Annotated in this window: 48 protein-coding genes, 1 other RNA gene and 1 pseudogene (1 of these 50 cut by a window edge); 18 read left to right on the plus strand and 32 right to left on the minus strand. The window is 61.0% G+C overall.

Annotated features, from left to right (window positions below; genetic code table 11):
• Positions 1–93: 93 nt before the first annotated feature.
• Positions 94–1554, minus strand: coding sequence for a D-alanyl-D-alanine carboxypeptidase/D-alanyl-D-alanine-endopeptidase (dacB, locus tag BSF44_RS09300; RefSeq protein WP_095943264.1), 1461 nt, complete (start codon positions 1552–1554; stop codon positions 94–96).
• A gap of 234 nt (positions 1555–1788) precedes the next feature.
• Between dacB and BSF44_RS09305 the strand changes: the two genes are divergently transcribed.
• Positions 1789–2133, plus strand: a complete 345-nt coding sequence (locus BSF44_RS09305) for a YggL family protein (protein ID WP_007971486.1) — start codon at positions 1789–1791, stop codon at positions 2131–2133.
• Positions 2134–2182: 49 nt separating this feature from the next.
• On the opposite strand, the pseudogene BSF44_RS31085 reads toward BSF44_RS09305, so the two are convergent.
• A pseudogene (locus BSF44_RS31085) lies at positions 2183–2281 on the minus strand (outer membrane lipoprotein carrier protein LolA); the annotation flags it as partial.
• On the minus strand, positions 2250–3458 hold the full coding sequence (locus BSF44_RS09310; protein ID WP_095943265.1) for a benzoate/H(+) symporter BenE family transporter: 1209 nt from the start codon (positions 3456–3458) through the stop codon (positions 2250–2252). The pseudogene BSF44_RS31085 and the gene BSF44_RS09310, both read right to left, overlap by 32 nt.
• Before the next feature lie 262 nt (positions 3459–3720).
• On the opposite strand from BSF44_RS09310, the gene BSF44_RS09315 reads away from it, so the two are divergent.
• Positions 3721–4485 (plus strand): GntR family transcriptional regulator, encoded by a 765-nt coding sequence (locus BSF44_RS09315; protein ID WP_095943266.1) that lies wholly within the window; start codon positions 3721–3723, stop codon positions 4483–4485.
• A 173-nt stretch (positions 4486–4658) separates the two neighbouring features.
• Here BSF44_RS09315 and guaD read toward each other — a convergent pair whose 3' ends face one another.
• The 4 genes from guaD to xdhA all read right to left on the minus strand — a co-directional run bounded on the left by guaD (position 4659) and on the right by xdhA (position 10778).
• On the minus strand, positions 4659–5963 hold the full coding sequence (gene guaD, locus BSF44_RS09320) for a guanine deaminase (protein ID WP_095943267.1): 1305 nt from the start codon (positions 5961–5963) through the stop codon (positions 4659–4661).
• 8 nt (positions 5964–5971) lie between these two features.
• Positions 5972–6814, minus strand: coding sequence for a xanthine dehydrogenase accessory protein XdhC (xdhC, locus tag BSF44_RS09325; protein ID WP_095943268.1), 843 nt, complete (start codon positions 6812–6814; stop codon positions 5972–5974).
• A gap of 117 nt (positions 6815–6931) precedes the next feature.
• The gene (gene xdhB / locus BSF44_RS09330) at positions 6932–9331 is read right to left on the minus strand and encodes a xanthine dehydrogenase molybdopterin binding subunit (RefSeq protein WP_095943269.1); all 2400 of its coding nucleotides are present in this window, start codon (positions 9329–9331) and stop codon (positions 6932–6934) included.
• Entirely contained in the window at positions 9324–10778 is a 1455-nt protein-coding gene (gene xdhA / locus BSF44_RS09335) for a xanthine dehydrogenase small subunit (protein WP_095943270.1), read from the minus strand. The genes xdhB and xdhA overlap by 8 nt, the downstream gene beginning before the upstream one ends.
• Positions 10779–11055: 277 nt before the next feature.
• On the opposite strand from xdhA, the gene BSF44_RS09340 reads away from it, so the two are divergent.
• The 6 genes from BSF44_RS09340 (at position 11056) to ffs (ending at position 20314) form a co-directional block, all read left to right on the plus strand.
• The gene (locus BSF44_RS09340) at positions 11056–11715 is read left to right on the plus strand and encodes a GntR family transcriptional regulator (protein WP_095943271.1); all 660 of its coding nucleotides are present in this window, start codon (positions 11056–11058) and stop codon (positions 11713–11715) included.
• A 2-nt stretch (positions 11716–11717) separates the two neighbouring features.
• Positions 11718–15206 (plus strand): chromosome segregation protein SMC, encoded by a 3489-nt coding sequence (smc, locus tag BSF44_RS09345; protein WP_095943272.1) that lies wholly within the window; start codon positions 11718–11720, stop codon positions 15204–15206.
• Positions 15207–15463: 257 nt separating this feature from the next.
• Positions 15464–16318 (plus strand): cell division protein ZipA, encoded by an 855-nt coding sequence (zipA, locus tag BSF44_RS09350; RefSeq protein WP_095943273.1) that lies wholly within the window; start codon positions 15464–15466, stop codon positions 16316–16318.
• A gap of 91 nt (positions 16319–16409) precedes the next feature.
• Entirely contained in the window at positions 16410–18767 is a 2358-nt protein-coding gene (ligA, locus tag BSF44_RS09355; protein ID WP_095943274.1) for an NAD-dependent DNA ligase LigA, read from the plus strand.
• Between the two features lie 172 nt (positions 18768–18939).
• Complete coding sequence (locus BSF44_RS09360; RefSeq protein ID WP_095943275.1) at positions 18940–20106, plus strand: putative zinc-binding metallopeptidase; 1167 nt, start codon at positions 18940–18942, stop codon at positions 20104–20106.
• A gap of 111 nt (positions 20107–20217) precedes the next feature.
• Positions 20218–20314: signal recognition particle sRNA small type (ffs, locus tag BSF44_RS09365), an RNA gene on the plus strand.
• Between the two features lie 60 nt (positions 20315–20374).
• Here ffs and BSF44_RS09370 read toward each other — a convergent pair.
• Positions 20375–21172 (minus strand): ABC transporter substrate-binding protein, encoded by a 798-nt coding sequence (locus BSF44_RS09370; RefSeq protein WP_095943276.1) that lies wholly within the window; start codon positions 21170–21172, stop codon positions 20375–20377.
• A gap of 123 nt (positions 21173–21295) precedes the next feature.
• Between BSF44_RS09370 and dnaX the strand changes: the two genes are divergently transcribed.
• From dnaX to BSF44_RS09395, 5 genes are all read left to right on the plus strand, one after another.
• Complete coding sequence (dnaX, locus tag BSF44_RS09375) at positions 21296–23383, plus strand: DNA polymerase III subunit gamma/tau (protein ID WP_095943277.1); 2088 nt, start codon at positions 21296–21298, stop codon at positions 23381–23383.
• A gap of 67 nt (positions 23384–23450) precedes the next feature.
• The gene (locus BSF44_RS09380; RefSeq protein WP_007971455.1) at positions 23451–23789 is read left to right on the plus strand and encodes a YbaB/EbfC family nucleoid-associated protein; all 339 of its coding nucleotides are present in this window, start codon (positions 23451–23453) and stop codon (positions 23787–23789) included.
• Between the two features lie 259 nt (positions 23790–24048).
• Positions 24049–25080 carry an NADP-dependent oxidoreductase gene (locus tag BSF44_RS09385; protein ID WP_095943278.1) on the plus strand — a complete coding sequence of 344 codons (1032 nt, stop codon included), beginning with the start codon at positions 24049–24051 and terminating at the stop codon, positions 25078–25080.
• A 79-nt stretch (positions 25081–25159) separates the two neighbouring features.
• A complete protein-coding gene (gene recR, locus BSF44_RS09390; RefSeq protein WP_046041325.1) occupies positions 25160–25762 on the plus strand; it encodes a recombination mediator RecR in 603 nt (200 codons plus the stop codon).
• 190 nt (positions 25763–25952) lie between these two features.
• On the plus strand, positions 25953–27101 hold the full coding sequence (locus BSF44_RS09395) for an acyl-CoA dehydrogenase family protein (protein WP_095943279.1): 1149 nt from the start codon (positions 25953–25955) through the stop codon (positions 27099–27101).
• Positions 27102–27230: 129 nt separating this feature from the next.
• Here the strand turns inward: BSF44_RS09395 and BSF44_RS09400 are convergent, their stop codons facing one another.
• From BSF44_RS09400 to ccoN (BSF44_RS09490), 18 genes are all read right to left on the minus strand, one after another.
• The gene (locus tag BSF44_RS09400; RefSeq protein WP_008057870.1) at positions 27231–27779 is read right to left on the minus strand and encodes an adenine phosphoribosyltransferase; all 549 of its coding nucleotides are present in this window, start codon (positions 27777–27779) and stop codon (positions 27231–27233) included.
• Positions 27780–27859: 80 nt separating this feature from the next.
• Positions 27860–28594: a fumarate/nitrate reduction transcriptional regulator Fnr gene (gene fnr, locus BSF44_RS09405; protein ID WP_095943280.1), complete on the minus strand. Its 735-nt coding sequence runs from the start codon at positions 28592–28594 to the stop codon at positions 27860–27862.
• A 90-nt stretch (positions 28595–28684) separates the two neighbouring features.
• Complete coding sequence (gene hemN, locus BSF44_RS09410; RefSeq protein WP_095943353.1) at positions 28685–30067, minus strand: oxygen-independent coproporphyrinogen III oxidase; 1383 nt, start codon at positions 30065–30067, stop codon at positions 28685–28687.
• 192 nt (positions 30068–30259) lie between these two features.
• Positions 30260–30943 carry a sulfite exporter TauE/SafE family protein gene (locus tag BSF44_RS09420; protein ID WP_095943282.1) on the minus strand — a complete coding sequence of 228 codons (684 nt, stop codon included), beginning with the start codon at positions 30941–30943 and terminating at the stop codon, positions 30260–30262.
• Positions 30936–31154, minus strand: coding sequence for a cbb3-type cytochrome oxidase assembly protein CcoS (ccoS, locus tag BSF44_RS09425; RefSeq protein ID WP_007971444.1), 219 nt, complete (start codon positions 31152–31154; stop codon positions 30936–30938). The genes BSF44_RS09420 and ccoS overlap by 8 nt, the downstream gene beginning before the upstream one ends.
• 22 nt (positions 31155–31176) lie before the next feature.
• Positions 31177–33627, minus strand: coding sequence for a heavy metal translocating P-type ATPase (locus tag BSF44_RS09430; RefSeq protein WP_095943283.1), 2451 nt, complete (start codon positions 33625–33627; stop codon positions 31177–31179).
• Between the two features lie 140 nt (positions 33628–33767).
• Positions 33768–34307 (minus strand): FixH family protein, encoded by a 540-nt coding sequence (locus BSF44_RS09435; RefSeq protein WP_095943284.1) that lies wholly within the window; start codon positions 34305–34307, stop codon positions 33768–33770.
• Positions 34308–34318: 11 nt separating this feature from the next.
• Positions 34319–35734, minus strand: a complete 1416-nt coding sequence (gene ccoG, locus BSF44_RS09440) for a cytochrome c oxidase accessory protein CcoG (protein ID WP_095943285.1) — start codon at positions 35732–35734, stop codon at positions 34319–34321.
• A 205-nt stretch (positions 35735–35939) separates the two neighbouring features.
• Positions 35940–36350 carry a type II toxin-antitoxin system VapC family toxin gene (locus tag BSF44_RS09445; protein WP_095943286.1) on the minus strand — a complete coding sequence of 137 codons (411 nt, stop codon included), beginning with the start codon at positions 36348–36350 and terminating at the stop codon, positions 35940–35942.
• On the minus strand, positions 36350–36604 hold the full coding sequence (locus BSF44_RS09450; RefSeq protein ID WP_095943287.1) for a type II toxin-antitoxin system Phd/YefM family antitoxin: 255 nt from the start codon (positions 36602–36604) through the stop codon (positions 36350–36352). Before BSF44_RS09450 ends, BSF44_RS09445 begins: the two co-directional genes overlap by 1 nt.
• 181 nt (positions 36605–36785) lie before the next feature.
• On the minus strand, positions 36786–37763 hold the full coding sequence (gene ccoP / locus BSF44_RS09455) for a cytochrome-c oxidase, cbb3-type subunit III (RefSeq protein WP_095943288.1): 978 nt from the start codon (positions 37761–37763) through the stop codon (positions 36786–36788).
• Entirely contained in the window at positions 37760–37945 is a 186-nt protein-coding gene (locus tag BSF44_RS09460; RefSeq protein ID WP_003175465.1) for a CcoQ/FixQ family Cbb3-type cytochrome c oxidase assembly chaperone, read from the minus strand. The genes ccoP (BSF44_RS09455) and BSF44_RS09460 overlap by 4 nt, the downstream gene beginning before the upstream one ends.
• Positions 37946–37950: 5 nt before the next feature.
• Entirely contained in the window at positions 37951–38559 is a 609-nt protein-coding gene (gene ccoO / locus BSF44_RS09465) for a cytochrome-c oxidase, cbb3-type subunit II (protein WP_095943289.1), read from the minus strand.
• Positions 38559–40001 (minus strand): cytochrome-c oxidase, cbb3-type subunit I, encoded by a 1443-nt coding sequence (ccoN, locus tag BSF44_RS09470; protein ID WP_008050393.1) that lies wholly within the window; start codon positions 39999–40001, stop codon positions 38559–38561. Before ccoN (BSF44_RS09470) ends, ccoO (BSF44_RS09465) begins: the two co-directional genes overlap by 1 nt.
• A gap of 482 nt (positions 40002–40483) precedes the next feature.
• Entirely contained in the window at positions 40484–41437 is a 954-nt protein-coding gene (ccoP, locus tag BSF44_RS09475) for a cytochrome-c oxidase, cbb3-type subunit III (protein WP_095943290.1), read from the minus strand.
• Positions 41434–41628, minus strand: a complete 195-nt coding sequence (locus BSF44_RS09480) for a cbb3-type cytochrome c oxidase subunit 3 (RefSeq protein WP_095943291.1) — start codon at positions 41626–41628, stop codon at positions 41434–41436. Before BSF44_RS09480 ends, ccoP (BSF44_RS09475) begins: the two co-directional genes overlap by 4 nt.
• 3 nt (positions 41629–41631) lie before the next feature.
• Positions 41632–42240 carry a cytochrome-c oxidase, cbb3-type subunit II gene (ccoO, locus tag BSF44_RS09485; protein ID WP_057715669.1) on the minus strand — a complete coding sequence of 203 codons (609 nt, stop codon included), beginning with the start codon at positions 42238–42240 and terminating at the stop codon, positions 41632–41634.
• A gap of 10 nt (positions 42241–42250) precedes the next feature.
• On the minus strand, positions 42251–43675 hold the full coding sequence (ccoN, locus tag BSF44_RS09490; RefSeq protein ID WP_095943292.1) for a cytochrome-c oxidase, cbb3-type subunit I: 1425 nt from the start codon (positions 43673–43675) through the stop codon (positions 42251–42253).
• 94 nt (positions 43676–43769) lie between these two features.
• On the opposite strand from ccoN (BSF44_RS09490), the gene BSF44_RS09495 reads away from it, so the two are divergent.
• Positions 43770–44447, plus strand: coding sequence for an alpha/beta family hydrolase (locus BSF44_RS09495; RefSeq protein WP_095943293.1), 678 nt, complete (start codon positions 43770–43772; stop codon positions 44445–44447).
• Positions 44448–44568: 121 nt separating this feature from the next.
• Here the strand turns inward: BSF44_RS09495 and BSF44_RS09500 are convergent, their stop codons facing one another.
• The 3 genes from BSF44_RS09500 to acnA form a co-directional block, all read right to left on the minus strand.
• Positions 44569–46134: a PAS domain-containing methyl-accepting chemotaxis protein gene (locus BSF44_RS09500; protein WP_095943294.1), complete on the minus strand. Its 1566-nt coding sequence runs from the start codon at positions 46132–46134 to the stop codon at positions 44569–44571.
• A 105-nt stretch (positions 46135–46239) separates the two neighbouring features.
• On the minus strand, positions 46240–47031 hold the full coding sequence (locus BSF44_RS09505; RefSeq protein WP_095943295.1) for a CPBP family intramembrane glutamic endopeptidase: 792 nt from the start codon (positions 47029–47031) through the stop codon (positions 46240–46242).
• 145 nt (positions 47032–47176) lie between these two features.
• Positions 47177–49918 (minus strand): aconitate hydratase AcnA, encoded by a 2742-nt coding sequence (acnA, locus tag BSF44_RS09510; protein WP_095943296.1) that lies wholly within the window; start codon positions 49916–49918, stop codon positions 47177–47179.
• A 298-nt stretch (positions 49919–50216) separates the two neighbouring features.
• Between acnA and rlmM the strand changes: the two genes are divergently transcribed.
• Together rlmM and tusA are read left to right on the plus strand one after the other, a co-directional pair.
• Positions 50217–51290, plus strand: coding sequence for a 23S rRNA (cytidine(2498)-2'-O)-methyltransferase RlmM (rlmM, locus tag BSF44_RS09520; RefSeq protein ID WP_095943297.1), 1074 nt, complete (start codon positions 50217–50219; stop codon positions 51288–51290).
• 169 nt (positions 51291–51459) lie between these two features.
• On the plus strand, positions 51460–51711 hold the full coding sequence (tusA, locus tag BSF44_RS09530) for a sulfurtransferase TusA (RefSeq protein WP_015095965.1): 252 nt from the start codon (positions 51460–51462) through the stop codon (positions 51709–51711).
• 130 nt (positions 51712–51841) lie between these two features.
• On the opposite strand, the gene BSF44_RS09535 is transcribed toward tusA, so the two are convergent.
• Positions 51842–53251, minus strand: a complete 1410-nt coding sequence (locus BSF44_RS09535; protein ID WP_095943354.1) for an MATE family efflux transporter — start codon at positions 53249–53251, stop codon at positions 51842–51844.
• Between the two features lie 242 nt (positions 53252–53493).
• Here BSF44_RS09535 and pdxB point away from each other — a divergent pair, with 242 nt between their 5' ends.
• Complete coding sequence (pdxB, locus tag BSF44_RS09540; protein WP_095943299.1) at positions 53494–54636, plus strand: 4-phosphoerythronate dehydrogenase PdxB; 1143 nt, start codon at positions 53494–53496, stop codon at positions 54634–54636.
• 113 nt (positions 54637–54749) lie between these two features.
• Here the strand turns inward: pdxB and BSF44_RS09545 are convergent, their stop codons facing one another.
• Complete coding sequence (locus BSF44_RS09545; RefSeq protein WP_095943300.1) at positions 54750–54929, minus strand: PA1571 family protein; 180 nt, start codon at positions 54927–54929, stop codon at positions 54750–54752.
• A gap of 251 nt (positions 54930–55180) precedes the next feature.
• Between BSF44_RS09545 and BSF44_RS09550 the strand changes: the two genes are divergently transcribed.
• Complete coding sequence (locus BSF44_RS09550) at positions 55181–56962, plus strand: ABC transporter transmembrane domain-containing protein (RefSeq protein WP_172435329.1); 1782 nt, start codon at positions 55181–55183, stop codon at positions 56960–56962.
• A 107-nt stretch (positions 56963–57069) separates the two neighbouring features.
• Here BSF44_RS09550 and BSF44_RS09555 read toward each other — a convergent pair whose 3' ends face one another.
• Positions 57070–57343, minus strand: partial view of a transglycosylase SLT domain-containing protein gene (locus BSF44_RS09555; protein WP_095943302.1) — the 3' end only. 1655 nt of this gene lie beyond the right edge of the window; only the last 274 of its 1929 coding nucleotides appear in the window; its start codon lies off the right edge, out of view; the stop codon is at positions 57070–57072.

Here is a 57343-nt window from a genome sequence, read left to right on the forward strand (position 1 = left end):
GCGTCAGCCCAGTCAACACTGATGGTGACTGACACTCCGCTTTCGCGAGCAGGCTCGCTCCTACAGGGGATTTACTGTGTTCTTTAGATCCGGTTACAACACCGAAGCCGTCTGCGGCAGTTTCGGTTGGCGGTACAGGTCCAGCAGCACCTGATCGAGCACCGACGAGGCGCCGAACGGGGCCTTGTCGTTGAGGATCGCCACCACCGCCCAGGTGTTGCCGTTGACGTCGCGACTGAAACCGGCAATCGCCCGCACGGTGTTCAGGGTGCCGGTCTTGACGTGGGCTTCACCGCGCATGGCAGTGGTCTTCAGGCGTTTGCGCATGGTGCCGTCGGTGCCGGCAATCGGCATCGAGCTGATGTATTCGGCGGAATACGGGCTGTGCCAGGCCGCTTCGAGCATCGAAGCCATTTCCCGGGCGCTGACACGCTCGGCACGGGACAGGCCGGAGCCATTCTCCATCACCAGATGCGGCGCGGTGATGCCCTTTTTCGCCAGCCACTGACGCACCACACGCTGGGCAGCCTTGGCGTCGTCACCATCGGCATCGGTGCGGAAACGTTGGCCGAGGCTCAGGAACAACTGCTGGGCCATGGTGTTGTTACTGTACTTGTTGATGTCGCGGATGATTTCCGCCAGGTCCGGCGAGAACGCCCGGGCCAGGACCTTGGCGTCTTTCGGTGTAGGCGCCAGCACATCCTTGCCCTGAATGCTGCCACCCAGTTCCTTCCAGATCGCGCGGACGGCACCGGCGGTGTAGGTCGCGTGATCGAGCAGCGACAGGTAAGTCTGCGAGCTGCAGCCTTCACCCAGCTGACCGCCGACCGTCACGGTCATGCTGCCGTCGGCCTGTGCCACCGGGTTGTAGCGCACGCCACCGGTGCATTGCCTGGAATTGAGGGCCTTGACCTGGTTGTCGATGCGGATGCTCGCAATTGGCGGCTCCACCGAGACCAGTACCTTGCCCGAGTCATTACGTGCGACGAAGCGCAGCGCCTTGAGGTTGACCAGCAGCGAGTCGGGTTTGACCAGGAACGGCTTGTTCTCGTCGTTGCCGTCGTCATTGAACTCCGGCAGTTGCGGTTGCACGAAGAAGGTTTTATCCAGCACCAGGTCGCCGGTGACCTGGGTCACGCCGTTGGCACGCAGGTCGCGCATCAGCAGCCAGAGTTTTTCCATGTTCAGCTTCGGATCGCCGCCGCCCTTGAGGTAGAGGTTGCCGTTGAGGATGCCGCCGCTCAAGGTGCCGTCGGTGTAGAACTCGGTTTTCCACTGGTGGTTCGGGCCGAGCATTTCCAGCGCCGCGTAGGTGGTGACCAGTTTCATGGTCGACGCCGGGTTGACCGACACGTCGGCGTTGAACACCGTCGGGGTGCCGGGACCGGTGAGCGGGATCATCACCAGCGACAGGGCGTTGTCCTGCAACTTGCTGGCTTTCAGGGCTTTTTCAACGTTGGGCGACAACGCGGTATTGATGGGAGCGGCGCAAACGGGAAGGGCCAGGGGGAGAAGAAAACCGGCCAACAGCAATGGACGCAAAGATTTGATCATCTGAAATAAAACCCTACAGCCGAGGGGAAATAAGGTGAGGGCATGGAGATAAATTCCCTCAATGGTCATGAAAGTGTCGGCATTATGCCCCAAGGTGCCACCGCTTGGGCCGTGCGTGGGCATTCAGATCGGCTATTTTTTTACCGACGGTAGGCGTGGTGGCCCAGAGAGTCAGGCAATCGGCGGCTTAAACTGCTAAAGTGCCGCCCGTTATTACTTAAGAGGATTGTTCCAATGGCGACTAACCGTTCCCAGCGTCTGCGCAAAAAACTGTGCGTCGATGAATTTCAAGAGCTGGGTTTCGAACTGAACCTGGATTTCAAAGAAGATTTGGCTGATGAGGCCATTGATGCTTTCCTCGACGCGTTCCTCAAAGAAGCCATGGAAGCCAACGGTCTGGGTTATGTTGGCGGCGACGACTACGGTCTGGTTTGCCTGCAGAAGCGTGGCTCGGTCAGCGCTGAACAGCGCGCTGCCGTTGAAGCCTGGCTCAAAGGCCGCACCGAGCTGACCAGCGTTGAAGTCAGCCCGCTGCTGGACGTCTGGTACCCGGAAAAGCCGATCAATCCGGTAGCTTGATGTTCTAAAAAAAACGGCGACCCGAGGGTCGCCGTTTTTTTTCTTTTTTTGTAGGAGCGAGCTTGCTCGCGATGAACCTGAGAGCACCGCGGGGTGTCATGTTCCCAGCGTTATCGTTAACGACCATCGCGAGCAGGCTCGCTCCCATAGTTCAGAATCACCAGGGTCGCCACCCCCGCAACAATCCCCCAGAACGCCGAACCGATGGAAAACAGCGTCAGCCCCGACGCCGTGACCATGAAGGTGATCAGCGCCGCCTCACGTTCTTTCACTTCGCTCATGGCGATGCTCAAACCGTTGATGATCGAGCCGAACAGCGCCAGCGCCGCAATCGACAGCACCAGTTCCTTGGGCAGCGCGGCAAACAATGCCGCGAGCGTCGCGCCGAACACGCCGGCAATCCCATAGAAAATCCCGCACCAGACCGCCGCGGTGTAACGCTTGTTGCGATCCTCATGGGCGTGCGGTCCGGTACAGATCGCTGCGCTGATCGCCGCCAGGTTGATCCCGTGCGAGCCGAACGGCGCCAGCAGCAAACTGGCGATGCCGGTAGTGGTGATCAGCGGCGAGGCGGGCACCGTGTAGCCATCGGCGCGCAATACGGCGATGCCGGGCATGTTTTGTGAGGTCATGGCGACGACAAACAGCGGGATGCCGATGCTGATGGTCGCGGCCAGGGAGAAGTGTGGCGTGGTCCAGACCGGCGTGGCCACTTCCAGGTGGAAACCGCTGAAGTCCAGCAGCCCCATGAAGCCTGACAATGTCGTGCCGATCAGCAATGCCGCCAGCACCGCATAGCGCGGCGACAGGCGCTTGACCAACAGATAAGTGACGAACATCCCCAGTACCAGGGCGGTGCGGTGTTGCGCCGCGACGAAAATCTCGCTGCCGATCTTGAACAGGATCCCCGCCAACAGGGCGGCGGCCAGGGATGCCGGGATTTTTTTCACCAGCCGCTCGAAGCTGCCGGTCAGCCCGCAAATCGTCACCAGCACCGCGCAGGTAATATAGGCACCAATGGCTTCTCCGTAGCTCACGCCGCCCAGGCTGGTGATCAGCAGCGCGGCGCCGGGGGTCGACCAGGCAATGGTGATCGGCGTGCGATAGCGCAGGGACAGGCCGATGGAGCACACCGCCATGCCGATCGAGATGGCCCAGATCCACGAAGAAATCTGCCCGCTGCTCAGGCCCGCGGCTTGCCCGGCCTGGAACATCAGCACCAGGGAGCTGGTGTAGCCGGTCATCATGGCGATGAACCCGGCGACGATGGCCGAGGGCGAGGTGTCGGCCAGCGGGCGGATTTGCGTGTGGGTGGCGTCGTTCATGACGATGGCGTTCCTTTTACAGATGAAGATGTCCGCAGCAACACTCAACCCAGTGGTTACAAAGGCGGATTCTGCGAACAAGCCTAAACTCAAAAGTAATCAGGCGTTGCAATACAGCCGAGGCAACATTCAGCCGTACAGTCGTGTTGCCACCTTCCATTGTGTACAATTGCAGTGTTTTTTACGCGATACTTGCCAGCGACCCACTGTGCCGTATTACAGTCGCGGTCAATTCGCCGCAGTTCTTCCGACTCGAGTGCCCATGAACGAACAGTTGCAACCCCTAAAGAAACAACCGCGCGCAGGCAAAGCCGGCCGCAGCGGTACCCAGGACGATATTGTCTACGCGCATATCTTCGAGGCCATCCTCGAGCAGCGTCTGGCGCCCGGCACCAAGTTGAGCGAAGAAGCGCTGGGGGAAATTTTCGGGGTCAGCCGCACCATCATTCGCCGCGCCTTGTCGCGCCTGGCCCATGAAGGCGTGGTGTTGCTGCGTCCGAATCGCGGCGCCGTGGTCGCAAGCCCAAGCGTCGAAGAGGCCCGTCAGGTGTTCATGGCCCGTCGTCTGGTGGAGCGTGCGATCACCGAACTGGCCGTTCAACACGCAACCGCCGAGCAGATTGCCGAATTGCGCCAGATGGTCAACGACGAACGTGACAGCTTCTCCCGTGGCGATCGTGGTGCCGGTATCCGCCTGTCGGGTGAATTCCACCTGAAACTGGCCGAAGCTGCGAAAAACGCCCCGCTGATCAGCTTCCAGCGCAGCCTGGTGTCCCAGACGTCGCTGATCATCGCCCAGTACGAAAGCGGCAACCGTTCCCATTGCTCCTACGACGAGCACACCCAGTTGATCGACGCCATCGAGAAGCGCGACTGCGAGCTGGCGGTGAACCTGATGATGCATCACATGGATCACATCGACAGCAAGCTCAATCTCGACGAAGAAAGTGCTTCGGATGATCTGCATGCGGTGTTCTCGCATTTGCTGCAGACCAAGAAGCCTGGGCGCTCGCCGGCGAAAATCTAACACCGCCCCCTGTAGGAGCGAGCCTGCTCGCGATGGTCGTTAACGATTACGCGTAAAGCCTGGCACCCCCGTGGCGCCCTCAGGTTCATCGCGAGCAGGCTCGCTCCTACAAAGGGCATAAAAAATCCCCCGGATCTGACGATTGCGGGGGATTTTTTTATGCCTGAGGAAATTTAGCGCTGATGCACCAGATTCCCCGCCGCATAGGTCTGCTGCACCGTCCGGTCATCCCCCAGGGTCATCAACACAAACAACGTCTCGGCAATGTTGTTGGCCTGCTTCAGGCGATAGCCCAGCAGCGGCGTGGCGTTGTAGTCCAGCACCAGGAAGTCGGCGTCCGTGCCCGGTTGCAGGGTGCCGATCTTGTCCTCAAGGCGCAGTGCGCGGGCGCCGCCGAGGGTGGCCAGGTACAGCGACTTGAACGGGCTCAGGCGCGCACCTTGCAGCTGCATGACCTTGTAGGCTTCGTTGAGGGTTTGCAGCAGTGAGAAACTGGTGCCGCCGCCCACATCGGTACCGATGCCGACATTCAGGTTGTGCTTCTCGGCCATCGGCAGGTTGAACAGGCCGCTGCCGAGGAAGAAGTTCGAGGTCGGGCAGAACGAGATGGCCGAACCGGTTTGCGCCAGTCGCGCGCACTCGTCATCGCACAGGTGCACACCGTGGGCGAACACTGAGCGCTCGCCGAGCAACTGGTAGTGGTCGTAGACGTCCAGGTAACCCTTGCGCTCCGGGAACAGCGCCTTGACCCACTCGATTTCCTTGAGGTTTTCGCTGATGTGGGTCTGCATGTACAGATCCGGGTATTCCGTCAGCAATTGGCCGGCCAGAGTCAGCTGTTCCGGGGTGCTGGTCGGTGCGAAGCGTGGAGTGACCGCGTAGTGCAGGCGACCCTTGCCGTGCCAGCGCTCGATCAATGCCTTGCTTTCGACGTAGCTGGATTCGGCGGTGTCGGTCAGGTAGTCCGGGGCGTTGCGGTCCATCATCACCTTGCCGGCGATCATCCGCAGGTCGAGCTGCTCGGCCGCTTCGAAGAACGAGTTCACCGATTGTGGGTGCACACTGCCGAATACCAGCGCCGTGGTGGTGCCGTTGCGCAGCAGTTCCTTGATGAAAATGTCCGCGACCTGGTCGGCGTGGGCCTTGTCGGCGAACTGGCTTTCACACGGGAAGGTGTAGGTGTTGAGCCAGTCCAGCAATTGCTCGCCATAGGCGCCGACCATGCCGGTTTGCGGCAAATGGATGTGGGTGTCGATGAAGCCGGGGGTGATCAGTGCATCCTGATAGTGGGTGATCTCGATGTCGGCCGGCAGGGTCGGCAGCAGTTCGCTGGCGTGGCCCAGGGCACTGATCTGGCCGTTTTCCACAACCAGCAAGCCGTCTTCGAAATACTCGTAGGAGGCTTCGATGCCCACGACGGCTGGGTCGGCGATGCTGTGCAGGATGGCGGCGCGGTAGGCTTTGCGAGTCAGAGGCATGAGGATTCTCAATGGGAGGCTTGGCTGCGGCGTGACGCAGGCAGCAGTTTGGCAATCGATCCGGCGCTGGCGGTGTGCTGACCGAAGTTCGCGTTATAGGTGGCGATGATTTCGCCGGCGATGGAGATGGCGATTTCCACAGGCAACTTGCCTTTGACTTCGCCGATGCCCATCGGGCAGCGCATGCGTTGCACGACGCTGTTGTCGAAACCGCGGTCGCGCAGGCGATGTTCGAACTTCACCCGTTTGGTCTTCGAACCGATCAGGCCGAAGTAAGCAAAGTCGTTGCGCTTGAGGATCGCAGCGGTCAGTTCGAGGTCGAGTTGATGGTTGTGAGTCATCACGATGCAGTAGCTGCCGGCCGGCAGATCATCGATTTCATCCACCGGTTCTTCGCTGACGATCTTGCGCACGCCATGGGGGATCTGCTCGGGGAATTCATCTTCCCGCGAATCGATCCAGCGCACCCGGCAAGGCAGGCTGGCCAGCAGCGGCACCAGGGCGCGGCCGACGTGGCCGGCACCGAACACGGCGATCTGCGCCTGAATCTGGCCCATCGGTTCGAATAGCAAAACGGTTGCACCACCGCAGCATTGGCCAAGGCTGGCACCGAGGCTGAAACGCTCCAGATGGGTGTCCTGCTTGCCGCTGGCGAGCATCTCGCGGGCGATCTTCATGGCCTTGTATTCCAGGTGCCCGCCACCGATGGTGTCGAAGCTCTGGTTCGCGCTGATGACCATCTTCGAGCCAGCGTTGCGCGGCGTCGAGCCGAGCTCTTCGATGATGGTCACCAGCACGCAGGGCTCACCGCGGTTTTGCAGGTCGGCGAGGGCGTCGATCCAGTTGTACATAAACACCTCAACATCTCTGTTGTCTGTTCCGGCCTCTTCGCGAGCAGGGCTCACTCCTACATTTGAAATGCATTCCCCTGTAGGAGTGAGCCTGCTCGCGATAGGCGCACCTCGGTTTTAGAGCGAAGCCAACTCGGTCTCAGCCTCGACAGCTTTCGCCGCCTTCAGCTGACGCATCTGCTCACAGCCCCACAACACTCGCTCCGGGGTCGCCGGGGCGTCGATTTTCGGTTGATGTTTGTAGTCGCCCAGGCTCGCCACGGCGTCCTTGATCGCACACCACGAGGCGATGCCGAGCATGAACGGCGGCTCGCCCACGGCCTTGGAATGGAACACCGTGTCTTCCGGGTTCTTGCGGTTCTCCACCAGCTTGACCCGCAGGTCCAGCGGCATGTCCGCCACGGCCGGGATCTTGTAGCTGGCCGGGCCGTTGGTCATCAGCTTGCCCTTGTTGTTCCACACCAGTTCTTCCATGGTCAGCCAGCCCATGCCCTGGATGAAACCGCCCTCGACCTGACCGATGTCGATGGCCGGGTTCAACGAGGCGCCGACGTCGTGGAGGATGTCGGTGCGCAGCATCTTGTATTCGCCGGTCAGGGTGTCGACCAGCACTTCGCAGCACGCCGCGCCAAAGGCGAAGTAGTAGAACGGACGGCCGCGCGCCTGGCTGCGGTCGTAATAAATTTTCGGGGTCTTGTAGAAGCCTGTGCTCGACAGCGACACCTGGGCGAAGTACGCCTGCTGGATCAGCGCTTCGAAGGTCAGGATGTGATCGCGGATTCGCACGTGGCCGTTGTGGAATTCCACGTCTTCTTCGCTGACCTTGTACTGGCGAGCCGCGAATTCCACCAGGCGTTGCTTGATGGTTTCGGCGGCGTTCTGCGCGGCCTTGCCGTTCAGGTCGGCACCGCTGGAAGCGGCGGTTGGCGAGGTGTTCGGTACTTTGTCGGTGTTGGTCGCGGTGATCTGCACGCGGTCCATTTCCACCTGGAACACTTCGGCCACGACCTGCGCGACTTTGGTGTTCAGGCCCTGGCCCATTTCGGTGCCACCGTGGTTCAAGTGGATGCTGCCGTCGGTGTAGACGTGCACCAGCGCGCCGGCCTGGTTGAGGAAGCTGGCGGTGAAGGATATACCGAATTTCACCGGGGTCAGCGCCAGGCCTTTTTTCAGGATCGGGCTGTTGGCGTTGTAGCGACGGATCGCTTCGCGACGCTCGGCGTACTGGCTGCTTTCTTCCAGTTCCGCTGTCATCTCTTCGAGCATGTTGTGCTCGACGGTCTGGTAGTAGTGGGTGACGTTGCGCTCGGTCTTGCCGTAGTAGTTGGCCTTGCGCACGGCCAGCGGATCAAGGGCCAGATGGCGAGAGATGGCGTCCATCACTTCTTCGATGGCGACCATGCCTTGCGGGCCGCCGAAACCACGGTAGGCGGTGTTCGACGCGGTGTTGGTCTTGCAGCGGTGACCGTTGATGGTCGCATCGCCCAGGTAGTACGAGTTGTCCGAGTGGAACATCGCGCGGTCGACGATCGACGCCGACAGGTCAGGGGAGCACCCGCAGTTGCCAGCCAGTTCCAGATTGATGCCGTGCAGGCGGCCGGTGCTGTCGAAGCCCACGTCGTACTCGACGTAGAACGGGTGACGCTTGCCGGTCATCAGCATGTCTTCGACCCGTGGCAGGCGCATCTTGGTCGGCTGGCCGGTGAGGTGCGCGATCACTGCGCACAGGCACGCCGGGCTGGCTGCCTGGGTTTCCTTGCCGCCAAAACCGCCGCCCATGCGACGCATGTCGACGACGATCTTGTTCATCGACACGTCTAGCACTTCGGCCACCAGCTTCTGCACTTCGGTGGGGTTCTGCGTGGAACAGTAGACGATCATGCCGCCGTCTTCGGTCGGCATCACCGAAGAGATCTGGGTTTCCAGGTAGAAGTGTTCCTGGCCGCCGATGTGCAGCGTGCCCTGGATGCGATGTTCGGCGGTGGCCAGCGCCGTGGCCGAATCGCCGCGCTGATGGGTGTGGCTGTCGAGGACGAAGTGGCGCTTGCGCAGGGCTTCGACCACGTCCAGCACAGGTTCCAGGTCTTCGTATTCGATGATCGCGGCCATGGCCGCCTTGCGCGCGGTTTCCAGGTCTTTCGCCGCCACGGCGATCACCGGTTGACCGACGAACTGCACGGTATCGATGGCCAGCAGCGGATCGCCCGGCAGCAACGGACCGATGTCTTTCAGGCCCGGCACGTCTTCGTGGGTGATGGCGATACGCACGCCTTCGAAGGCGTAGCAGGGCGAGGTGTCGATGCTGATGATCCGCGCATGGGCACGGTCGGACATGCGCGCATAAACGTGCAACTGGTTCGGAAACTCCAGGCGATCGTCGATGTATTGCGCTTCACCGGCCACATGCTTGGCGGCGCTGTCGTGCTTGACGCTGCGGCCGACACCGGTGGTCAGGTCCTTGGCAAACAGTTCAGCCAATTCGGCTTGGGTCTTCTCTACGGCGTGATGATTAGACATAAGCGGTCACCCGAGTCTCGATGTGCGGTGTTTGCAGTTCGATGAAGTATTTGCGCAGCAGGTTCTGCGCGCTGAGCAGGCGATATTCCTTGCTGGCGCGGAAGTCCGAGAGCGGCGTGAAATCTTCGCCCAGGGCGGCGCAGGCGCGTTCAACGGTAGCGTTGTTGAACGGCGCACCGAGCAGCGCGGCTTCGCAGGCGGCGGCGCGTTTCGGGATAGCCGCCATGCCACCAAAGGCGACGCGGGCTTCGGCCACCACACCGTTTTCCAGGCGAATGTTGAAGGCCGCGCACACCGCCGAAATGTCGTCGTCCAGACGTTTGGAGATCTTGTAGGCACGGAACAGTTTTTCGGCGCTGGCACGCGGCACGATGATCTTCTCGATGAACTCGCTTTCCTGACGCGCCGTGACGCGGTAATCGATGAAGTAATCTTCCAGCGCCAGGGTGCGGCGGGTTTCGCCTTTGCACAGCACGATCTGCGCGCCGAGGGCGATCAGCAGGGGCGGCGAGTCACCAATCGGCGAGGCGTTGCCGATGTTGCCGCCAAGGGTGCCCTGGTTGCGGATCTGCAAGGAGGCGAAGCGGTGCAGCAATTCACCGAAGTCCGGGTACTCGGCGTTCAAGGCTTCGTAGCAATCGGACAGGGCCGTGGCGGCGCCGATTTCCAGACGGTCGTCAAAACGGTCGATGCGCTTCATTTCGGCGACGTTGCCGACGTAGATCATCACCGGCAGGGTGCGGTGGAACTGCGTGACTTCCAGTGCCAGGTCGGTACCGCCAGCCAGCAGGCGGGCCTGTGGATAAGCGTCGTAGAGATCGGCCAGGTCGGCCACGGTCAGCGGCACCAGGCAGCGTTTGTCGCCGCTGTTGAGTTCGCCGATATCGGTCGGGGCAATGGCTTTGAGGCGCGCGATGGTGTCGGCTTCGCGAGCGTCGAACTGGTCCGGCTGCTTGGCGCAGCAGGATTGCTCGGCGGCTTCCAGGATCGGCCGGTAGCCGGTGCAACGGCAGAGGTTGCCGGCCAGTGCTTCGTGGGCCTTGGCATGATCCGGTGCATCACTGTTCTTTTGCAGGGCAAACAGCGACATCACGAAGCCGGGGGTGCAGAAACCGCATTGTGAGCCGTGGCACTCGACCATGGCTTTCTGCACGCTGTGCAGTTCACCCTTGTGCTTGAGGTCTTCAACGCTGATCAGTTGTTTGCCGTGCAGGGACGACACGAAGGTCAGGCACGAGTTGAGGCTGCGATAGCGAATGTGTTCGCGGCCGTCGTCATCGGTCTGCAATTCGCCGACCACCACGGTGCAGGCGCCACAGTCACCGCTGGCGCAGCCTTCTTTGGTGCCGGGTTTGCCCACATGGTCGCGCAGATAATTGAGCACGGTCAGGTTCGGGTCCAGGGCGTGCTCGCTACGGAGTTCCTGGTTTAGTAAAAACTGGATCACGGAAGGCCTCGCAGACTCATTATTGTTGTTAACCGATAGGAACTGAATTTAGCAGGTCTGACTTTTCGGTCAATGATTTTCTGACTTAAAGGTCAGGAAATTGCAATTTGTCGATTAACCACCTGTTCCTTAATTATCGTCGTTGCTTCGATAGCCTGCCTTTTTGCTTGAATTTGCTCGAATCGTGCCAAAAACCTCCGGGCGGGCACTCCGCCATGGTGCAGCAATTGCGCTACACTGCGCCGCTTGTACAGATCAAAGAGTTTGAAGGACAACCATGACGTTCAAGGCGCCGGACAGCCTCGCCGAGCAAATCGCTCACCACCTCGCCGAACGCATCATTCGCGGTGAAATGAAGCCCGGGGAGCGCATCCAGGAACAGAAGGTCACGCTGGCCCTCAATGTCAGTCGTGGTTCGGTCCGCGAGGCCTTGCTGATCCTCGAGCGTCGGCACTTGATCGCTATTCTGCCGCGACGGGGAGCCCACGTTACCGAGCTCACGCCGCATAAGGTCCAGAGCCTGTGCACGCTGATGAGTGAACTCTATATTCTGCTCGGTAACTCCGTGGCCAGCGGCTGGAAAACCCAGGCCGACATGGCGCCGTTCGTGCAGATCCAGCAACGCCTGACGGCCAGCTTTGAGCGTCAGGACATCCGCACGTTCGTCGACGACAGCTTCAATGTGATGCGCGCCGCGTACCCGTTTGCCAACAACCCGTACTTGCAGGAAACAGTCGAGAATCTGCAGCCGGCCATGAGCCGTGCGTATTTCCTCGCGCTGGACCTGCGCAAAGCGTCGATGAGCGAATTCCTCGAGCTGTTCGAGCGCTTGCTCGCTGCCGTGCTGGCCCGTGATTTTGCACAGATTCGCGTGGTGCTGACGGCTTACGCCCAGCGCAGTTGCGATCTGGTGATCTCCGCCCTGACGGACGCCTGATCTTGCGGCTCAAGTGCATCAAGCTGGCGGGGTTCAAGTCCTTCGTCGATCCGACCACGGTGAACTTCCCCAGTAACATGGCGGCGGTGGTCGGGCCCAATGGCTGCGGCAAGTCGAACATCATCGACGCCGTGCGCTGGGTGATGGGCGAGAGTTCGGCGAAGAACCTGCGCGGCGAATCGATGACCGACGTCATCTTCAACGGCTCGACCAGCCGCAAGCCAGTGAGCCAGGCGAGCATCGAACTGGTGTTCGATAACTCCGACGGCACCTTGCTCGGGGAATACGCCGCCTACGCGGAAATCTCCATTCGCCGCAAAGTGACCCGCGACAGCCAGACCACCTATTACCTCAACGGCACTAAATGCCGGCGCCGCGACATCACCGACATCTTCCTCGGCACCGGTCTTGGCCCGCGCAGCTACTCGATCATCGAGCAGGGGATGATTTCCAAGCTGATCGAGTCCAAGCCCGAGGACCTGCGCAACTTCATCGAAGAAGCCGCGGGCATCTCCAAGTACAAGGAGCGCCGGCGCGAGACGGAAAACCGCATCCGCCGCACCCACGAAAACCTTGAGCGCCTGACCGACCTGCGCGAAGAGCTTGAGCGTCAGCTCGAACGCTTGCACCGCCAGGCCGAGGCCGCCAAAAAGTATCAGGAATTCAAGGGCGAGGAGCGTCAGCTCAAGGCCCAGCTGTCGGCCCTGCGCTGGCAGGCGCTGAACGATCAGGTCGGCCAGCGTGAAGCGATCATCGGTAACCAGGAAGTTTCTTTCGAAGCCCTGGTGGCCGAACAGCGCAACGCCGACGCAAGCATCGAGCGTCTGCGTGACGGACATCATGATCTTTCGGAACGCTTTAACCTGGTGCAGGGGCGCTTCTACTCGGTCGGTGGCGACATTGCCCGGGTCGAGCAGAGCATCCAGCACGGTCAGCAGCGTTTGCGCCAGTTGCAGGATGACCTGAAAGAAGCCGAGCGCGCACGCCTGGAAACCGAATCGCATTTGGGGCACGACCGCACGCTGCTGCTGACCCTGGGCGAAGAGCTGAACATGCTCACCCCGGAGCAGGAAGTCACCAGCGCCGCCGCCGAAGAGGCCGCTGCCGCGCTGGAAGAATCCGAAACCACCATGCACGGCTGGCAAGAGCAGTGGGATACATTCAACCTCACCGCCGCCGAGCCGCGTCGTCAGGCCGAAGTGCAGCAGTCGCGGATCCAGCAGCTGGAAACCAGCCTGGAGCGCCTGGCCGATCGCCAGAAGCGTCTTGGCGAAGAGCGCGCCTTGCTCTCGGCGGACCCGGAAGACGCGGCGATCATGGAACTCAGCGAGCAGCTCGCCGAATCCGAAGCAACGCTCGAGGATTTGCAGACCAGCGAAGAAGCGCAGGTCGAAAAGCTCGAGCAGTTGCGTCAGGAACTGCAGCAGGCGCTGACCGCGCAGCAGCAGGCCCAGGGCGATTTGCAGCGCCTCAACGGTCGGCTGGCTTCGCTCGAAGCCTTGCAGCAAGCGGCGCTCGATCCGGGTACCGGCACCGCCGAATGGCTGCGCGAACAGAATCTTGCGAATCGCCCGCGCCTGGCCGAAGGCCTGAAGGTTGAGGCCGGTTGGGAGCTGGCCGTGGAAACCGTGCTCGGCGCCGACCTGCAAGCGGTGCTGGTGGACGATTTCAACGATTTCGATCTGTCGGGTTTTGCCCAGGGCGACTTGCGTTTGCTCAGCCCGTCCAGCGATGGCGTACGGGTGCCGGGCAGCCTGCTGGACAAGGTCGAGGCGCAGCTCGATCTGTCGCCGTGGCTGGGGCAGGTCAAGCCGGTGGACAGTCTCGAACAGGCCTTGGCCCTGCGGGCTCAATTGGCTGCCGGACAGAGCCTGATCAGCCGTGACGGTTATTGGGTCGGCCGGCATTTTCTGCGGGTGCGTCGGGCCAGTGAAGCGGAAAGCGGCGTACTGGCCCGCGGCCAGGAAATCCAGCAACTGGGCCTGGAGCGCGAAGAGCGTGAAGCCGCTGTCGAAACCCTGGAAACCCGACTGCAGAATCTCAGGGCGCAGCAGCGTCAGCAGGAAAACGGTCGCGAACATCTGCGTCGCCTACTGCAGGATGAGGCGCGTCAACAAGGTGAATTGAAGGCTCAATTGTCCGCCGGCAAAGCCAAGGCCGAACAATTGACCCTGCGCCGTACCCGTCTCGACGAAGAGCTTATCGAGCTCGATGAGCAGCGAGCGTTGGAGCACGAAAACATCGGCGAAGCGCGCCTGCAATTGCAGGAAGCCCTCGACAGCATGGCGCTGGACACCGAGCAGCGTGAGTTGCTGCTGGCCCAGCGCGACAGCCTGCGCGAACGTCTGGACCGGGTGCGTCAGGAAGCGCGGCAACACAAGGATCACGCCCATCAGTTGGCGGTGCGTCTGGGCTCGCTCAAGGCGCAGCATGATTCGACACGCCAGGCGCTGGAGCGTCTGGAGATGCAGTCCGAGCGCCTGACCGAAAAGCGCGAGCAATTGAGCCTCAATCTGGAGGAGGGCGAAGCACCGCTGGAAGAGCTGCGCCTGAAACTCGAGGAGTTGCTCGACAAGCGCATGACCGTCGACGAAGAGCTCAAGACCGCGCAGATCGCCCTCGAAGACGCCGACCGCGAACTGCGCGACGCCGAGAAGCGCCGCAGCCAGGCCGAACAGCAATCCCAGTTAATTCGCAGCCAGCTCGAAACCCAGCGCATGGAATGGCAAGCCCTGACCGTGCGCCGCAAGACCTTGCAGGACCAATTGCTGGAAGACGGCTACGATCTCCACGGCGTACTCGCGACCTTGACGGCCGAGGCCAGCGAGAAGGATGCCGAGGAAGAGCTCGAGCGCATCGCCGCCAGGATCCAGCGCCTGGGCGCGATCAACCTGGCGGCCATCGATGAGTACCAGCAACAATCGGAGCGTAAGCGTTATCTGGATGCCCAGAACGACGATCTGGTGGAAGCCCTTGAAACCCTTGAGAACGTGATTCGCAAGATCGACAAGGAAACCCGCAACCGTTTCAAGGATACCTTTGATCAGATCAATGGCGGTTTACAGGCGCTTTTCCCAAAAGTTTTCGGTGGTGGCCGCGCATATTTGGAACTGACGGGCGAAGATTTACTCGATACAGGGGTAACAATCATGGCGCAGCCGCCAGGAAAGAAGAACAGCACCATCCATTTGCTCTCCGGCGGCGAAAAAGCCCTGACCGCATTGGCCCTGGTTTTTGCGATCTTCAAATTGAACCCGGCGCCGTTCTGCATGCTCGATGAGGTTGACGCGCCACTGGATGACGCTAACGTTGGACGCTACGCGCGATTGGTAAAAGAGATGTCACAGACAGTGCAGTTCATCTATATCACCCACAACAAGATCGCCATGGAAATGGCTGAACAACTGATGGGTGTGACGATGCACGAACCCGGTTGTTCACGTCTGGTGGCGGTGGATGTCGAGGAGGCGATGGCGATGGTGGATGCCTGAGTCGTGGTTGTAGGAGGAATGTTTGCGGTCTGTAGGACTCTTTTCCTGCCTTCGACTTGCTGGCCAATCGACATATTCGCGCTAGCCAAGGTGGTAGACGGTGTAAAGTTGCCTTTGGTCGTGCTAGTTTAATGTCAATTTTTCGTATACGTGGGCAAAACGCCTGTCAGAACATAGAGTTGGCGCCACGTTTTAAAGCGGTTTGCAGGTTGTAAACCCCTTATTTTTCAGCATTTTTTATAGAGGCACGGGATTACATGGAAATCGGTCTGCGCGAGTGGCTGATCGTCATCGGCATTATTGTCATTGCCGGTATTCTTTTCGATGGCTGGCGCCGTATGCGCGGCGGCAAGGGAAAACTGAAGTTCCGTCTTGATCGAAGTCTGTCCAACCTGCCGGACGAGGACAGCAGCGCCGAACTGCTGGGCCCGCCGCGTGTGCTGGACGGACATAAAGAGCCGCAGCTGGACGAGCAGGACCTGCCTTCGGTCAGCATGCCGGCCCGCGAGCCTCGCGAGTCGGGTTCCAAGCGCGGCAAGCGTGGCCACAGCGAGCCTTCCCAGGGCGACATGAACCTCAGCCTGGACCTGGACGGCGGCCCGAGCTTCAGCAGCCGCGACGACGATTTCCCGGATGACAGCAAGTCCGCGCCAGCAGTCAACGACAAGGATCAGCCGCAAGCGGAAGAAGTGCTGGTGATCAGCGTGATCTGCCGCGACGCTGCCGGCTTCAAGGGCCCGGCGCTGTTGCAGAACATTCTGGAGAGCGGTTTGCGTTTCGGCGAGATGGACATTTTCCATCGCCACGAAAGCATGGCCGGCAACGGTGAAGTGCTGTTCTCCATGGCCAACGCCGTCAAGCCTGGCGTATTCGACCTGGACGACATCGACCACTTCAGCACTCCGGCGGTGAGCTTCTTCCTGGGGCTGCCAGGCCCTCGCCATCCGAAGCAAGCCTTCGACGTGATGGTGGCAGCGGCACGTAAATTGTCCCAGGAGCTCAACGGTGAGCTGAAGGACGACCAGCGCAGCGTACTGACCGCCCAGACGATCGAGCACTACCGTCAGCGCATCGTCGAGTTCGAGCGCCGCGCCCTGACCCAGAAACGTTGATTGAAATGGTTATTCCCGCGCGGTGCGCGGGATAATCGGCAAAACAGATTGAGCAGCCTCGGCTGCTCTTTTGCTTTATGAGAGAACACCCATGACCGCCGCCAAGAACCGTATTTTAGAGCTGCGCGCTGAGCTGGATCAGCACAACTATCGTTACCACGTGCTCGACGAGCCGAGCATTCCGGACGCCGAGTACGACCGCTTGTTCAACGAGCTCAAGGCGCTGGAAGCAGCCAACCCCGAACTGATCACCAGCGACTCGCCAACCCAGCGAGTGGGCAGCGCGGCGCTGTCGGCGTTTACCCAAGTGCGTCACGAAGTGCCGATGCTCAGCCTCGGCAACGCCTTCGAAGAAACCGACATGCGCGAGTTCGACCGCCGGGTGACCGAAGGCCTGGACCTGCCGGCCGGTGATCTGTTCGGTGGCGGCGCGACAGTCGAGTACAGCTGTGAGCCCAAGCTCGATGGCCTGGCCGTCAGCCTGCTGTATCAGGACGGCATCCTGGTGCGCGGCGCCACCCGTGGCGATGGCACCACCGGCGAAGATATCAGCGTCAACGTGCGCACCGTACGCAACATCCCGCTCAAGCTGCACGGTACCGGCTGGCCGGCGACCCTGGAAGTGCGCGGCGAAGTGTTCATGTCCAAGGCCGGTTTCGAGCGGCTCAACGCCACGCAACTGGAGGTCGGCGGCAAGACCTTCGCCAACCCGCGCAACGCAGCGGCAGGCAGTTTGCGCCAGCTGGATTCGAAGATCACCGCCAATCGCCCGTTGGAGTTCTGCTGCTACGGCATCGGCCAGGTGTCGGCGGACATTGCCGATACGCACATCGGCAATTTGCAGCAGCTCCAGGCCTGGGGCATGCCGATCAGTCATGAGCTGAAACTGGCGCACGGCATCGCCGAGTGCCTGGATTACTACCGCGACATCGGTGAGCGTCGCAGTGCGCTGCCGTATGAAATCGACGGCGTCGTATTCAAGGTCAACAGCATTGCCTCCCAGCGCGAACTGGGCTTTCGCGCCCGTGAGCCGCGTTGGGCCATCGCCCACAAATTCCCGGCGATGGAAGAACTCACCGAGCTGCTCGATGTGGAATTCCAGGTCGGCCGCACCGGGGCGGTGACGCCGGTGGCGCGTCTGAAACCGGTCAAGGTCGCCGGTGTCACGGTGGCCAACGCCACACTGCATAACATGGACGAGGTCGCGCGCCTGGGCCTGATGATCGGCGACACGGTGATCATCCGCCGCGCCGGTGACGTGATTCCGCAGGTGGTGCAAGTGGTCATGGAGCGCCGTCCGGAAAACGCCCGGCCGGTGCAGATTCCGGAACAGTGTCCGGTGTGCGGTTCCCATGTCGAGCGCACGCAGCTGATCAAGCGTAGCAAGGGCCGCGAGACGGTCAGCGAAGGCGCGGTGTATCGCTGCGTCGGTCGTCTGGCCTGTGGCGCGCAACTCAAGCAGGCGATCATTCACTTCGTGTCCCGTCGTGCCATGGACATCGAAGGCTTGGGTGAGAAGAGCGTCGAGCAACTGGTCGACGAAGGCCTGGTGAGCTCGCCGGCCGATCTGTACGCCCTGACCTTCGAGCAGATCGTCGATCTGGAAGGCTTTGCCGAACTGTCGAGCAAGAACCTGCTCGGCGCCATCGAAGACAGCAAGAGGCCGGGCCTGGCGCGGTTCATCTACGCCCTGGGGATTCCCGATGTCGGCGAGGAGACAGCCAAGGTCCTGGCTCGCTCCCTGGGTTCGCTGGAGCGGGTGCAACAGGCTTTGCCCCAGGTGCTGACGTACTTGCCGGATGTCGGCCTGGAAGTCGCGCACGAGATCCACAGCTTCTTCGAGGATGCGCATAACCAGCAGGTGATCGCTGATTTGCTCAGGCATGGTATGCAGATTCAGGATCAGGGCGAGTTGGGTGCCGAGTTTTCGGCGAGCACCACCCTGGGTGGTTTCCTCGACAAGCTGCATATCCCCTTGGTCGGGCCGGGCGGGGCGCAGAAACTGGCGGACAAATTCGGCTCGCTGCAGGCGGTGATCGGCGCGGACTGGCTGGACATGCGCCAGGCGCTGCCGGAGAAGCAGGCCAATTCGGTGCGCGAGTTCTTTGCGGTCGAAGACAATCGCCAATTGGCCGAGGCGGCGGAGAAGCAACTGGCCGATTTCGGCATGCACTGGCAGAGCGAGAAGAAGGTCGTCGAAGGCTTGCCCCTGGCCGGGCAGACCTGGGTGTTGACCGGCTCGCTGGAGTTGATGAGTCGCGATATCGCCAAGGACAAACTCGAAAGCCTCGGCGCCAAGGTCGCCGGCTCGGTGTCGGCCAAGACCCATTGCGTGGTGGCCGGGCCGGGGGCTGGTTCGAAGTTGACCAAGGCCAATGAATTGGGGTTGAAAGTGCTGGATGAAGAGGCGTTTGTTGAAACATTGCGCGGGTACGGCAAGGTAGATTGAGCAGCAATTCAACCTGTAGGAGCGAGCCTGCTCGCGATGGTGGATCAGGCGCATTGATGTCGACTGACACTCCATCGCGAGCAGGCTCGCTCCTACAGGTGTTGCGTTCGACCTGGGAACGATCCTGTCTGGTAAATGATCTAGTCTCTGCAAGCCTCAGGGAGAGATCGCCATGTACCGCTTCTTCGAGCAGCTCAGCTCGCGCATTGCCGCACCGTTCATGGGTGAAAGTTCGCGCAACAGCAAGGTCTGGCCCTGCCGTTGCGGGCAGTCGTTGTTCTTTCGCAACAGCCAGTGCCTGGCCTGCTCGGCGGCGTTGGGCTATCAGCCGGAGCAGAGTCGCTTGTCTGCGCTGCAACCGGGTGTGCAGGCGGGCACCTGGCTGCTCGATGTCGATCCCGGGGCTGGCCTGTTTCGACGCTGCGCCAACCTCGACTCCCCGGCGGCCTGTAATTGGTTGCTGCCTGCCAATGACCATGACGTCTTGTGCCTTGCCTGCAGCCTCAACCGCACCATTCCCGACCTGTCGATAACCGACAACCACGAGCGCTGGCGCAAGGTGGAAACCGCCAAGCGGCGTCTGGTCGCGCAACTGCTCAGCCTGGGGTTGCAGGTGATTCCCAAGACCGTCGATGAAGACACGGGCCTTGCCTTCGACTTCATCGGCGTGGACCTCGAAGGCAAACCGCCCACCACCGGGCACGCCAATGGTCTGGTCACCCTCGATATCAAGGAAGCCGACGATGCCCACCGCGAGCAGGTGCGGGTGCAAATGCACGAACCCTATCGCACCTTGCTCGGGCATTTTCGTCACGAAGTCGGGCATTACTACTGGGATCGATTGATCGCCAATAGCCAGTGGCTTGAACCGTTTCGCGCAGTGTTCGGCGATGAGCGCGCCAGCTATGCCGAAGCCCTCGAGCGGCATTATCAGCAGGGCGCACCGCTCGACTGGCAGCAGCACTACGTCAGCGCCTACGCCACCATGCACCCGTGGGAAGACTGGGCCGAAACCTGGGCGCATTACCTGCACATGATGGATGCGGTGGACACCGCGCTGGGCTTTGGCATGAGTGCCCGGGAAATGGACTTCGACTATCAGCCGTTTCCGTTGGATACCCTCTACGATCCACAGCATCCCGGCGGCGCGGCGTTCCTGTCGTTCGTCAATGCGTGGATCGAACTGGCGGGCATGCTCAATGAGCTGTCACGCAGCATGGGGCAGCCGGATTTCTATCCGTTCGTCCTGCCGCCAGCCGTCATTGCCAAGCTGCACTTTATTCACCTGGTGATTCAGCAGGAGGGCGGCAGGGCGGACGAAGTGCTAGAGGCGCAATAGCAAGTGCTTGAAGCCCCTCATATTTTTATTCCGAAACCAACGGTTGTAACTTCGTCTCAGATAGGTACAATGGCGCGGCTCGCCGACAGGTGAGCGTCGTTATGGTGACCCCATCGGTCCCCCCGCAACGATTACCCGTGAACCTGGTCAGATCCGGAAGGAAGCAGCCACAGCGGGAACATTGTGTGCCGGGGTGTGGCTGGTGGGGTTACCACCTTAACGCCACGCGAGTGTTCTCTCGCGTTATCTCTCTGAAATCAGGCTTTCGCTAGCTGCCAGGATCTTCTCCGGGGCGTTTTTTTGTCGTTTCCGATTTATCCACGGCCGCAGGCTCGCTACCGATATACAGCCGAACAATCTCATCGATCTCCCCGGACATCTTCATCCGCCCCAATGTGCGCAGGACGCTCTGCACCGGGAGCTTCGGGTCGTTGCGAACGTAGCAACCGATCTGGTTTTCCTGCAGCACTGCCACGCCTTGCAGTTGCTGCTCCGGCAGAAGGCGGTGATTGAACCAGTCCAGGCTCCATTGATTGCTGACGGCATAGTGATTGCGGCCGGCCAGGAGCTTTTCCAGCACTTGTTCCTGATTGCGTGCGTCGTCGCGCTGCAGTTGGCCGGTGTCGAACAGCGGCTGCAGGGTCGGGTAGTTGTAGCCCAGCACGGTGCCAATGGACTGTTGCGGCAAGTCGGCGGGTTTGACCGCGCCGGGCGGCGCATGCAAGGTGATCAACACATCCGGTTGAGTGAAGAGCGGGATGCTCCAGAGGTAATCATCAGGCTGATCGGGCAGCCACGATTGCGTGACATAACAGCGGACATCGACCTCACCTTGCTCCATGGCACTTTGTATGCGCCGGCGGGGTAATACATGGAATTCGGCCGGTACGCCGACCTGGGTCGCGAGGCTGAGCATCATGTCATACAGGATGCCCTGGGTTGGTTTGCCCCGTTCAAGCTGCACCATGGGCATGCTCCAGCTGTCGGGTATCACGAAGCGCAGCGGTGCTTGCGCAGCCACGCCGTCCAGGCTGATCAACAGCAATGCCCCCAAGGCCAGCCGCATAAACACTCCGTTAATAGCCTCCGATGTGCAGCTTAGCCACAATACACGAGCGCACCGGATGCAATTTGTCCCTTGCTCCGCTAGCATTAGCCGCTTCTGCTTCCTTCGCTGCGACGGTTTTCGATGAGTTATCAGGTTCTTGCACGTAAATGGCGTCCGCGCTCGTTCCGCGAAATGGTCGGCCAGACCCATGTGCTCAAGGCTCTGATCAATGCCTTGGACAGCCAGCGGCTGCACCACGCCTACCTCTTTACCGGTACCCGTGGGGTCGGCAAGACCACCATCGCGCGGATCATTGCCAAATGCCTTAACTGCGAGACAGGTATCACTTCGACCCCCTGTGGCGAGTGTTCGGTGTGTCGCGAAATCGACGAAGGCCGCTTTGTCGACCTGATCGAGATCGACGCCGCGAGCCGCACCAAGGTCGAAGATACCCGCGAATTGCTAGACAACGTGCAGTACGCCCCGAGCCGCGGGCGCTTCAAGGTCTACCTGATCGACGAAGTGCACATGCTCTCCAGTCATTCCTTCAACGCACTGCTCAAAACCCTTGAAGAGCCGCCACCCTACGTCAAGTTCATCCTGGCGACCACCGACCCGCAGAAACTTCCTGCAACGATTCTGTCGCGGTGCCTGCAGTTCTCCCTGAAGAACATGACGCCGGAACGCGTCGTCGAGCACCTGACCCACGTACTGGGTGTCGAGAACGTGCCGTTCGAAGACGATGCGCTGTGGCTGCTGGGCCGCGCCGCCGACGGGTCGATGCGTGATGCCATGAGCCTGACCGACCAGGCGATTGCCTTCGGTGAAGGCAAGGTCATGGCCGCCGACGTGCGGGCGATGCTTGGGACCCTCGATCACGGGCAGGTCTACGACGTGCTGCATGCGCTGATCGAAGGCGATGCCAAGGCGTTGCTCGAAGCCGTCCGCCACTTGGCCGAACAAGGCCCGGACTGGAACGGCGTGCTCTCGGAAATTCTCAATGTGCTGCACCGCGTTGCCATCGCCCAGGCCTTGCCGGAAGGTGTCGACAACGGTCACGGCGACCGTGATCGCGTGCTGGCACTGGCCCAGGCCTTGCCGGCCGAAGACGTGCAGTTCTACTACCAGATGGGCCTGATCGGCCGCCGCGACCTGCCGCTGGCGCCGGATCCCCGGGGCGGTTTTGAAATGGTGTTGCTGCGGATGCTGGCGTTCCGGCCCGCAGACACCGCGGATGCCCCGAGGCAACCGCTAAAGCCAGTGGGGATCAGCCAGGCCACAGTTGATTCCGCAAACTCAGTGGCTGCCGCGCCGGTGGTTGTGCCGGTAGTCGCTGCGGCCGTTGCACCGGTAGCGGCTGCGCCAGTGACGGCTCCAGCGCCTGCACCGGAACCGGTTGCGCCGGTCGTTGTGCCAGAACCTGTGCCAGAACCTGCGCCTGTGGTTGAAGCGGTCGTGGTCGAAGAAGTTGTCGACCTGCCGTGGAATGACCCGGTCGAGCCGGCGCCCGTCCAGCAACCGGCGGTGGAATCGGTGCTGGAAACCGCCAGCGAACAACCCGAATTACCGCCGATGCCGTTGCCGACGCCGGACAGCGTGGTGCCGGACGCGCCTGAATGGGCTGCCGCGCCGATCCCGGAACCCTCGGTGGCCGCTGTCGATGCCGCGACGCCGGGGATGGACCTGGATGACGAGCCGCCGCTGGACGAGGATTACATCGAGCCGGACATGGATTCGGCCTACAGTTACCTCGACGAACTGGCCAGCGAGCATACCGCCGACCCGGCTCCGGAGCCCGAGCCGGAGCCCGCGGCAATGCCGGCCACCGGATTGGCCCTGCAATGGCTGGAGCTGTTCCCGAAATTGCCGATCTCCGGCATGACCGGCAGCATCGCCGCCAACTGCACGCTGATCGCGGTGGATGGCGACAATTGGCTGATGCACCTGGACCCGGCCCACAGTGCCTTGTTCAACGCCACGCAACAGCGCCGACTCAACGATGCGCTGAACCAGTATCACCAGCGCACGCTGACCCTGAGCATCGAGCTGATCAAGCCCGAGCAGGAAACCCCGGCACAAGCGGCTTCGCGCCGCCGCGCCAACCGTCAGCGCGAGGCGGAGGAATCGATCCACGGTGATCCGTTCATCCAGCAAATGATGCAGCAGTTCGGTGCGGTGGTCCGTAACGATACTATTGAACCTGTCGACGCCCTGGTCGTTCAGGGCTAATAACTGAAGGCGTCCGGCCGCATGGGCCGGGCGCTGTTTTAATCCAAGTACTTTTGAGGTGATTACCATGATGAAAGGTGGCATGGCCGGCCTGATGAAGCAGGCGCAGCAGATGCAGGAAAAAATGGCCAAGATGCAGGAAGAACTGGCCAACGCCGAAGTCACCGGTAAGGCCGGTGGCGATATGGTCACCGTGGTGATGACCGGTCGTCATGACGTCAAGAGCGTGACCATCGACCCAAGCCTGGTCGAAGGCATGAGCGAAGACGACAAGGAAATGCTGGAAGCGGTCATCGCATCCGCGGTCAACGATGCCGTGCGCAAGATCGAAGCCAACAGCCAGGACAAGATGGGCAGCATGACTGCCGGCATGCAACTGCCGCCGGGCATGAAACTGCCATTCTGATTCGCCTTCAGGCGGCAGATGAGTTACAAAAAGTGCCAGGCATAGCGCCTGGCATTTTTGTTTCTGGCCATGGGAAATGTGGTGTCTGGAATGCCGCCATCGCGAGCAAGCTCGCTCCCACAGGGGATCGCATTCCAAATGTGGGAGCCTGCTCGCGAAGAACTCACCCTGGTCCAACTGAAAACACATCGAACGCCCTACCGCCACAAAGGTCTGCTCCCTATATCACCGAACCTCAACGATCACAGGAGACGCTGCCATGTCCGACCCCATGACCCTCAATCAACGCATTGTCCTGGCTTCTCGCCCGGTGGGTGCGCCAACGCCGGAAAACTTCCGCATGGAGCGGGTGGCGCTGCCGGACCTGGCCGAGGGTCAGGTGCTGCTCAAGACCGTTTTCCTGTCGCTGGATCCCTACATGCGCGGACGCATGAGTGACGCACCTTCCTACGCCGCGCCGGTGGAAATCGGCGAAGTCATGACCGGGGGCGCTGTCAGCCGGGTCGAGCGTTCGCTCAATCCGAAGTTTCAGGAAGGTGATCTGGTGGTCGGTGCCACCGGTTGGCAAAGCCACAGCATCAATGACGGTCGCAGCATCATTCCGATTCCCGCGCTGCCAAGCCCTTCGATGGCCCTTGGGGTGCTGGGTATGCCGGGCATGACCGCGTACATGGGCCTGATGGACATCGGCCAGCCCAAGGCCGGCGAAACCCTGGTGGTCGCGGCGGCGTCCGGGGCGGTGGGGTCGGTGGTCGGGCAGGTGGCGAAGATCAAGGGCCTGCGGGTGGTTGGTGTGGCGGGTGGTGCGAAAAAGTGCCGCTATGTGGTCGACGAGTTGGGTTTCGACGCCTGCATCGATCACAGGAGCCTGGATTTTGCTGAGGAACTGGCGCAAGCCTGTCCCAAGGGCATCGACATTTATTATGAAAATGTCGGTGGCAAGGTATTCGACGCCGTGGTGCCGTTGCTCAATCCCAAGGCGCGGATTCCACTCTGCGGCCTGATTGCCTCCTATAACGCCCATGAGGCGCCGAGCGGCCCGGATCGCCTGCCACTGTTGCAGCGCACCCTGTTGACAAAGCGGGTGCGCATCCAGGGCTTCATCGTGTTCGATGACTATGGTGATCGCCAGCCGGAATTCCTCAGTGCCATGGCACCCTGGGTACGTGATGGCAAGGTGAAGTTCCGCGAAGACGTGGTCGATGGCCTGGAACAGGCGCCCGATGCGTTCATCGGCATGCTGGAAGGGCGCAACTTCGGCAAGCTGGTGGTTCGGGTTTCCCGGGACTGAGTAATTCACGCTGCAATTTGACGCTCAACCGAGGCGCGGGTATAAACCGCGTCTCGTTGTTTTGTCGGACTTTTCCACCATGAGCTTCAGCCCTTTGATTCGCCAACTGATCGACGCCCTGCGAATTTTGCCCGGCGTGGGTCAGAAAACCGCCCAGCGCATGGCGTTGCAGTTGCTCGAGCGTGACCGCAGCGGCGGCTCGCGACTGGCGCTGGCCCTGAGCCAGGCCATGGAAGGGGTCGGTCACTGCCGTTTGTGCCGTACGTTGACGGAAGATGATCTGTGCCCGCAATGCGCCGATACCCGTCGCGACGACACCTTGCTTTGCGTGGTGGAAGGCCCGATGGACGTCTATGCGGTGGAGCAGACCGGTTTTCGCGGGCGCTATTTCGTGCTCAAGGGGCACCTGTCGCCGCTCGACGGCCTGGGGCCGGAAGCCATCGGCATTCCGCAGTTGATGGCGCGGATCGAAGAGGCCGGCACGTTTGCCGAAGTCATCCTGGCCACCAACCCGACCGTGGAAGGTGAAGCCACGGCGCACTACATCGCCCAATTGCTCAGCAGCAAAGGCCTGATCGCCTCGCGCATCGCCCACGGCGTACCGCTGGGTGGCGAGTTGGAACTGGTGGATGGCGGGACGCTGGCGCATTCGTTTGCCGGGCGTAAGCCGATCACCCTGTAATTCGTGTTGTTCGGGCTGGCGCCATCGCGAGCAGGCTCGCTCCCACATTGGTTTTGTGTACGCCGCAATACCCTGTGGGAGCGAGCCTGCTCGCGATAAGGGCACCTCCGTCTACCTGACTTACACAATCTTGTTGAAAACCAAGCAAGCGCTCGGTTAACTTCACTGACCCCTTCAGTGGAGCTCGCCGATGTCTGCCTTTCAGGAATACTTCGACCCCAGCCACCAATTGGTCCGCGACAGCGTCAGACGTTTCGTCGAGCGCGAGATCCTTCCTGATATCGAGCAGTGGGAAGAAGCCGAAAGCTTTCCTCGCGAACTCTATCTCAAGGCCGGCGCGGCAGGAATTCTCGGCATCGGCTACCCGGAAACTTACGGAGGCAGCCATGAAGGGGATCTGTTCGCCAAGGTTGCCGCCAGTGAAGAGTTGATGCGCTGCGGTTCAGGTGGGTTGGTTGCCGGCCTGGGGTCGCTGGATATCGGCTTGCCGCCCATCCTCAAGTGGGCCCGACCCGAAGTGCGGGATCGTGTGTTGCCCCAGGTGCTGTCAGGAGAGAAGATCAGCGCCCTGGCCATCACCGAGCCCGGGGGCGGTTCCGACGTCGCCAATCTGCAAACCCGTGCCGTGCGCGAAGGTGATTTCTACCGGGTCAGTGGCAGCAAGACCTTTATCACCAGCGGCGTGCGCGCGGATTTCTATACCGTTGCGGTGCGAACGGGCGAACCAGGTTTCGGTGGCATCAGCCTGCTGCTGATCGAGAAGGGCACGCCTGGTTTCACTGTAGGGCGACAGCTGAAGAAAATGGGCTGGTGGGCGTCAGACACCGCTGAACTGTTCTTTGATGATTGCCAAGTACCTGTAGGAAACCTGATCGGCACACAGAACATGGGTTTTGCCTGCATCATGGGCAACTTCCAGAGCGAACGCCTGGCCCTGGCGTTGATGGCCAACATGACCGCCCAGCTGGCGCTGGAGGAGAGCCTGAAATGGGCGCGCCAGCGCGAAGCCTTTGGCAAACCGATCGGCAAGTTTCAGGTGATCAAGCATCGCCTCGCCGAGATGGCGACCGCGCTGGAAGTGTCCCGGGAGTTCACTTACCGGCAGGCCGCGAAAATGGCGGCGGGGCAGAGCGTGATCAAGGAAATTTCCATGGCCAAGAATTTTGCGACGGATACGGCAGACCGGATCGTCACCGATGCGGTGCAGATACTCGGTGGGCTGGGTTACATGCGCGAGAGCCTGGTGGAGCGGTTGTATCGCGATAACCGGATCCTGTCGATTGGCGGTGGAACGCGGGAAGTGATGAACGAGATCATCAGCAAGCAGATGGGGCTTTGAAGATATCTGGTGAGGCTACTGACGTCATCGCGAGCAGGCTCGCTCCTACAGTGGATTGCATTCTTCCTGACAGAACGCGGTCGAATGTGGGAGCGAGCCTGCTCGCGATGGCGGTCTGACAGGCGCCACTTACTTATCGGAAAGGGCAAACTGCGTCAGGCAGAACGTAGGAATGCCCATGTCTTCCAGACGCTGCGAGCCACCCAGCTCCGGCAGATCGATGATCGCCGCCGCTTCATGCACCCGCGCGCCCATGCGGCGGATCAGGTTGGCCGCAGCAATCAGGGTGCCGCCGGTGGCGATCAGGTCATCGAACATCACCACCGAATCCCCTTCGCACAGGCTGTCGGCGTGCACTTCCAGGAAGGCTTCGCCGTATTCGGTCGCATAGCCCTCGGCCAGCACGTCAGCCGGCAGCTTGCCTTGCTTGCGGAACAGCACCAGCGGCTTGTTCAGCTGATAGGCCAGCACCGAGCCGATCAGAAAACCACGGGCGTCCATCGCGCCGATGTGGGTGAAGTCTGCCTCGACATAACGGTGGGCGAAACTGTCCATCACCAGGCGCAGGGCCGTGGGCGACTGGAACAGCGGGGTGATGTCGCGAAAGATCACACCCGGTTTCGGGAAGTCGATGACAGGGCGGATGAGGGATTTGATGTCGAAGGAGTCGAAGACCATCGTCGTGGTGTCCTGGCAGGGCTGCAAACGACGCAGTATAACGGCGGCTGAACCCTTTCGCTCAGCCGCAACGGTTTGTTTCAACCTTCCAGTGAGCCACCGGCCAGGGCGCACAGCTGGATCGGGTCGATAATCCGGATTTCCTTGCCTTCCGCCGCAATCAGTTCGTTTTGCTGGAAGCGGGTAAAGACCCGGGACACGGTTTCTACCGCCAGGCCCAGGTAGTTGCCGATTTCGTTGCGCGACATGCTCAGGCGGAACTGATTGGCGGAAAAACCCCGGGCGCGGAAACGTGCCGAGAGGTTGACCAGGAAGGTGGCGATGCGTTCGTCGGCGGTCTTTTTCGACAACAGCAGCATCATCTGCTGGTCGTCACGGATTTCGCGGCTCATCACGCGCATCAGCTGACGGCGCAACTGCGGCAATTGCAGGGCCAGTTCGTCGAGGCGTTCGAAAGGAATTTCACACACCGAAGTGGTTTCCAGGGCTTGTGCCGACACCGGGTGCTTTTCGGTGTCCATGCCCGACAGGCCGACCAGTTCGCTGGGCAGGTGGAAGCCGGTGAGCTGTTCTTCACCGGTATCGCTCAGGCTGAAGGTCTTGAGGGCGCCGGAACGCACTGCGTAGACAGAATCGAAGGTATCGCCCTGGCGGAACAAAAACTCGCCTTTTTTCAGCGGCCGGCCGCGTTTGACGATGTCGTCCAGCGCATCCATGTCTTCCAGATTCAGCGAAAGTGGCAGGCAAAGAGGGGCCAGGCTGCAATCCTTGCAATGGGCTTGATTATGAGCGCGCAGTTTTACTGGCTCGGACATTTCTTCAATCCTTGTGGGAATTCACACATAAGACGTAAGGGTAACTCACCATAGGAGATCGAGGCCAGTCTGAGTCGCTTGCTTGCAGAATTAGATTACTCGTGAAAAACGCTGGCGACTGTGTTGTTCCAGGTACGCGTCGAACACCATGCACACCGAGCGCGCCAACAACCGCCCGGCGGGCAGGATGGTGATCCTGTCGCAATCGAGTTCGATCAGCCCGTCTTTGGTCATGTCTTGCAACTGGGGCCAGAGATCGCCGAAGTAGCCCTGGAAATCGATGTTGAAGGCTTGTTCGATATCGCAAAACTCCAGGCTGAAATTGCAGATCAATTGCTGGATGACCGCGCGCCGCAGCCGGTCATCGGCATTGCACAGCAGGCCGCGGCTGGTGGCCGGTTGCATTGATGCAAGGACGTTCTGATACTCGTTCAGGTCGCTGCTGTTCTGGCAGTACAGGTCGCCGATCTGGCTGATTGCCGACACGCCGAGGCCGATCAGGTCGCAATGACCATGGGTGGTGTAGCCCTGGAAATTGCGTTGCAGGGTCGACTCTTCCTGGGCAATCGCCAGCTCGTCGTCGGGCAGGGCGAAGTGGTCCATGCCGATGTAGCGGTAGCCGGCGCTGATCAGCTGCTCGATGGTGCGCTGCAGCATTTCCAGTTTCTGCGCGGGTGTCGGCAGTTCATGGCTGTTGATGCGCCGCTGGGGCATGAATCGTTCCGGCAAGTGGGCGTAGTTGAACACCGATAACCTGTCCGGTTGCAGGTTGATGATCTCTTCCACGGTGCGGGCGAAATTCTCCGGCGTCTGTCTCGGCAGGCCGTAGATCAGGTCGATATTGATCGAGCGAAACTGCAAGGTGCGGGCGGCATCGATCACCGCGCGGGTTTCTTCCAGGCTTTGCAGGCGATTGACTGCGCGTTGCACCGCCGGGTCGAGGTCTTGCAGGCCGATGCTGACCCGATTGAAACCCAGTTCGCGCAGCAGGCCCATGGTCGACCAGTCGGCCTCGCGCGGGTCGATCTCGATGCCGTAGTCACCGGAGTCGTCGTCCAGCAAATTGAAGTGTTTGCGCAAATGCGCCATCAATTGGCGCAGTTCGTCGTGGCTGAGAAAGGTCGGTGTGCCGCCACCGAAGTGCAGTTGCTCGACTTTCTGCGTGGGGTCGAGGTGGCAGGCGATCAACTGGATTTCCTGTTCCAGGCGCTGCAAATACGGCTGCGCCCGGCCGCGATCCTTGGTGATGACCTTGTTGCAGGCGCAGTAATAGCAAATGTTCGCGCAGAACGGTACGTGCACGTACAGCGACAATGGACGCTGGGCCTTGCGGCTGTCGCGCAGGGCATGAAACAGGTCGAAGGTGCCGACCTGGCTGTTGAATTGCACGGCGGTCGGATACGAGGTGTAGCGTGGTCCCGCCAGGTCATAACGGCGGATCAGATCGGTGTCCCAACGAATGGCGTCGAGCATCATGCGGACATTCCCCCGGATAGGCTGGCAATGTCAGCCACTTTATGCGAAGGCGGGGTGGGGCATCTTGATTTGCATCAAGGTCAGAATCTTTGTTGTTTGCGAGGGCTCCATCGCGAGCAAGCTCGCTCCCACATTTGGAATGCGTTCCCCTGTGGGAGCGAGCCTGCTCGCGATGGGCGCGCCGCCGATTTAATGTCCCATGAGCCAATGCTGATGCGGACCCGGCAAGGTCCAGATGCCGAACAGCATCACCAGCAATCCGCCTGCCATGCGCACGCTGCGTTTGCGCAACAGTGCGGTGATGCGCTCGGCGGCAAGGCCTGTCGCCAGCAGCACCGGCCAGGTGCCGAGCCCGAACGCGAGCATCAACAACGCGCTATCCAGTGCGTTGCCCTGGCTGGCCGACCATAGCAAGGTGCTGTAGACCAGGCCGCACGGCAGCCAACCCCAGAGCGCGCCCAACAACAACGCACGGGGAACGTTCGACACCGGCAGCAACCGGTTGGCGACTGGCTGGATGTGCCGCCACAAGCCGCGACCGAGGCTTTCGATACGGGTCAGGCCGCTCCACCAGCCGGCCAGGTACAGGCCCATGGCAATCAGCAGCAACCCGGCGAGGATGCGCAGGAACATCGCCGCCGGGCTGCTGGCCACGGCCCATCCGGCCAGGCCGATCAGCAGTCCGGCGCAGGCATAGCTCAGAATTCGGCCCAGGTTGTAGGCCAGCAGCAGGCGAAAGCGGCGGCTGCGTTGTTCCTTGGGAATCGCCAGGGTCAGCGCGCCCATCAAGCCGCCGCACATGCCCAGGCAGTGGCCGCCGCCGAGCAAGCCGAGGATCACCGCAGACACCAGCAGGGGCGCCAATTCAAGCATGAGGTGGGGCCTTGTCTTGCGGTTTGGCCGGTTGGCCGCTGGCCTCATCGACGGCAGCGGTGTGGTTCGGGTCCTGGTCGTCGAACAGGATGCTGTGGGCCGGGCCGTCGAGATCGTCGTACTGACCGCTGTCCACCGCCCAGAAGAAGATATAGACGGCAATGGCCACAATCAGCAGCGCAGCGGGAATCATCACGTAAAGAGCTGGCATCTGGACTCCATGCCCGCACGGCTCAGGCCGGCAGCGGGCGGGTTTCTGGCATGGTGCAGGGGGCGGGCGCGCTCGGCATGCGAGTCAGGCGCAGCGCGTTCAACACCACGGTCAACGAACTGATCGACATGCCCACCGCCGCCCAGACCGGAGTGATCCAGCCGAGGGCGGCGAAGGGCAACATGAGGCCATTGTACAACCCGGCCCACAGAAGGTTCTCGATAATGACCCGGCGGGTGCGCCGCGCCAGGCTGAAGGCTTGCACCAGGGCGTCGAGGCGGTTGGACAGCAACACGGCGTCGGCACTGGTTTTCGCAAGGTCGGTGGCCGAGCCCATGGCGACGCTGATATCCGCAGCCGCCAGCACTGGCACGTCATTGACCCCGTCCCCGAGCATCAACACCTTGCGACCTTCCTTGTGCAGTTGTTGCAGGACCTGCAGTTTATCGTCCGGACGCAAACCGCCACGGGCTTCGTCGATACCGAGTTCCGCCGCCACGCTGGCGACCATCGGCGAGCTGTCGCCGGACAACAACAGCGTGCGCCAGCCACGCGCCTTGCACGCGGCCAACAATGCGGGCGCATCGGCCCGCAAGCGATCATCGAGGACGAGCCAGGCCAGCGGTCCCTGGCTGTCGCCAAGCAGCAGCCATTGGCCGGCTTCTTCGGGCATCGACGGCACCACGGCGCCGCTGAGTTCGCAGACGAAACACGGTTGGCCAATGCGCAGGCGTCGCCCTTCAACCAGACCCTCCAGGCCAAGGCCCGGTGTGCTGTGGACTTCTTCGGCAGCCATCGGCGCGCGTCCGAAAGCACGGGCGATCGGGTGTTCGGAGCGGTTTTCCAGGGCGGCGGCGAGGCTCAGGCATTGGTCGCTGTCGAGCGCGCCGAGGGGGCGGATCGAGCGCAGCGCCAGGCGCCCTTCGGTGAGGGTGCCGGTCTTGTCGAAAATCACCGTGTCGATCTGGTTCAGTCCTTCCAGGACATGGCCGCGGGTCAGCAACAGACCGAGTTTGTGCAGTGTGCCGGTGGCAGCGGTGAGGGCGGTCGGCGTCGCCAGCGACAAGGCGCACGGGCAGGTCGCGACGAGCATCGCCAGCACGATCCAGAAGGCCCGCGATGAGTCCAGTTCCCACCACAGCAGGCCAATGGCCGCAGCAGCAATCAACGACAACAGCAGGAACCATTGCGCGGCGCGGTCGGCGATTTCCGCCAGTCGCGGTTTTTCGGCCTGGGCACGATCGAGCAGGCGAACGATGGCCGAGAGGCGAGTGTCCTGGCCCAGGGCCTGGACCTCGACGGTCAGTGCGCCTTCGACGTTCATTGTGCCGGCGGTGACCGCATCGCCCAGGGTGCGGGGTTGCGGCAGGTATTCGCCGGTCAGCAGCGACTCGTCGACACTCGACTGGCCGTCGAGGATCTTGCCGTCAGCCGGGAGAATGGCGCCCGGATGAACCAGCACCTGATCGCCAACACGCAGTTCACTGAGCAGAATGCGTTCGCTCTGGCCGTCGGCGGTCAATCGCAGGCACGAGGCGGGCAACAGATTCACCAGCTGCGCGGTGGCGGCGGCGGTGCGCTCGCGGGCGCGTCGCTCCAGATAACGCCCGGCCAGCAGGAACAGGGCAAACATGCCGACGGCATCGAAATACAGTTCGCCGACCCCGGTGATGGACGTCCAGATCCCGGCGATGTAGGCGCTGCCGATGGCCAGCGACACCGAAACGTCCATGGTCAGATGGCGGGTGCGCAGATCGCGCATGGCACCTTTGAAGAACGGCGCGCAGCTGTAGAACACGATCGGGGTGGTGAGGAACAGCGCGACCCAGCGCAGGATGGTGTGCAGTTCGGGGCTGAGGTCGATGTTGAATTCAGGCCAGGTGGCCATGGTTGCCATCATTGCCTGGAACCACAGCAACCCGGCCACGCCGAGCTGGCGCAGGGCCAAGCGGTTTTCGCTGGCCAGTTGTTCACTGGCCCGGTCGGCCTGATACGGGTGTGCGGCGTAACCGATGTGGCGCAGTTCGCTGAGGATCTGGCTCAGCGGTAATTGCGCGTCGGACCAGCGTACATGCAGGCGATGGTTGGACAGGTTCAGGCGCGCTTCAGCCACGGCCGGCAAGGTACGCAGGTGTTTTTCGATCAGCCAGCCGCAGGCGGCGCAGCTGATGCCTTCCATCAACAGTGTGGTTTCGGCGAGTTCGCCGTCGTGGCGAACGAAGGGTTGCTGCACATCGGCACGGTCGTACAGCGCCAGTTCATCCACCAGTTGCACCGGCAGCGCCTCGGGGTTGACCGAGGCTTCACTGCGGTGCTGGTAATAGCTTTCCAGACCGCCGGCCACAATGGCTTCGGCCACGGCCTGGCAACCCGGGCAGCAGAATTCGCGGGTTTGCCCGAGGACCGCGGCGGTGAAGCGGCTGCCGGCCGGGACGGGGAGCGCGCAGTGGTAGCAGGGGAGTTGGGTGGTCATGAAGTGGAGTCTACATCGTCCGGGAGGGCCTCATCGCGAGCAGGCTCGCTCCCACAGTTGATCGGTGTCGTGCACAGGATGCGGGTGCACAGGCGATCAAATGTGGGAGCGAGCTTGCTCGCGATGCGCGAAGCGCGGCTTTATTTCTTCAGATCTTCGGCACCTTGCAGCGGCTCGTCGCCCAGCAGCAGGTCCTTGTCATGGCTGACCATTTCCTCTTCGAACATGCGCCAGATGTGCTCGTCCTGAGTGCCAAGCAATTCGACAAAACGCCGGCCTTCGATCTTGTCGCTCAACTGGCCGATGTAGCGGCCCTGTTCGGTTTCGCTGCGGGTCAGGGTGATCTTGCGATCCTTTTCCGGCTGGGTCGGCGAGATCAGGTTCAGCTCCAGGGTCCCGGGCTGGCTGTCGCCGCTCAGGCGCAGGTCAACCTCGCCGGTCATGCCGTCGAGATGAACACTGGCACGCATTTTCAGGGTCTGGGCCAGAAGCTCACGGTCAAGGGAGCGGTTGATGCCTTTGCCGGCCTCGTAGTAGTTGTCGTTGACCAGGTTGTCCGGGTTGTTCACCGCGATGGTCACCATGGACAAGGTCAAGGCCACCGAGCAGGCCAGGATCCCGATGATGATCCACGGCCAGAGGTGCTTGTACCAGGGACTTGCGGCAGTTGCTGCGGGCATGTTCAGTTCTCTCAACGATTCTGTGGGCCGATGAACCGGCTCTTGGCTTCAATGTGGACGCTGTCGTCATCGGCGTCCTTGAGGATGAATTTCACCTCGTTGGTGCTCGACGGCAGTTTTTCCGGTGCGACGGACAGCTCGACAGGCTGGCTGACGATGTCGCCGGCCGCGACCTTGATCTCGCGTCGACCCTGCAATTTGAGATCCGGCAGGCCGGAGGCGTCGAGCAGGTAGGTATGGTCGCGCTGGTCCTTGTTCATGATTTTCAGGCTGTAGACGTTTTCGATTCGGCCTTCGGCGTTCTCGCGGTACAGCACGCGGTCCTTGCTGACATCGAAGCCCACCAGCGCACGCATGAAGAATGCCGTCACCAGCAGACTGATCATTGCCAGCAGCACAATGGCATAGCCAATCAGGCGCGGACGCAGTTTATGGGTTTTCTGCCCGGACAGGTTGTGCTCGGTGGTGTAGCTGATCAGCCCGCGTGGATACTCCATTTTGTCCATGATGGCGTCGCAGGCATCGATGCACGCGGCGCAACCGATGCACTCGATTTGCAGGCCGTCGCGGATGTCGATACCGGTCGGGCAGACCTGGACGCACATGGTGCAGTCGATGCAGTCACCCAGGCCCTGAGCCTTGTAGTCGATGCCTTTTTTACGCGGGCCACGGCCTTCGCCACGGCGCGGGTCGTAGGAAACGATCAGGGTATCCTTGTCGAACATCACGCTCTGGAAGCGTGCGTACGGGCACATGTAGATGCACACCTGTTCGCGCAACCAGCCGGCGTTGCCGTAAGTGGCGAGGGTGAAGAAACCGACCCAGAAGTACGACCAGCCATCCGCCTGGCCGGTGAAGAAGTCGAACACCAGTTCGCGGATCGGCGAGAAGTAGCCGACGAAGGTCATGCCGGTGACGAAACCGATCAACAGCCACAGGGTGTGCTTGCTGAGTTTGCGCACGAACTTGTTGGCGCTCATTGGCGCTTTGTCGAGCTTGATGCGTTGGTTGCGGTCACCTTCGGTGACTTTTTCGCACCACATGAAGATCCAGGTCCAGACGCTTTGCGGGCAGGTATAGCCGCACCAGACCCGTCCGGCGTACACGGTGATGAAGAACAGGCCGAACGCGGCGATGATCAACATGCCGGACAGCAGAATGAAGTCCTGGGGCCAGAAGGTGGCGCCGAAAATGAAGAACTTGCGCTCCGGCAGGTTCCACCACACAGCCTGATGACCGCCCCAGTTCAGCCACACCGTGCCGAAATACAGCAGGAACAACAGGGCTCCGCCGGTCATCCGCAGGTTGCGAAACAGGCCGGTGAAGGCGCGGGTGTAGATTTTTTCCCTGGCGGCGTAGAGGTCGACGCTGTTGTTCGCGTTCCTGGTGGGTGGAGTGACGTCGTGTACCGGAATCTGGTTGCTCATCATTGCATCCCACGGCAGTGGAAAAATGCCTCGGTCAGTACGTGCCAACCGCGGTCAAAAAGGGGTGTTGCAGTGGCGCAATGATACGCCTGTCGCTCTAGCCAGCGGGTGCGACCTTTGGTCACGTTTGGCAAAATCATTTGATAGTGTAATGACTTGAATCAATTGACTTGGGAATTATGGACGGTTTTGCGCATGTCGCCCGTCATTCGACCCATGGGTTAATCAGTTGTACGCCGCTGGACTGAAAGTCTGCGACATTGCGTGTTACGACGGTCAATCCATGAACCAGCGCCGTAGCTGCAATCAACGCGTCACTTTCATTGGCGCGGTCTGGGACATGCAGCCCTGCACAGCGTATAGCTACGGCCGTATCGACCGGCAGGATGCGGGAATCGAATGCCGGCATAACATGATGCTTCAACCAAGTGCGCAGTACCTTCCCTTGGGTGGCATCCCGGCGCTCTATTCTCAGGACGCCAGTCTCCAGCTCCTTCAAGGTGATAGCCGAAATGAACAGGCGTGGCGCGATCACACTTTTGGCCCATGCAACGACGTTCGCGTCGGCATGCGGTTTGCGCAGTTCAGAAATCACGTTGGTGTCGAGTAGATACATCAGGTCAGATCCACAGGGCGATGGTTGATCACAGCGCGCTCGGTTTCGAATTCAATGTCTGCCGCGTCCGGCATCACCAGCAATTCAACGATATCAGCGTTGGTGCCAGTCAGTTTTTGGTAGTCCTCAATGCTTAGCAGTACATGGGCCGGTTTGCCTCGATCAGTGATGAAAACGGGCCCCTGACGAGTGGCTTTTTTGGCACCACTTGTGTCCTGGTTGAATTCGCGGCTGGATATTGTGGTGATGGCCATCACGGTTGGCCCTCCTGAAGCAGCTTTGTAGAAACGTTACTACTATGCGTGGCGATCGACAACCTCGAGGCAGGTGCCGGGCATTACCGTCGGTCGAAACCATTGGACACTGCCGAACAAACAAAACGGCCCCGCCAATTCACATTGGCGGGGCCGTTTTTTGTTGCTTCAAGCGTTTGCCTTACTCGGCGTCCGCTGCCTTCTCACCGTGAGACAGGCTGTAGACATAAGCGGCCAGCAGGTGAACCTTGTCGTTACCCTGCATTGCCTCTTGCGCAGGCATCTGGCCCTGACGGCCGTAACGGATGGTCTGCTGCAACTGAGCGAAGCTCGAACCGTAGATGAACGCTGCCGGGTGAGTCAGGTCAGGTGCGCCCATCGCTGGCGTGCCTTTGCCTTCCGGGCCGTGGCACGCCACGCAGTTGGTAGCGAACAGTTTCTGTCCGGCAACCGGGTCGGCCTTGGTGCCTTCCGGCAGCTTGCGGCCATCAAGGTTGGTCAGGACAAACGCGGCCACGTCGGCCACGCCTTGCTCGCCGATCACTTCAGCCCACGCAGGCATTACCGCATGACGGCCGCCCATGATGGTGGTCTTGATGGTTTGCGGCTCGCCGCCCCAGCGCCAGTCGGCGTCGGTCAGGTTCGGGAAGCCATAGGCGCCTTTGGCGTCGGAACCGTGGCAAACCGAGCAGTTGGAGGCGAACAGGCGGCCACCCATCTTCAGGGCTTGCGGGTCCTTGGCCACTTCTTCGATTGGCATGGCCGCGAACTTGGCGAAGATCGGACCGAACTTGGCGTCCGACCTGGCCATTTCCTTTTCCCACTCGTGAACGCCGGTCCAGCCGGTCTGACCGTTGGCGAACGCGGTCTGCTTCTCGTTATCGAGGTAGTTGTAACCCGGCAGCAGGCCTTTCCAGTTGCCCAGGCCCGGGTACAGTACCAGGTAGCCGAGGGCGAAGATGATGGTGCCCACGAACAGCATGAACCACCATTTCGGCAGCGGGTTGTCGTACTCCTCGATCCCGTCGAAGGAGTGACCAACCGTCTCGTCGGTTTGCTCGGCGCGCTGGCCCTTGCGGGTGGACAGCAGCAGCCAGGTCAGGGCGAAGATGGTGCCGAGACTGAGGACTGTGACGTACAGACTCCAGAATGTAGTCATTCTTTGTTACTCCTAGAAGCTTGCTCGACGTGCTTGATGGCTTCGGGATCATCCGCGAAAGGCAGCAAGGTCGCGTCTTCAAACTCCGACTTGCGCTTGGGACTGAACACCCACAGTGCCAGTCCGATGAAGGCCACCATCACGACAACGGTGCCCAGGCCACGAATCATCCCGATATCCATCCAATTCACCGTTTGCTTTTGATGATGGTGCCCAGGCCTTGCAGATAGGCCACCAGCGCGTCCATTTCGGTTTTGCCCTTCACAGCATCCCTGGCGCCGGCGATGTCTTCGTCGGTGTAAGGGACGCCGAGCGTGCGCAAGACTTCCATTTTCTTGGCGGTGTCTTTGCCGTCGAGCTTGTTTTCCACGAGGAACGGGTAGGCCGGCATTTTCGACTCGGGCACTACGTTGCGCGGGTTGTACAGGTGCGCACGCTGCCAGTCATCGGAGTAACGGCCGCCGACGCGGGCCAGGTCCGGACCGGTACGCTTGGAACCCCACAGGAACGGGTGGTCCCAGACGCTTTCACCGGCGACCGAGTAGTGGCCGTAGCGTTCGGTTTCGGCACGGAACGGACGGATCATCTGCGAGTGGCAGCCGACACAACCGTTGGCGATATAAACGTCCCGGCCTTCCAGTTCAAGGGCGGTGCGGGGCTTCATGCCCTCGACCGGCTTGTTGGTGACGTCCTGGAAAAACAGCGGAACGATCTGGGTCAAGCCGCCGATGCTGACGGCGATGACCATGAAGAAGGCCAGCAGGCCAATATTCTTCTCGACTGCTTCATGCTTCATCAGTGAGCTCCAACTACGGCAATCTGTTCGGCGGCTTTGGCTTCAGCCGGGTTCGAGGCGCGTACGGTACGGAATACGTTGTAGGCCATGAACAGCATGCCGGTGGCGAAGAACGCACCGCCCAGGGCGCGGACGATGAAGCCCGGGTGGCTGGCTTGCAGCGCTTCGACGAACGAGTAGGTGAGGGTGCCGTCATCGTTGATTGCACGCCACATCAAACCCTGGGTGATGCCGTTGACCCACATCGAAGCGATGTAGAGCACGGTACCGATGGTCGCGAGCCAGAAGTGGGTGTTGATCAGGCCGGTGCTGTGCATCTGCGCACGACCGAACAGTTTCGGGATCATGTGGTAGATGGCGCCGATCGAGATCATTGCAACCCAGCCCAGAGCGCCGGCATGTACGTGGCCGATGGTCCAGTCGGTGTAGTGCGACAACGAGTTGACGGTCTTGATCGCCATCATCGGACCTTCGAAGGTCGACATGCCGTAGAACGCCAGGGAGACCACCAGGAAGCGCAGGATCGGGTCGGTGCGCAGCTTATGCCAGGCGCCCGACAGGGTCATCATGCCGTTGATCATGCCGCCCCAGCTTGGCGCCAGCAGGATGATCGACATCGCCATGCCCAGCGACTGAGCCCAGTCCGGCAAGGCGGTGTAGTGCAGGTGGTGTGGACCCGCCCAGATGTACAGGGTGATCAGCGCCCAGAAGTGCACGATCGACAGGCGATAGGAGTAGATCGGGCGTTCGGCCTGTTTCGGCACGAAGTAGTACATCATGCCCAGGAAGCCGGTAGTCAGGAAGAAGCCCACGGCGTTGTGGCCGTACCACCACTGGATCATCGCGTCCGTCGCGCCCGAGTAGGCCGAGTAGGACTTGAACAGGCTGACCGGCAGCGACATGTGGTTGACGATGTGCAGCATCGCGGTCACGACGATGAATGCGCCGTAGAACCAGTTACCCACATAGATATGCTTGGTCTTGCGCTTGACGATGGTGCCGAAGAACACCAGACCGTAGGTGACCCAGACAATGGCCAGCAGAATAGCCAGGGGCCATTCCAGTTCCGCGTATTCCTTGGTGGTGGTGAAACCCATCGGCAAGGTAATGATCGCGCCGACGATCACCGCTTGCCATCCCCAGAAGGTGAAGGCAGCGAGGCTGTCGGAAATCAGTCGCGTTTGGCAGGTTCGCTGCACGACGTAATAAGAAGTGGCAAACAGTGCACATCCACCGAAGGCGAAAATCACCAGGTTGGTGTGCAGCGGGCGCAGGCGTCCAAAGCTCGTCCATGCCAGACCGAAGTTCAACTCCGGCCAGACCAGTTGCGAGGCAATGAAGACACCGAGCCCCATGCCAAGGATCCCCCAGACCACCGTCATGATGGCGAACTGGCGGACTACCTTATAGTTATAAGCAGTCGGACTGATTGCTGTGCTCATTCTAAGGTTCCACGGTTTGGGTGTTTTATTAGGATTAAAAATCGGCCGCAAGTATGGAGAAAGCAAGGGGTCATTGCAACGCGCCATGACCTGGGTCAATGCTTTCAAAAGCTGATTCTGCGGCCTTTCCATGCGCCGCGTAAGGACAAAATTGCCCGCGGGCAAAACATCCCGGCGGACTGATCAGGCGAGGGGGTCAGGTCGGATGTAACGGGGTGTGTTCAAACGCAACGTTTGGCTGACCGAAGGCAATTGGTGCGACAGCCGGTATCTACCAGCCTTTGCGGCCTGTCATCGGGCAGATTCGTCGAACACATCGTTCAGGGTCGACCTGGAACCGGCACCGGCCAGTCCGCATCGGGGGAAGCTTAGACCCGAATCCCGGGATCCGAAAGAAAGAGTCACAGAGGGTGCGACAATGCGTCGCAAAGGGGCAGGGAACTGCCGCATCCGGGAGAATGCGGCAGCAGAGCGGTCGGGATTTATTTACGGTTGTCTTCAGCCTGCAGGCGCTCGGTATTCAAACTGTGGGACAGGCTGTACACATACGCGGCCAGCAATTGCACCTTGTCATTGCCCAGCAGTTCGTTCTGCGCCGGCATATGGCCCTGGCGGCCATGCCGAATCGTCTGTTCAAGCTGCGTCAGGTTCGTCCCGTAAATGAAGCCGGCAGGGTGTGTCAGGTTCGGCGCGCCCATGGCTTCCGTGCCCTGACCGTTTGCCCCATGGCAGGCGACGCAGGTGGTGCTGAAGGCTTGCTGTCCGGCTTGCAGGTCAGCTTTGTTATCGGCGGGCAACGGCAGGCCGGCCAGATCATGGCGCACATAGGCGGCGACGTTTTTCACACCTTCCTCCCCCAGGACTTCACCCCAGGCCGGCATCATCGCCATCCGGCCACCCATGACGGTGGTCTTGATGGTTTCTGCATTGCCGCCCCAGCGCCAGTCGCTGTCGGCCAGGTTGGGGAAGCCGTAGGCGCCCTTGGCGTCCGAGCCGTGGCACACCGAGCAGTTGGAGGCAAACAGGCGGCCGCCCATTTTCAGTGCTTGCGGGTCCTTGGCCACTTCCTCTACGGGCATCGCCGCGAATTTGGCGAAGATCGGCCCAAACTTCGTGTCAGCCCTGGCCATTTCCTTTTCCCATTCGTGCACCCCGGTCCAGCCGTTTTGGTAGCCGGGGAGGATGCCTTTCCAATTGCCCAGGCCCGGATAGAGGATCAGATAACCGACGGCGAATACCAGGGTGCCAACGAACAGCATGAACCACCATTGCGGCAGCGGGTTGTCGTATTCCTCGATGCCGTCGAAGCTGTGGCCCATGGTCTGGTCGACGCTGCCCTTGGTTTCGCCCTTGCGGGTGCTGAGCAGCAGCCAGGTCAGGCCGATCAGGCTGCCGATGGTCAGCACGCAGATCCACGTACTCCAGAAGGTGGTCATGGCCGGGTACTCCTTGTTGCTGATTCTTCAGTGATGTCGGGTTGTGGCTCGTCGGCGAACGGCAGCAGGCGCGCTTCGGCGAATTCCGGGCCACGCTTGGCGTTGAATACCCACAGGGTCAGGCCGACGAAGGCCACGAACACCACGACGGTGCCCAGGCCGCGGATCATTCCAGTGCTCAATTCAAACATTGCTCACCTCTTGCTCTTGATGGCAGTGCCGAGCACTTGCAGGTAGGCGACCAATGCATCCATTTCGCTCTTGCCCTTGAGCGAAGCGACGGCACCGGTGATGTCCTCGTCGGTGTACGGCACGCCCAGGGTGCGCATGGCCTTGATCTTGGTCTCGGTATGACTGCTGTCGACCGGGTTGGCCACCAGCCACGGGTAGGCCGGCATCTTCGACTCCGGCACGACGTTGCGCGGGTTGTACAAGTGCGCGCGGTGCCAGTCATCCGAGTAACGCGCGCCGACCCGGGCCAGGTCCGGCCCGGTGCGTTTGGAACCCCACAGGAACGGGTGATCCCACACGCTTTCGCCGGCCACCGAGTAGTGCCCGTAACGTTCGGTCTCGGCGCGGAACGGACGGATCATCTGCGAGTGGCAGCCGACGCAGCCTTCGCGGATGTAGATGTCTCGACCTTCCAGTTGCAGCGCGGTGTAGGGCTTCATGCCTTCCACCGGCTTGTTGGTCACGTCCTGGAAGAACAACGGGACGATCTGGGTCAGGCCACCGATGCTCACGGCCAGGATCATCAGCAGCAGCAACAGGCCGACGTTTTTCTCGATAGTTTCGTGTTTCATGGCGGACTCCTCAGGCCATCTGCGCGGCAGCGGCGACTTCGGCAGGCTGCGAGGCCCGCACGGTGCGCCAGGTGTTGTAGGCCATCAGGAACATGCCGCTGAGGAAGATCGCGCCACCCACCAGCCGCACGACGAAGCCAGGGTGGCTGGCCACCAGGGTTTCGACGAAGGAGTAGGTCAGCGTGCCGTCCTCGTTCACCGCACGCCACATCAGGCCCTGGGCGATGCCGTTGACCCACATCGAGGCGATGTACAGAACGGTGCCGATGGTGGCGAGCCAGAAGTGCGCGTTGATCAGGCCGATGCTGTGCATCTGCTCGCGGCCGAAGACTTTCGGGATCATGTGGTACAGCGCGCCGATGGAAATCATCGCCACCCAACCCAAGGCGCCTGCGTGTACGTGGCCGATGGTCCAGTCGGTGTAGTGGGAGAGGGCGTTGACCGTCTTGATCGCCATCATCGGCCCTTCGAAGGTCGACATGCCGTAGAACGCCAGCGACACCACGAGGAAACGCAGGATCGGGTCGCTGCGCAACTTATGCCAGGCGCCCGACAGGGTCATCATGCCGTTGATCATGCCGCCCCAGCTCGGTGCCAGCAGGACCAGCGACATCACCATGCCCAGCGATTGCGCCCAGTCCGGCAGCGCGGTGTAGTGCAGGTGGTGGGGACCTGCCCAGATGTACAGGGTGATCAGCGCCCAGAAGTGCACGATCGACAGGCGATAGGAGTAAACCGGGCGCTCGGCCTGTTTCGGCACGAAGTAGTACATCATCCCGAGGAAGCCGGCGGTGAGGAAAAAGCCTACGGCGTTGTGCCCGTACCACCATTGCACCATCGCGTCGGTGGCGCCGGAGTACAGCGAGTAGGACTTGGTGAAGCTGACCGGCAATTCCATGTTGTTGACGATGTGCAGGATCGCCACGGTGACGATGAACGCGCCGAAGAACCAGTTACCGACATAAATGTGTTTGGTCTTGCGCTGCATGATCGTGCCGAAGAACACGATGGCGTAGGCGACCCAGACGATGGTGATCAGGAGGTCGATCGGCCATTCCAGCTCGGCGTATTCCTTGGAGCTGGTGTAGCCCAGCGGCAGGCTGATGGCCGCCAGAAGGATCACAAGCTGCCAGCCCCAGAAGCAGAACGCGGCGATCTTGGGCGCAAACAATTGGGTCTGGCAGGTGCGTTGCACCGAATAGAAGGAACTGGCGAACAGCGCGCAGCCACCGAAGGCGAAGATCACCGCGTTGGTGTGCAGCGGGCGCAAACGGCCGAAGCTGGTCCACGGCAAATTGAAGTTGAGTTCGGGCCAGACCAACTGGGCAGCGAGAAAAACCCCGAGCCCCATGCCGACGATGCCCCACACCACCGTCATAATGGCAAATTGGCGGACCACCTTGTAGTTGTAGGCGGTACTGATAGAAGTGTTCATGGTTCCCCATCCACGGTTCAGCGGAAGTGAGCGCGCAGCGCAAGGCAGTGCACCCTTCGGCCGGAGTTATAGGCAGACTAAAAGCGAGGCAAGCATGGACAAAGGGCACAAGGCCGGTATTGACGGGGATCAATGGGCGCAGTGCGTGCGGGATCATGGATGGTTGTGGAATGCCGCCGCTGGCAAGGCTGCGGCGACGCTGATTCTTGCCCATGGCGCCGGCGCACCGATGGACAGCGACTGGATGAGCGACATGGCTGCACGCCTCGCCGCGCAAGGCGTCAACGTGTTGCGCTTCGAGTTTCCCTACATGGCGCAGCGGCGCCTCGATGGCGGCAAACGCCCGCCGAATCCGGCACCGAAACTGCTGGAATGCTGGCGCGAGGTGTATGCCCAGGTGCGACGCCATGTCACTGGGCCACTGGCCATCGGCGGCAAGTCCATGGGCGGTCGCATGGCCAGTCTGCTGGCCGATGAGTTGGGCGCGGATGCCCTGGTGTGCCTGGGTTATCCGTTCTATGCGGTGGGTAAACCGCAGAAGCCGCGGGTTGAGCATCTGGCGGGGCTGAAGACTCGGACCTTGATCGTGCAAGGTGAACGCGATGCGTTGGGCAACCGGGAGGCGGTCGAGGGGTATGCGCTATCGCCGGGTATCGAGGTGTTTTGGCTGGTGGCGGGGGATCATGACTTGAAGCCGTTGAAGGCTTCGGGGTTTAGCCATGAGCAGCATTTGGCGGCTGCGGCGGGGAAGGTGGTTTCATTCCTTCAGTGAGGTTTTGTGCAGGCGGTGATGGCCCCATCGCGAGCAGGCTCGCTCCTACATTGGATCAACTGTAGGAGCGAGCCTGCTCGCGATGAGGGACTACCAGACAACATCACTTTCACTGGCTCAATCAGCGGTTAAACCGTTCCACCAACGAATATTGCGTGTTGGCGGTCTTGGTCAGCTCTTCACTCAGCAACGCGGAGTTCTGCGCCTGTTCCGAAGTCTGGTCCGCCAGGTCCGAAATGTTACTGATGTTGCGGCTGATTTCTTCGGCCACGGCACTTTGCTCTTCGGTCGCGGCGGCGATCTGGGTGGTCATGTCGGTGATGTTGGCCACCGCTTCGCTGATCCCCACCAGTGCCTGGTCCGCTTCCAGTACCCGCGCCACGCCTTCTTCGGCCTGACGATGCCCGGCTTCCATGGTTTGCACGGCGGTACTGGCGGTTTGCTGGAGCTTGGCGATCAACGCATGAATCTGCCCGGTGGACTCGCTGGTACGTTGCGCCAGCTGACGGACTTCGTCGGCCACCACCGCAAAACCACGACCCATCTCGCCGGCACGGGCCGCTTCGATGGCGGCGTTCAGCGCCAGCAAGTTGGTCTGGTCGGCGATGCCTTTGATCACGTCGACCACGCCACCGATTTCGTTGCTGTCCTTGGCCAGTTGGGTCACGGTCACGCCGGTTTCACCAACGACTACTGAAAGGCGCTGGATGGCTTCGCGGGTTTCCCCGGCGATGTCACGACCACGACCGGTCAGGCGATTGGCTTCCTGGGTGGCGTCGGCGGTGCGCTGCACATGGCTGGCGACTTCCTGGGTGGTCGCGGCCATCTGATTGACCGCGGTGGCCACTTGCTCGGTCTCGACCCGTTGACGTTCCAGGCCGCTGGAGCTGTTGTGCGCCAGGGCATCGGATTGCCTGGCCTGATCGGTCAGGTGTTCGGCCGTGTCCTGCAGGCGCGTCAGGCAGGTTTTCAGGCGTGCTTCCTGACTGAGGATGGACATTTCCAGGCGCGCCTGGGCGCCGCGACTGTCGGTGTACATCTGGGCAATCAACGGATCGGAGGTGGTATGCTCGGCCAGGCGCAGCAAACGCTTGAGGCCGCGTTGCTGCCACTGGAGGCCCATCAGGCCCAGCGGTACCGAAAGGCCGGCCGCCAGGGCAAAGCCCCAGTGGGAGTTCAGTGATGCGCCGATCATGAAGCTCAATTGGCTGACCAGAATGAACGGCAGCCAGTCCTGCAGGATCGGCACCCATTTATCCGAAGAAGGGATGGCCGACTTGCCCTGGTTGATGCGTTGGTAGAGCGCTTCGGCACGGCGGATCTGTTCGGCAGTGGGTTTGACCCGCACCGACTCGTAACCGGTGACCTGCTTGCCTTCGAAGACCGGGGTCACATAGGCGTTCACCCAGTAATGATCACCGCTCTTGCAGCGATTCTTGACAATGCCCATCCATGGCAAGCCTTGTTTCAGCGTGGCCCACATGTGTGCGAACACCGCGGCCGGGACGTCGGGGTGACGGACCAGATTGTGCGGTGCACGGATCAACTCCTCTCGGGAAAACCCGCTGATTTCGACGAATGCGTCGTTGCAGTAGGTGATCATGCCCTTGGCATCGGTGGTGGAAATCAACCGTTGCTGAGCCGGGAAGGTCCGCTCGCGTTGTGTAATTGGCTGGTTGTTACGCATGGCTTTTTTAATCCGCAAGGCTTTCAAGTGCTGTATCGGCAAGACCTGCGGATTGTTGAGATTATTTTTTGATAATCAGTGATGCGTCGCAAAATGACCCTTGCGTCAGCCGGCAAGCATCGGATAGGTGAACAGGCCGAAGTGCAGCAGGTTCAGGCCAAAATGAGTAGCGATGGCTGCTGTCAGTCCTCCAAAACGGTAGGCCAGGCCATAGCCGACCCCGGCCAGGCTGGCCAGCAGGACCCATTGCCAGCCAGCACCGGCATGCGCCAGGCCAAAGATCAGCGAAGCCAGGAGCAGCGCAAAGTTTTCACCATGACGCAGATTTTTCAGCCAGCGACTCAGGCCACCCTGGATATAACCGCGAAACAGCGCCTCCTCGACCAGTGTCACCAGCAGCAGATTGTTCAGTAGCCAAAACCAGGCGGCATCCGGCCATTTCGGTGCCCAAGCGACGACACCCAGCAATAGCGCACCACCCAAGGCCAGCACGGCACTCAGGGGCAGCGCCAGTGCGGTGGCAAACAGGATCGATCGAAACGAGCGCCGACCGACAAGCCATGGGCAGACCAGTAACAGCCAAAATCCGATCAGGGGTTTGTCAAGGTTTGCGTACATGGTAAATGGCACTGCGTCGTCGGTGAAACGCTGCGTGGCGATGATTGGGCCGTTGTAGAAATCGGGCCACCAATGCGTCGCCAGGGTCAGAGCTAGAATGATGAATAGGCCATGGCCTACGTATCGACCGAACTGAAGCGTTTGCTGGCTAGCGGCAAAACCGGAAACCAACAGCAAAACAATAGGAATCGCCGCCGGCCAACTCATACTGCTGAAGTCCAGTGCCAAGTAGTAGCCGATGGAGAGGAGGGCCAGAAAAGTCCTTGGCAGAGCAAACATTGAAAGTCCTTGTGTCGAAATTCTGTGGATTCCCCCAGCCCCCAGTGGTAGCGAGTGTCGGGCCAACATCAAGCAGAGCGAGATTATAGGGGGGTGGTCACAAACAAAAACACCGCCCGAAGGCGGCGTTTGTATCAGCGCATGCCTAGGAGGCAATCAACTGCCGCAACACGTAATGCAAAATCCCTCCGGACTTGAAGTACTCCACCTCATTGAGCGTATCGATGCGGCACAACACCTCGATCTTCTCGCTGCTACCGTTTTCGCGAGTGATGACCAGCGTCAGGTTCATCCGTGGCGTCAGCTCGACGCCGGTCAAGCCGAGGATGTCCAGGTTTTCACTGCCATTGAGGTTCAGGGTCTTGCGGTTCTGATCCAGCTTGAACTGCAACGGCAGCACGCCCATGCCCACAAGGTTGGAGCGGTGAATCCGTTCGAAGCTTTCGGCGACGACCGCTTTCACCCCCAGCAGGTTGGTGCCCTTGGCGGCCCAGTCGCGACTCGAGCCGGTGCCGTATTCCTGGCCGGCGATCACCACCAGCGGCGTGCCTGAAGCCTGATAGCGCATGGCGGCATCGTAGATCGACATTTTCTCGCCGGTGGGAATGTAGCGAGTGTTGCCGCCTTCTTCGCCGCCGAGCATTTCGTTGCGTATGCGGATGTTGGCGAAGGTGCCGCGCATCATCACTTCATGGTTGCCACGCCGCGAGCCATAGGAGTTGAAGTCTCGCGGTTCCACGCCTTTGTCGCGCAGGTATTGCCCTGCCGGGCTGTCGACCTTGATGTTGCCGGCCGGGGAGATGTGGTCGGTGGTCACCGAGTCGCCGAGCAGTGCGAGGATTCTGGCGCCGTTGACATCCTTGACCACGGGCGGTGGGCCACCGATGTCGTCGAAGAACGGCGGATGCTGGATGTAGGTCGAGTCGTCCTGCCAGACATAGGTCGCCGCCTGCGGGACCTTGATCGCCTGCCATTGCGCGTCACCGGCAAACACTTCGGCGTATTCCTTGTGGAACATGGCGGTGTTGACCTGATTCACGGCGTCGGCAATTTCCTTGCTGCTGGGCCAGATGTCCCGCAGGTAAACCGGGTTGCCATCCTTGTCCTCGCCCAACGGCTCGCGGCTGATGTCGGTGCGCACCGTGCCGGCCAGCGCGTAGGCGACCACCAGTGGCGGGGAGGCCAGCCAGTTGGTTTTCACCAGCGGATGCACCCGGCCTTCGAAGTTGCGATTACCCGAGAGCACGGAGGCCACGGTGAGGTCCGCTTGCTGGATGGCTTTCTCGATGGGTTCCGACAGTGGTCCCGAGTTGCCGATGCAAGTGGTGCAGCCATAGCCGACCAGGGCAAACCCCAGTTCATCGAGGTAATGGGTCAGGCCGGCCGCCTTGTAGTAGTCGGTGACCACTTTCGAGCCGGGGGCCAGCGAGCTCTTCACCCAGGGTTTGCGTTTCAAGCCTTTTTCCACAGCCTTCTTCGCCACCAGCCCGGCGGCCATCATCACGCTGGGGTTGGAGGTGTTGGTGCAGGAGGTGATCGCGGCGATGACCACGGCGCCGTTTTTCAGGCGATAGGTCTGGCCTTCGTAATCGTAATCCGCTTCACCGGCCATATCGGCATTGCCGACGGCAACACCACCACCGCCTTCGCTTTCCAGGCGGCCTTCTTCCTTGCTGGTGGGCTTGAATTGCAGGTCGGTGAAGTCGCTGAACGCTTGCGCAACATTCGGCAGCGACACCCGGTCCTGTGGGCGTTTTGGTCCGGCGAGGCTGGCTTCGACGCTGCCCATGTCCAGCGCCAGGCTGTCGGTGAACAGCGGTTCCTGGCCGGGCAGGCGCCACAGGCCCTGGGCCTTGCTGTACGCCTCCACCAGTTGCACCGTTTCCAGGGGGCGGCCGGACAGGCGCAGGTACTCCAGTGTGATGTCGTCCACCGGGAAGAAACCGCAGGTGGCGCCGTATTCCGGGGCCATGTTGGCGATGGTCGCGCGGTCGGCCAGGGGCAGGTCGGCGAGGCCATCGCCATAGAACTCGACGAATTTGCCCACCACGCCTTTCTTGCGCAGCATCTGGGTCACGGTCAGCACCAGGTCGGTGGCGGTGATGCCTTCCTTGAGCTTGCCGGTGAGTTTGAAGCCGATGACTTCCGGAATCAGCATCGACACCGGTTGCCCGAGCATCGCCGCTTCCGCCTCGATACCGCCGACGCCCCAGCCGAGCACACCGAGGCCGTTGATCATGGTGGTGTGGGAATCGGTGCCCACGAGGGTGTCGGGGAAGGCGTAGGTGCGGCCGTCCTCGTCCTTGGTCCAGACCGTTCGGCCGAGGTATTCAAGATTGACCTGGTGGCAGATCCCGGTGCCCGGCGGCACCACGCTGAAATTATCGAAGGCACTCTGGCCCCAGCGCAGGAACGCATAGCGCTCGCCATTGCGCTGCATTTCAATGTCGACGTTCTGCTCGAAGGCGCTGCTACTGGCGAACTTGTCGACCATCACCGAGTGGTCGATTACCAGGTCCACCGGTGACAGCGGATTGATCCGTTGCGGATTGCCGCCGGCCTTGGCCATCGCCGCGCGCATGGCGGCCAGGTCGACCACCGCCGGTACGCCGGTGAAATCCTGCATCAGCACCCGCGCCGGGCGGTACTGGATTTCGCGGTCGGAGCGACGCTCCTTGAGCCACGCGGCGAGCGCCTTGAGGTCGGTGCCGGTGACGGTTTTTTCGTCCTCCCAGCGCAGCAGGTTTTCCAGCAGGACTTTCAACGACATCGGCAACCTGTCCAGATCGCCCAGGCTTTTGGCGGCATCGGGCAGGCTGAAGTAGTGGTAGGTCTTGTTGCCGACTTGCAAGGTCTTGAGCGTTTTCAGGCTATCGAGGGACGGCATTGCGATCACTCCTTTGAGTCCGCACGGCTACGGACTGAGGGGACGGGCAGAACATTAAACCTAGCCCTGTTTTCAGTAGCTGGCTAATAACTGGACTCTATGGACAAGCTCCAGGTTCCGATCTCGGCTATCATGCGCCGGTTTTCGTGACAGGCTTTGCTTCAACGCAAGCGGTCTCTCTTTGTGGGAGCGAGCCTGCTCGCGATGGACGTTAACGATAACGCGTGTTTCCTGAGTAAACGCGCCGCCCTTGAGTCCATCGCGAGCAAGCTCGCTCCTACAGGGTCTAGGAGTAAGAATGAACACCCTATTCATGCATTGCCGGCCGGGCTTCGAAGGCGAAGTCTGTTCCGAGATTTCCGACCTCGCCGCGCGCTTGAACGTAGCCGGTTATGCCAAGGCCAAGGCCGCCACGGCTTGCGCCGAATTCGTCTGCACCGAAGAAGACGGCGCCGAGCGCCTGATGCGCGGGCAGCGTTTCGCCGAGCTGATCTTCCCGCGCCAGTGGGCCCGGGGAATCTTCATCGATCTGCCGGAAACCGACCGCATCAGCGTGATCCTGGCGCATATGGCGGACTTTCCGCTGTGCGGCAGCCTGTGGCTGGAAATGGTCGACACCAATGACGGCAAGGAACTGTCGAACTTCTGCAAGAAATTCGAAGTGCACCTGCGCAAGGCGCTGATGGCGGCCGGCAAGCTGGTGGAAGATGCCCACAAGCCGCGTTTGTTGCTGACCTTCAAGAGCGGCCGCGAAGTGTTCATGGGGCTGGCGGAGTCGAACAACTCGGCGATGTGGCCGATGGGCATTCCCCGTTTGAAGTTCCCCCGCGAGGCGCCGAGCCGTTCGACCCTCAAGCTGGAAGAGGCCTGGCACCACTTCATCCCGCGCGACCAGTGGGACGAGCGGCTGCATGGTGACATGACCGGCGTCGACCTCGGGGCCGCCCCCGGTGGCTGGACCTGGCAACTGGTCAACCGCGGCATGCTGGTGACCGCCATCGACAACGGCCCGATGGCCGAAAGCCTGATGGATACCGGTCTTGTGCAGCATTTGATGGCTGACGGTTTCACCTTCAAGCCCAAGCAACCGGTGGACTGGATGGTCTGCGACATCGTCGAGAAGCCGGCACGCAACGCCGCGATGCTGGAAGAGTGGATCGGCGACGGCCATTGCCGCGAGGCGGTGGTCAACCTCAAGCTGCCGATGAAACAGCGCTACGCCGAAGTGAAGCGCTTGCTCGAGCGCATTGCCGATGGCTTCAAGGCCCGGGGCATCAAGGTCGAGATCGGCTGCAAGCAGCTGTACCACGACCGAGAGGAAGTGACCTGCCATTTACGTCGGATTGATGTGAAGAAGCCGAAATCCCGCTGAAACACCGCAACCCTCTGTAGGAGCGAGCCTGCTCGCGATGAGGCCATTACATTCAACATCTTTGTTGATTGACCCACCGCCATCGCGAGCAGGCTCGCTCCCACAGGTGCCACAGATGACGTTACACCCGGCAATGCGCGACAATGCCGGCCAGTTTCAGGAGTGAATCATGAGTGAAATGCTTGATACACCGGTAGACGGCACCCTCGACGCCACCGGCCTCAACTGCCCCGAGCCGGTGATGATGCTGCACCAGCACATCCGTGACCTGGTGCCCGGCGGCCTGCTCAAGGTGATCGCCACCGATCCGTCGACCCGTCGCGACATTCCCAAGTTTTGCGTGTTTCTCGACCATGAACTGGTGGCGCAGCACGAAGAGGAAGGCACCTACCTCTACTGGATTCGCAAGAAGTCCGTTTAAGTTCGCATCATGACGCAACTGTAGGAGCGAGCTTGCTCGCGAAAAAAACGAAAGCGCCGTTGGGCATCTGGTTTTACGCGTTACCGTTCACGACCTTCGCGAGCAAGCTCGCTCCTACAATTTTCGCAAGTCAACCCGCCGAGCGGCTGATACGAATCCGTTTGCGCGCACTGCGCGTCAGGCGAAACGACAGCATCAGTGCCGCGCAGCTCAAGCCCACGATCAAGCCCTGCCACAGCCCGCTCGGGCCACTCGGTGCACCGAACCAGTCGGTCAGGCCGAGGGCGTAACCCACCGGCAAACCGATACCCCAGTACGCGAACAACGTCAGGAACATTGTCACCCGGGTGTCCTGATAGCCGCGCAGTGCACCGGCGGCGGTCACCTGGATCGCGTCGGAAAACTGGAACAGCGCCGAATACACAATCAGCATCGCCGCCACTCGGATCACGGTCGGGTCGGCGGTGTAGATCGCGGCGATGTGTTCGCGCATCAACAGCATCATGCTCGCCGAAAGACACGCGTAGGCCAGTGCGGTGCCCATGCCAACCCCGGCCGCGAAGCGTGCCTCGCGCGGTTCCTGGCGTCCGAGGGCCTGGCCGACCCGAACCGTCACGGCCATGCCGAGGGAGTAGGGGATCATGAACACCAGTGAGCTGAAGTTCAGTGCGATCTGGTGTCCGGCCACGACAGTGGCGCCGAGGCTGCCGATCAGCAGGGCGATCACGGCGAAGATGCTCGATTCGGCGAATACCGCGATGCCGATGGGCAGGCCGATGCCCAGCAGGCGTTTGATCACCGACCACTGCGGCCAGTCGAAACGGCTGAACAATTGGCTCGATTTATAAGCCGGTGCCCAGCGTTCCCATCCGGCGATGCCCAAGGTCATCACCCACATCACGATGGCAGTGGCCCAGCCGCAGCCGACGCCACCCATGGCCGGGACGCCAAAGTGGCCATAAATGAAGATGTAGTTCAGTGGAATGTTCAGGGCCAGGCCGCACAGGCCAAGCACCATGGCCGGGCGGGTGCGGCCCAGACCGTCACTGAAACAGCGCAATACGCAATAAAAAGCTGTGGCGGGAAGGCCGCTGGCAATACCGTTCAGGTATTGCATGCACGGGCCGATCAGCTGCGGGTCAACCTTCATGATGTGCAGAATGGGTTCGGCGTTCAACAATGCAGTCGTTGCCAAGAGCCCGACCAGCAATGCCAGCCACAACGCCTGTCGAACCAGTGGACCGATTTCACTGTGAGTGCCGGCCCCGAAACGCTGGGCGACTTTGGGGGTAGTGGCCAGCAGGGTGCCGGTCATCAGCAAAAAGACCGGCACCCAGATCGAGTTGCCCAAGGCAACCGCCGCGAGGTCGCGAGGACTGAATCGGCCGGCCATCACCGCATCGACGAAACCCATCGCCGTAGTAGCGAGCTGCGCGATCATGATCGGTAGCGCCAGGCCAAGCAGCGTCTTGAGCTCCAGGCGAATCCGGGCCGGGCGGGAAAGGGGGAGGGCAGTAGGGTGGTCGGTTACGGAGTTCAAGGGCGAAACGTCCAAAAATTTGCGAAGCACAGGCGCGCATTCTACGCGTTGACGCGCCAGTCAGGAAAAGACCCGTGTTGTGGATTTGTAATCAAAGTTTGAGTGCGAAACGATTCCTTGTGGCGAGGGGGCCTGTCGGAGCGCCGAACCGACAAGCCCCCTCGCCACAAAGGACGCGCAATGCTTGCTGGCTCACAACGGCCATCTACGCCTAAACTGCCGATCCGCCAAAGGAGCCTGCCATGCTGATTGTTGCCGACGAAAATATCCCCCTGCTCGATGCCTTCTTCGGAGGTTTTGGTGAAATCCGCCGGGTGCCGGGTCGCGCCATCGACCGTGCCACGGTCGAGCAGGCCGATGTGCTGTTGGTGCGTTCGGTGACCAACGTCAATCGCGCGCTGCTTGAGGGCAGCAAGGTGCGCTTTGTCGGTACGTGCACCATCGGCACCGATCATCTGGACCTGAATTATTTTCAGCAGGCCGGTATCACCTGGTCCAGCGCCCCGGGCTGCAATGCCCGAGGCGTGGTCGACTATGTGCTCGGCAGCCTGCTGACCCTGGCCGAAATCGAGGGTGTCGACCTGACCCGGCGCACCTACGGTGTGGTCGGTGCCGGCGAAGTGGGCGGACGGCTGGTCAAGGTCCTGCAAGGCCTGGGCTGGAAGGTGCTGGTGTGCGATCCGCCTCGGCAAGCTGCGGAAGGGGGGGATTACGTCAGCCTCGAGCAGATCATCGATGAATGCGATGTCATCAGCCTGCACACGCCATTGACGAAACAGGGTCAGCAATCGACCTGGCACTTGTTCGATGAAAAACGTCTGAACCAGCTCAGGTCCGGCACCTGGCTGATCAATGCCAGTCGCGGGCCGGTGGTCAACAACGCGGCCCTGCGCGACGTGCTGCTGGAGCGCGAAGACCTGCAAGCGGTGCTCGATGTCTGGGAAGGCGAGCCTGAAGTCGACGTGGCGCTGGCCGAACTCTGCGTGCTGGCAACGCCACACATTGCCGGTTACAGCCTCGACGGCAAGCAGCGGGGTACCGCGCAGATTTATCAGGCGTATTGCGATTTCCTCGGGCAACCGGCCCGCGTCAGCCTGGGCGATTTGCTGCCGGCACCGTGGCTGTCGCACGTGACCCTCAATGCGCAAAGCGATCCGGCCTGGGCGTTGGCGATGCTGTGCCGTGGCGTGTATGACCCGCGACGTGACGATGCCGATTTCCGTCGCAGCCTTGTCGGCAGTGTCAGCGAGCAGCGAGCGGCATTCGATGTGCTGCGCAAGCAATACCCGTCGCGCCGCGAGATCGATGGATTGCAGGTGCGGATCGAGGGGGATGCGCCGCAGTTGCAGAGGATTGTGGCGGCGCTGGGGGCGACGGCAATCTGATAGACCGTGGCGGCCCTATCGCGAGCAGGCTCGCTCCCACAGGAGCCGGATTGGATAAGCAGGCATAAAAAACCCGGCCAACAATGGGCCGGGTCAAGAAGACGGTGGCTATATCACCTTTGTTCGGCAGGTTTGACCAATCGCTTTTCCAGTTCGCTGCAAGCTTTCTGGATCATCTTTTCAGTGATCGGTACTTCGCGACCCTGCTCGTCAATAATCGAGCAACCCAGAGACTGGTCTGGTTGCGTGCGGATCACTTGAATTTTGTCATCGCTGCTGTGTTGCAAGGACATGGCCTGTCTCCTCATCAGGTTGTTAGCTTACTGTAGAACCGCCAGGTGACCGGGCTATGACAACTCCCTGCGATCTTTCCGGGGGGACAGAACCAGTCCAGCAGAAATGCCTTCGCCTGGCTACCCGAACTTTAGACCAATAGTGTCTAGCCTCTAGTGTTGGTGGACATAATTAACCCGACTCATTGTGATTTGCAGCGAGCCACCCCATTGAGCGGTATAGGCTGACCCTAATGACCGCCTTGTCCAGGATGATTACGATGCTCTCTGCCCGCCACCGCCGTGCCATTCGCCTGGCCAGTCGCTTCATCGCGCCGTATCGCTGGCAGGCCTTTGGCGCCTTGCTGGCGTTGATCGTCACCGCCGGTATTACCTTGTCCATGGGGCAAGGCATCCGCCTGCTGGTGGACGACGGGTTCATGACCCAGTCACCGCATCTGCTCAACCAGTCCATCGGTCTGTTCATGTTACTGGTGGCGGGATTGGCCATCGGAACCTTTGCGAGGTTTTACCTGGTGTCGTGGATCGGCGAGCGCTGCGTCGCCGACATCCGCCGCAACGTGTTCAATCATCTGATTTATCTGCACCCGGGGTTTTACGAAGACAATCGCAGCTCGGAAATCCAGTCCCGCCTGACCGCCGACACCACACTGCTGCAATCGGTCATCGGCTCTTCGCTATCGTTGTTCCTGCGCAATCTGCTGATGGTGGTCGGCGGGATCGTCCTTTTGTTCATTACCAACCCCAAGCTCACGAGCATCGTGGTGGTTGCCTTGCCTCTGGTGATCGCGCCGATCCTGATCTTCGGTCGCCGGGTGCGTAACCTCTCACGCTTGAGTCAGGACCGGATTGCCGACATCGGCAGCTATGTGTCGGAAACCCTGGGGCAGATCAAGACCGTGCAGGCCTACAACCATCAGTCCCAGGACGAGCGCCGGTTTGCCGTGGCGGTGGAAGAGGCGTTCAACACCGCATGCAGGCGCATCTTCCAGCGGGCCTGGCTGATTACCCTGGTGATCGTGCTGGTCCTGGGGGCGGTCGGGGTGATGCTCTGGGTTGGAGGCATGGATGTCATCGCCGGGCGAATTTCCGCCGGCGCACTGGCGGCGTTCGTGTTCTACAGCCTGATCGTCGGCAGCGCGTTCGGCACGTTGAGTGAGGTGATTGGCGAGTTGCAGCGGGCAGCCGGCGCCGCCGAGCGGATTGCCGAGTTGCTGCGTTCGGAAAACATCATCCTGCCGCCGGTGGCGGGCGCGGTAAAACTGCCGGAGCGGGTCGATGGCCAACTGCAACTGCACAATGTGCGTTTTTCCTACCCGTCGCGCCCGGAAAGTTATGCCGTCGACGGGTTGAGCCTGACCGTCAATGCCGGTGAGACGCTGGCGCTGGTCGGGCCATCGGGGGCCGGCAAATCCACGGTGTATGACTTGCTGCTGCGTTTTTACGACCCCGCCGAGGGTCGCATCCTGCTCGATGGCGTGCCGTTGACTCAACTCGATCCGCTGGACCTGCGCCGCTGTTTCGCCCTGGTGTCGCAAACCCCGGCGCTGTTTTTCGGCAGCATTGAAGAAAACATTCGCTACGGCAATCCGCAGGCGACCTTGGCCGAGGTGCAGGAAGCGGCAAAAATCGCTTACGCCCATGACTTTATCGAAGCCATGCCCAATGGTTACCAGACTCATCTGGGTGACGGCGGTCTCGGCTTGTCCGGCGGCCAGCGTCAACGCCTGGCCATTGCCCGCGCGCTGCTGGTGGACGCCCCGATCCTGCTCCTCGACGAAGCCACCAGCGCCCTCGACGCCCAGAGCGAGCACCTGATCCAGCAGGCGCTGCCGAGCCTGATGAAAAACCGCACCACCCTGGTGATCGCCCATCGCCTGGCCACGGTGAAAAACGCCGATCGCATCGCAGTGATGGATCAGGGGAAGCTGGTAGCGGTGGGCACGCATCAGGAGCTGATTGCCAGCAACGCGTTGTATGCGCGGCTGGCGGCTTTGCAGTTCAGTGACGGCAAGGTTGCCACCGAACTGTAGGCGCTGCCGCAGGCTGCGATCTCTTGATCTTTGCGCCTTCAAAGCCCCTGAAAAAAAATGCCCGCATCGTTTGATGCGGGCATTTTTTAGAGCACCGGCGTTACCGGTCATTGATCATCAAAATACCGCTCATGCCAGTCCACGATCGGCTGCGGTAAGTTGAGCTTCTCACCGTAGATCACCGAATACGACAGCACGTTTTGCACGTACTGGCGGGTTTCGTCGAACGGAATGCTTTCTACCCACACGTCGAAACTCAGGTGGTCGGCACCGCGCAGCCATTGGCGCACGCGGCCGGGGCCGGCGTTGTAGGCGGCGGAGGCGAGGACGCGGTTGCCGTTGAACTGGCTGTGTACCTGGCTCAGGTAAGCGGCACCGAGC

It is taken from the genome of Pseudomonas sp. ACN8 (assembly GCF_002303925.1).
Taxonomy (GTDB): Bacteria; Pseudomonadota; Gammaproteobacteria; order Pseudomonadales; family Pseudomonadaceae; genus Aquipseudomonas.

What these genes read in the sequence shown, in the direction of transcription:
- dacB (WP_095943264.1), bottom strand. Translation starts at nt 1,554, where the DNA reads ATGATCAAATCTTTGCGTCCATTGCTGTTGGCCGGTTTTCTTCTCCCC.
- BSF44_RS09305 (WP_007971486.1), top strand. Translation starts at nt 1,789, where the DNA reads ATGGCGACTAACCGTTCCCAGCGTCTGCGCAAAAAACTGTGCGTCGAT.
- BSF44_RS09310 (WP_095943265.1), bottom strand. Translation starts at nt 3,458, where the DNA reads ATGAACGACGCCACCCACACGCAAATCCGCCCGCTGGCCGACACCTCG.
- BSF44_RS09315 (WP_095943266.1), top strand. Translation starts at nt 3,721, where the DNA reads ATGAACGAACAGTTGCAACCCCTAAAGAAACAACCGCGCGCAGGCAAA.
- guaD (WP_095943267.1), bottom strand. Translation starts at nt 5,963, where the DNA reads ATGCCTCTGACTCGCAAAGCCTACCGCGCCGCCATCCTGCACAGCATC.
- xdhC (WP_095943268.1), bottom strand. Translation starts at nt 6,814, where the DNA reads ATGTACAACTGGATCGACGCCCTCGCCGACCTGCAAAACCGCGGTGAG.
- xdhB (WP_095943269.1), bottom strand. Translation starts at nt 9,331, where the DNA reads ATGTCTAATCATCACGCCGTAGAGAAGACCCAAGCCGAATTGGCTGAA.
- BSF44_RS09340 (WP_095943271.1), top strand. Translation starts at nt 11,056, where the DNA reads ATGACGTTCAAGGCGCCGGACAGCCTCGCCGAGCAAATCGCTCACCAC.
- zipA (WP_095943273.1), top strand. Translation starts at nt 15,464, where the DNA reads ATGGAAATCGGTCTGCGCGAGTGGCTGATCGTCATCGGCATTATTGTC.
- ligA (WP_095943274.1), top strand. Translation starts at nt 16,410, where the DNA reads ATGACCGCCGCCAAGAACCGTATTTTAGAGCTGCGCGCTGAGCTGGAT.
- BSF44_RS09360 (WP_095943275.1), top strand. Translation starts at nt 18,940, where the DNA reads ATGTACCGCTTCTTCGAGCAGCTCAGCTCGCGCATTGCCGCACCGTTC.
- BSF44_RS09370 (WP_095943276.1), bottom strand. Translation starts at nt 21,172, where the DNA reads ATGCGGCTGGCCTTGGGGGCATTGCTGTTGATCAGCCTGGACGGCGTG.
- dnaX (WP_095943277.1), top strand. Translation starts at nt 21,296, where the DNA reads ATGAGTTATCAGGTTCTTGCACGTAAATGGCGTCCGCGCTCGTTCCGC.
- BSF44_RS09380 (WP_007971455.1), top strand. Translation starts at nt 23,451, where the DNA reads ATGATGAAAGGTGGCATGGCCGGCCTGATGAAGCAGGCGCAGCAGATG.
- BSF44_RS09385 (WP_095943278.1), top strand. Translation starts at nt 24,049, where the DNA reads ATGTCCGACCCCATGACCCTCAATCAACGCATTGTCCTGGCTTCTCGC.
- recR (WP_046041325.1), top strand. Translation starts at nt 25,160, where the DNA reads ATGAGCTTCAGCCCTTTGATTCGCCAACTGATCGACGCCCTGCGAATT.
- BSF44_RS09395 (WP_095943279.1), top strand. Translation starts at nt 25,953, where the DNA reads ATGTCTGCCTTTCAGGAATACTTCGACCCCAGCCACCAATTGGTCCGC.
- BSF44_RS09400 (WP_008057870.1), bottom strand. Translation starts at nt 27,779, where the DNA reads ATGGTCTTCGACTCCTTCGACATCAAATCCCTCATCCGCCCTGTCATC.
- fnr (WP_095943280.1), bottom strand. Translation starts at nt 28,594, where the DNA reads ATGTCCGAGCCAGTAAAACTGCGCGCTCATAATCAAGCCCATTGCAAG.
- hemN (WP_095943353.1), bottom strand. Translation starts at nt 30,067, where the DNA reads ATGCTCGACGCCATTCGTTGGGACACCGATCTGATCCGCCGTTATGAC.
- BSF44_RS09420 (WP_095943282.1), bottom strand. Translation starts at nt 30,943, where the DNA reads ATGCTTGAATTGGCGCCCCTGCTGGTGTCTGCGGTGATCCTCGGCTTG.
- ccoS (WP_007971444.1), bottom strand. Translation starts at nt 31,154, where the DNA reads ATGCCAGCTCTTTACGTGATGATTCCCGCTGCGCTGCTGATTGTGGCC.
- BSF44_RS09430 (WP_095943283.1), bottom strand. Translation starts at nt 33,627, where the DNA reads ATGACCACCCAACTCCCCTGCTACCACTGCGCGCTCCCCGTCCCGGCC.
- BSF44_RS09435 (WP_095943284.1), bottom strand. Translation starts at nt 34,307, where the DNA reads ATGCCCGCAGCAACTGCCGCAAGTCCCTGGTACAAGCACCTCTGGCCG.
- ccoG (WP_095943285.1), bottom strand. Translation starts at nt 35,734, where the DNA reads ATGAGCAACCAGATTCCGGTACACGACGTCACTCCACCCACCAGGAAC.
- BSF44_RS09445 (WP_095943286.1), bottom strand. Translation starts at nt 36,350, where the DNA reads ATGTATCTACTCGACACCAACGTGATTTCTGAACTGCGCAAACCGCAT.
- BSF44_RS09450 (WP_095943287.1), bottom strand. Translation starts at nt 36,604, where the DNA reads ATGGCCATCACCACAATATCCAGCCGCGAATTCAACCAGGACACAAGT.
- ccoP (WP_095943288.1), bottom strand. Translation starts at nt 37,763, where the DNA reads ATGACTACATTCTGGAGTCTGTACGTCACAGTCCTCAGTCTCGGCACC.
- BSF44_RS09460 (WP_003175465.1), bottom strand. Translation starts at nt 37,945, where the DNA reads ATGGATATCGGGATGATTCGTGGCCTGGGCACCGTTGTCGTGATGGTG.
- ccoO (WP_095943289.1), bottom strand. Translation starts at nt 38,559, where the DNA reads ATGAAGCATGAAGCAGTCGAGAAGAATATTGGCCTGCTGGCCTTCTTC.
- ccoN (WP_008050393.1), bottom strand. Translation starts at nt 40,001, where the DNA reads ATGAGCACAGCAATCAGTCCGACTGCTTATAACTATAAGGTAGTCCGC.
- ccoP (WP_095943290.1), bottom strand. Translation starts at nt 41,437, where the DNA reads ATGACCACCTTCTGGAGTACGTGGATCTGCGTGCTGACCATCGGCAGC.
- BSF44_RS09480 (WP_095943291.1), bottom strand. Translation starts at nt 41,628, where the DNA reads ATGTTTGAATTGAGCACTGGAATGATCCGCGGCCTGGGCACCGTCGTG.
- ccoO (WP_057715669.1), bottom strand. Translation starts at nt 42,240, where the DNA reads ATGAAACACGAAACTATCGAGAAAAACGTCGGCCTGTTGCTGCTGCTG.
- ccoN (WP_095943292.1), bottom strand. Translation starts at nt 43,675, where the DNA reads ATGAACACTTCTATCAGTACCGCCTACAACTACAAGGTGGTCCGCCAA.
- BSF44_RS09495 (WP_095943293.1), top strand. Translation starts at nt 43,770, where the DNA reads ATGGACAAAGGGCACAAGGCCGGTATTGACGGGGATCAATGGGCGCAG.
- BSF44_RS09500 (WP_095943294.1), bottom strand. Translation starts at nt 46,134, where the DNA reads ATGCGTAACAACCAGCCAATTACACAACGCGAGCGGACCTTCCCGGCT.
- BSF44_RS09505 (WP_095943295.1), bottom strand. Translation starts at nt 47,031, where the DNA reads ATGTTTGCTCTGCCAAGGACTTTTCTGGCCCTCCTCTCCATCGGCTAC.
- acnA (WP_095943296.1), bottom strand. Translation starts at nt 49,918, where the DNA reads ATGCCGTCCCTCGATAGCCTGAAAACGCTCAAGACCTTGCAAGTCGGC.
- rlmM (WP_095943297.1), top strand. Translation starts at nt 50,217, where the DNA reads ATGAACACCCTATTCATGCATTGCCGGCCGGGCTTCGAAGGCGAAGTC.
- tusA (WP_015095965.1), top strand. Translation starts at nt 51,460, where the DNA reads ATGAGTGAAATGCTTGATACACCGGTAGACGGCACCCTCGACGCCACC.
- pdxB (WP_095943299.1), top strand. Translation starts at nt 53,494, where the DNA reads ATGCTGATTGTTGCCGACGAAAATATCCCCCTGCTCGATGCCTTCTTC.
- BSF44_RS09545 (WP_095943300.1), bottom strand. Translation starts at nt 54,929, where the DNA reads ATGTCCTTGCAACACAGCAGCGATGACAAAATTCAAGTGATCCGCACG.
- BSF44_RS09550 (WP_172435329.1), top strand. Translation starts at nt 55,181, where the DNA reads ATGATTACGATGCTCTCTGCCCGCCACCGCCGTGCCATTCGCCTGGCC.